Origin of the sequence: Proteus genomosp. 4 str. ATCC 51469, assembly GCF_003144375.1 — a bacterium.
Lineage (GTDB): Bacteria > Pseudomonadota > Gammaproteobacteria > Enterobacterales > Enterobacteriaceae > Proteus.
On record NZ_PENV01000022.1, the window covers coordinates 1 to 57,671 of the forward strand.

Sequence of the window (57,671 nt, forward strand, 5' to 3'; positions counted from 1 at the left end):
TGATAGAAAACCATTGCCTTCGAGATAAAAATTAATCACATTTAGTTTAAAATCAAGAGAATATTTAGCCATAGAAAAACACCCCAAAGTTGGTGTCCAACTTTTGGGGTGCAGTTCATAGGAGAGGTGTTTTTTTATGTATTAAAAGAAAATCACGGATGAGCAATAAACCCGATTGCGTCATAAACCTTGTCTAAGGTTGCTTGAGCGCGAGCTTTAGCTTTATCTGCACCTTCTTTCATTATTTTATTAAGTAGAGCATCATCATTACGGAATGTGTTAAATCGTTCTTGAATGTTGGTTAGCATTTCAGAGACCGCATCTGCGACAGCGCCTTTTAGATGACCGTACATTTGGCCTTCAAATTCAGCTTCTAATTCAGGAATAGTTTTACCTGTTACACCCGCTAAAATATCCAATAAGTTAGATACACCCGCTTTATTTTCAAGATCGTAAATAACACGAGGTGGCTCTTCTGAGTCAGTCATTGCACGTTTGATTTTTTTAGCTGCCGCTTTTGGATCTTCAAGCAATGCGATAACGTTATTACGGTTATCATCAGACTTAGACATTTTTTTAGTTGGATCTTGTAATGCCATAACACGTGCACCACCTTTTGGAATAAAAGGATCTGGTACAGTGAAGATATCGCCATAAATAGCGTTAAAACGCTGAGCAATATCACGACTTAATTCAAGATGTTGTTTTTGGTCAATACCAACAGGAACTTGATTTGTTTGATAAATAAGAATATCTGCTGCCATTAATACAGGATAATCAAATAATCCGGCGTTAATATTTTCAGCATGACGGGCTGATTTATCTTTAAATTGAGTCATACGGCTCAATTCACCAAAATAGGTGTAACAATTGAGTGCCCAGCTTAATTGAGCATGTTGTGGAACATGTGACTGAACAAAAATGGTGCTTTTTTCTGGATCAATACCACAAGCAAGATAGAGTGCCAGCGTATCTAGCGTTCTTTTTCTTAATTCTTTTGGATCTTGACGAACTGTAATGGCGTGCTGGTCAACGATACAGTAAATGCAGTCATAATCATCTTGCATTTGTACCCATTGACGTAATGCACCCATATAGTTTCCGATAGTTAACTCACCAGAAGGCTGTGCACCACTGAATACAATTGGTTTTTTTGCCTTTTTTTCTACTGAAGTCGTCATGTTAGTTCTATTCCACAGTTGTCATTGGCGTGATGTCGAGGATTGAAAGCAAATCAGCAAAATTATCAAGAGTATAATCAGGTTTGCTATCTGCGATAGATACGCCGTAGTTATAGCCATAGGTTAAACCTACGCAAGGGCATTGTGCCTCTTGTGCTGCAATAATATCGTTGCGAGAATCCCCAACAAAAAGGAGTTCTTCCTTTTTAACACCAAATGTACCCATTGTTAAATATAATGGTGCTGGATGCGGTTTTTTTTCTTTAACATCGTCTCCTCCTAGCACTAAGGAAAAATATTTATCAATTTCCAGTTGCTGTAATAGTGGAGCGATAAATGGTGACGGTTTATTGGTGACGATACCTAATGGAATATTATGTGAAGCTAATACTTCAAGCGTTTCTTTAACGTGTGGGAATAAATCACTGCCTGTTTTGACGGAAGTTGCATAATGTTCATCAAAAAGATCACGCATCTCTTTTAATAAGGTTTCAGTGACATCCTCAACGCCAGCATTATGCAAAGCACGAGTAAGTAGCATATCAACGCCATTACCCACCCAGATAGTGACGTTATGTTTTCCAGCAGGAGGAAAGCCTTTTGCTTTTAATGCGTAATCTGTTGCTTCTGTAAGCCCTACTGCGCTGTCGGTGAGTGTGCCATCGAGATCAAAGGCGATAGCACGGATACCTTTGAGTTTTTTATCTGTCATTACGATACCTTTTTTAATTCACGGCGCATATTGTCGATAACATGTTTATAGTCAGGCTGATTGAAAATAGCAGAGCCAGCAACAAACATATCTGCACCCGCTTGGGCAATTTCAGCAATATTATCGACTTTGACACCGCCATCAATTTCTAAACGAATGTCATAACCACCATCATCAATCATCTTACGAACTTGGCGTAATTTATCGAGAGTGTTAGGAATAAATGATTGGCCACCAAAACCTGGGTTAACAGACATCAGCAGGATAAGATCTAATTTATCCATAACATAGTCGAGATAGTTTAATGGGGTTGCTGGATTAAGCACTAAGCCTGCTTTACAACCACAATCTTTGATTAATTGAATGGTACGGTCAACGTGGTCACTGGCTTCTGCATGAAATGAAATATAAGTTGCGCCTGCTTCTGCAAAATCAGGGATGATGCGATCAACGGGCTTTACCATTAAATGAACATCAATAGGTGCAGTAATTCCATAGTTACGTAAGGCTTTACATATCGGTGCGCCAAACGTCAGATTTGGAACATAATGGTTATCCATGACATCAAAGTGGACAACGTCAGCACCCGCAGCAAGTACTTTTTCAGTATCTTCACCAAGGCGTGCAAAATCAGCAGATAAAATAGAAGGGGCAATCAGAAAATCTTTCATCGCATTCTCCTGACAACACTCCCATTGTCGGGAGGTGTTAACGATTATTTATATAAGGCAAGTAATTCGTTCACTTTGCTACGACCAAGTGTGTTGCTACTGATTGTTCTTCTGACTTTCACACTGTGTAGCTCTTTTGCGTCTACATACCACTCTTTTGTTAACGCAGTCTCATGATTTGATATTAACACGGGTATCTGTCTCTCGTAAGCCAGCATTGAGGCAAGTTGAGCCAGATGTTCCTGCTCTTGAAAACTAAAGCTATTTGTATGGTATGACGTGAAATTTGCAGTTGGTGATAATGGCGCATAAGGCGGATCACAATAAATGACGGCGCCTTTTTCTGCATTTGTCATGGTTGATGAATAGCTTTGGCAAACAAATTCAGCTTTTTGCGCTTTTTCAGAAAACCAAATTAACTCTGTTTCAGGAAAATAAGGTTTTTTGTAACGGCCAAAAGGGACGTTATATTCACCTTTGGAATTATAACGACATAACCCATTGTAGCAATGACGGTTAAGATAGAGAAATAGAACACTACGCTGATAAGGATCAGTTGAGCGATTAAACTCTTGTCGTAGTTGATAAAATTCCTCTGCGATATTCATTTGAGGGGTAAATAACAAGCGGGCATCCTTCATAAATTTTTCAGGATGTCGCTTTACCGTATTATAGAGATGAATTAGATCACTATTTATGTCGGCAAGAATATATGAATCGTATTCTGTATTTAAAAAAACAGAACCAGCACCCATAAAAGGTTCAATTAAACAGTTACCCTCAGGCAGATGACGTTTAATGTCATCTACCAAAGGATACTTACCACCAGCCCATTTTAGGAATGCGCGCTTTTTTTTCATGCCGTCCAAATTTCTCAATCGTTTCAGAGTCGCCGATTGTACTCTGTTTCAGACAGCATATCAGCGGTGAACCTCGTCTTAATTATTTTTTTAGATCCTGATGAACATGTTTCATCGGTCTAACCCAAGGTTGTTTCGCTTGTACCGGTGCAGGTAATGAAGAAACAGCCTGTTTAGCTTCGCTTATATTACGATAGTTACCATAGATGAGTACATACCAAGGGTTACCATTACGCTGAGTTTTATAGATAGCGTAGTTTCCATTGAGGTTCTTTTTAGCGAAAGCTTCTAAGGTATCTTGGCGACTTGCACCACTTAATTGCAATGTATAATTTGAAGCTGGAATAGAACTTAAATTGCTAGCAGATAATGAGCCTGAAACAACCGGTTTAGTGGCTGGTTTAGATTGTGTTGTTGCTGGAGGTGTTACCGGCTTTGTTGGCGGTGTTTTTACTTCAGCAGGTTTTTGTACTGGTTGCACTGGCTTGGTTGCTGGTGGCTGTGTCGCAGGCTGTACTGGTTTTAGTTGTTGTGAATTTAATTGCTGCTGTTGACCAGTCACTTGGTTTATACCTGCTTGTTGTTGATTTAAAGAATCAACAATATCACCAGGGATCTCAACACGTTGCCCTTGTGAATCAATCATAGGTGGTAAATTTTGTGAAGGGGGTGTCACAGATTGGATTTCTTGCCCAGAAATAGCTTGAGGTGTTGATGGCTGACCATTTTCTGTAGATGTAACGGATGACGGTTGTTGAGACAGATCGATATTTCTTTCTGTTCCAGTTGGTGACGTAGGTTCAGTTGTTTCTGGTGATTTTAATGCAGAGCTGATTGCAATAATTAACAGAATAAGCACTAGGACACCTACACCAATCATCATCTGTTGACGGGATACAGAGAAGCGTGCATTTTTTAATGGGTTGCTACGAGGTCGGTTGGTTCGACGTTCAGGTCTATCCGATGTATCAGGTTTGAGTGAATTATCACCCTTAATTTCATTATCAGGTTTGAACTCGTCCATTATGCCCTCCGTCAGAGCGTCAAAAAGCGAAAAATATTCTATTCAGCCTTAGCCATTACCTCATAGTATAAGGATGAAACGCTTTTTCTGAAACGTTGCATTTGACAATATTAACCAGAATTATCCTTAAGTAGGCATTCTGGTTTACTTCTAGTCAGGTAATGGGGAGCTTAATTTGCATTAATGCAAGATGTTATCGCTTTGTGGACTTGTTCGCGAGAAATATCCGCACGTAATTCAGATTGACCGATGCCTTTTGGTAAAACGAGGTGCAGTTTGCCACCAGAAACCTTTTTATCTCTCATCATATGAGGTAAATAGTCATCAGGTGTCATTTCTACAGGGCCATTGACGGGGAGATTTGCTTTCTCAAGTAATTGAATAACACGTTGTGTTTCTTCTTCGGTAAATTGACCGAGTGCTTGAGAGGTTCTTGCCGCCATTACCATACCTGCTGCAACCGCTTCGCCATGCAACCAAACACCATATCCCATATGAGCTTCAATAGCGTGCCCATAAGTATGGCCTAGATTGAGTAATGCACGTAAGCCATTGGTTTCTTTTTCATCTGCGGCGACAACTTCAGCTTTTAGCTCACAGCAACGACGGATGCAAAAAGCCATAGCTTTAGGTTCAAGCGCCAAAAGTTTATCAATATTATTTTCAAGCCAGATAAAGAAGTCTTTATCTAAAATGATGCCATATTTTATAACTTCAGCTAAACCAGATGAAAGTTCACTAGGTGGTAATGTGGCAAGGCAATCGAGATCAATGATGACAGAAGCTGGTTGGTAAAAAGCACCAATCATATTCTTGCCAAGAGGGTGATTAACTGCTGTTTTTCCGCCAACGGATGAATCAACTTGTGATAACAACGTAGTAGGAACTTGGATAAAGCGAACACCACGTTGGTAACTTGCTGCCGCAAAACCAGTTAGATCACCAATAACACCTCCGCCTAATGCGATAAGTGTCGTATCTCGATTGTGATTTTTTTCTAATAATGCAGTAAAGACATCGTTCATGATTTCAAGCGATTTATATTGTTCGCCATCAGGTAAAATCACGCTATCAACCAAAACACCTTGTTTTTTTAAGGTGTTTGTTACCTTTTCTAAATAGAGAGGAGCAAGCGTTACGTTCGTAACTATCATAACTTGCTGCCCTGATTTTAATGGTAAAAAGGTATCAGGTTGATGAAAAAGGCCAGAAGCAATGGTAATGGGATAGCTTCTTTCACCTAATGTGACAGTGATTTTTTCCATAACAGTGGCCTTCTTCTTATTGTCTTTACTTAACCTTATAAATAGTTGAATTAGTTTTGTTCTAATAATTCAATTATTTGATTGGCTACAATTTTTGCACTCTGATCATCAGTATGAATTGTGATGTCAGCAATCTCTTCATAAAGAGGATTACGTTCTTCAGCTAATGTCTCTAGGACATCACGCACAGGTTCAACACCTTGCAATAAAGGACGTTTTTTATCACGTTGGGTTCGAGCGAGTTGCTTTTCAATGTTTGTTTCTAAATAAACAACCACACCACGTGCAGATAGTCTGTTACGGGTTTCTCGCGATTTCACCGAACCGCCACCTGTAGCAAGTACAATACCTTGCTTTTCAGTGAGTTCGTTGATTATTTTCTCTTCTCGTTGACGGAAGCCTTCTTCGCCTTCTACATCAAATACCCAACCTACATCCGCACCTGTACGCCGCTCAATTTCCTGATCGGAATCATAAAACTCCATACTAAGTTGTTGAGCTAACTGACGACCAATAGTGCTTTTGCCGGCACCCATAGGCCCAACCAGAAAGATATTACGTTTCTCTGCCATGTTTTTGGTATTACTAAGATATTCGTTAATGATAACCCGCCCCGCCAAATTCATTCAGCGACGGGACCTAAACTGAAATTTATGAGTGTTTATCTAATTCACACCTGATAACATTTGTTATCTACTCTCATAATAAGACTGAGTTCTTTCAGTAGATCGCTATAAAATAACCACATGCTGTTGCAAACAACAACATAGGATAAAAATCCCTTTGCCTACAGTACATAACAAAAACTACTAAAAAAAGTAATCATCTTTGTTGGCAACGCGAAGATTCTAACACAATTTAGTCGGAAAACCGCATCTGATAATATTGTCTTTTTCGTCATCAAGCGATCAATATTACATATAAAAAGCCCTACCTCCAAGAATAGAGGAAGTGCATAAAATGTATCCGTATTATCATTGTGATGTTTCAGGTCCACTCAAATTAGCTAACCCTTGTAAGCTAAATCGTCCTCATCGTCAAATCTATAAATACTGATTATAAGAAAAAACAATGAATAACTCTCAGTTTAATCCTAGTAATAAATGGGTAACTCTTTGTATTTTGATGAAAAAAATTTTATCACATAAAAAGTTAGATTAATTTGGGTGTAATAAAAATAACCAATTCATGGCGACTGTGCTGATCTCGTTTATGGCTAAAAAGTACTCCTAATAATGGGATAGATGATAATAAAGGGATTTTTGCTGTATGCTCTTGCTGCTTTTGTTGAAATATTCCTCCTAACATAATGGTTTCTCCATCATTAATCGTGACTTCTGTACTGATCTCTTGCTTGTCGATAGAAAGGTGTTCACTACCACCTTGAACAAGGGCGATACCAGGTGTGTTTTGACTGATTTTAAGTATTAACCTTATTTTTTTATTTCTCTGAATAATTGGGGTGACTTCCATCCCTAATACAGCCTCCTTAAATTGAACACGAGTGGTTTCATTATCTCGGCTGACATAGGGAATTTCCGTTCCTTGTTTTATTGAGGCCGTTTTCTCATGAGCCGCTGTTAGTCTTGGACTTGCAATAATTGATAGCTGTTTTTCTTGTTCTAATGCGCTTAACTCAAGTTCTAATAGACGACCATTAATCCTAGCGATATTAAAGGCAATATAGTGAAGTGGGTTTTTGGTATTTTGATGAAGTGATAATGCAGACAGTGAAGGTATTGATAAAGCAGAGTTAGAAGATGTCGGCGTAGTACTAGGTATTGTTGATATTGCTTCAGTATTTGTAGTTTTTAATGCTTGCAAGCCCCATTGAGTACCTAATTCATTTAATGCTTCTTGACTGCTACTGACGATATGCGCCGTGATATGAACTTGTTGTTGTGGAGTATCTTTTAATTTTAGCCAATCTGCGATTTCAGAAAGTGCTTTGTCATTATCGACAATTGAAAGACTATTAGAGTCACTATCAGCGATGACCCGGCCTTGTTTACTCAATAATGGGATTGCATAAGTGCTAAGTTGCTTCGCTAATGTATCTGCATCAGCATAATTTAACGGATAAAGTCGATGGTGTAATTGTTCAGCTTGCTGTGTGTCTGTCCATGGTTCTTCAGTGGGTGTTGGTAGTGTCTTTTCATGATTAATGACATCAGGAACGTCAGGGAAGAATGGATCTCTCAAGTGAGCAAAAACACAAGTTGTCATGCATAGCATCATAAAGAAAACCAATATTTTCATGATATGCCACCTTGTTCTAATGAGAGTCCTTTTAGTGCCATCAATGTGATTTGAACAGAAAGTAACTCTGTTTTTATTGGAATAATATTGAGCGAGATAAGTAATAATCCGGTTTGATTAAGGTGTTCGAGTAAAGTTAATAAGCGAGTATAAGACAAATTAAAAGTGAGCTTATATAACGAATTAGGGGCGTTTTCCCAAGTTTCAGGGATGAAATGATAAGTAATAAGTAGGTGTTGTAGTTGCTCAGGGGTGGATGGATTATTTAATGAAATATGATAATCAGCTTGTTGTGCAATAAGTGATTCAAGTGATGGTGGCGTCTCTAACATCTTTTGATAATGATGAATACGAGAGAGCCTTTGGGTTGTTTCCACTTGTTGTTGAGTTATTTCTTGCTGATAACCAGTATAAATAAAGAAGTAGTAAAGTAGAAAAATAGTAAAAGGGATTGTTAAGCTCAGTAATGTTATTTGCCACATTGCCAGAGAAACTACAAATTGTAACCATTGCACATTTATCTTCATGGTACTTCCTCGACATCTTTTTTATTCCACGGTTCGTCGATTTCCCATTTTCCCGTTAAATGCACTTCAGTATAGGACGGGGAGATTTTGCTTTGTTGTAAATAATCCAATGATAGGGTGGCAAGAATGGGATGGTGTTTAAAATGGGTTATAAAAGAGAGCGATTGTGCTTTGGGTAAAATAAGATCCAAAGAGTGGCGATTATCAGTATCAGAATAATGATTTATCCATACAGAAGCAGGGAGATAAGCTTCAATAGCCTGAAAAAAACGTATGTAATGTAAATAACGTAACCAATTTTTATAATAAAGCGAATAGCGCTGAGAGTATAAGTTGGTTTGTTTTTTCTGTTGTTGATAAATGTTGAATTGTTCGAACAAATCCTGTTCTTGTTGCTGTATTTGAATGTGTAATGCTGAGGTGGTATCTCGCTTTTGCACTAAGTGATAGGTGTAATAACCGCAAATTATCAGTGTGATAGTGATAAAAGCTAATGTTTGATAAGCCCATATTGCGATTTTTTTTCTAAATAAATTGTGGCGCCAAGGTAGATAATTTACTTGATACATGATTTTTCCCAAGGGCGTAATGCTAAACCAAGAGCGATCAAAGAAAGTGTATTTTCTCTTGTGTTTGGTTGAAATAAATAATGGGAAAAGTCAGGCCAAAGAGGCATTGAATGGCTAAAATGTGTCGCATTATCGCCAGCAAAATAGCACTGTTCTTTAGACCAATTGTATTTCTCTATTAACTGATAAATAGCGGTTTGTTGTTCTTGCTGGTCTTGATAAGGAAGAGTGCCGTAATGGGGCATTTCATCATCAGATGAAACCCAAAATAGCGAGTTGTTTTTACAGTAAATAAGTTTGTTTTTAGGTGAGATATTAAGGTAAGTGGCTAAATAGCGTAGTGCACACGCGGGCAAATCTATCGCAGAGAGTGTTAAGTTTATTTGGGAAAATAAGGTTATGTACTTATCTAATACGATCTTATGACACAAATGAATAGCGAGTTTGCCGTTATTTTGCCGATAGTCAAAATTAACAGGGTTTTTTGTATTTTGTGTGTAAGATGTGGCTCGTAATTGTGCTAACCGATAACATGCTGCCGATGTAAGGGAAATAAGCGGTGGTAGTGGGATAGTCTGATAACTTTCATAAATATCGGGTAATGAGAGAGTAATATTGTTAATAAAAGGGAGATCCTTGCGCCAGTTTATTAAGATATTTCTTAATTTTGTATCATCTGCATCGTCATTGAGAGGTAAAGGGAATTGCCAAAATGCGCTGATCTTCCATTGTTTATTCTGCTGAAATACCAAAACAGCATTGATATGATGAGTGTTAATTTCAATACCAATCTGGTAATTGTGTGTTTCCATAAATGATATCCATATCTATTGATGAGTAATTGCCTATTTTCAAAGAGGCGTTACCTTTATACTACGCACTGTTTGTTTATAAACCGCCCAATTCACACTACATGGGAAATTTAAGGTGAAGTTCTTAAAATATTTTTTCATCTTCGTTTTTGCTTGCATAATTTTGGGAGCCGCCTCGATATACGGTATGTATAAGTATGTTGAGCCTCAGTTACCCGATGTCGCGACATTAAAAGATGTTCGTTTACAAACCCCTATGCAGGTTTTAAGTGCAGACGGAGAATTAATCGCGCAATACGGCGAAAAACGTCGTTTACCGCTAACACTAGAGGAAATGCCTCCTCAATTAATTAATGCTTTTATCGCAACCGAAGATACCCGTTTTCGTGAGCATCACGGTATCGACCCCATTGGGATCTCGCGTGCGGTAGTTGTCGCATTAACATCAGGACAAGCTTCTCAAGGTGCAAGTACCATTACGCAACAGTTAGCACGAAATTTCTTTTTAACGCCTGAGAAGAAATTAATGCGAAAAATTAAAGAAGCGTTTTTGGCTATTCGCATTGAAAAAGAGTTAACCAAAGATGAAATTTTAGCGCTGTATTTAAATAAAATTTATCTGGGTAACCGTGCTTATGGTGTGGGGGCTGCGGCTTATGTTTACTTTGGTAAAAGTGTGCATGATCTTAGCCTTAATGAAATGGCAGTCATTGCTGGTTTGCCTAAAGCACCTTCTACACTAAATCCTCTCTATTCTTACGATCGCGCCTTAAAACGCCGTAATGTTGTGTTACTGCGTATGTATGAAGAGAATTACATCACTCGTGCACAATATGAAAGTGCCAGAGCTGAGCCTATTGTGGCGAAATATCATGCACCTCAAATTGATTTTTCCGCCCCATACCTCACTGAAATGGTGAGAATGGAGATGTATGAGCGCTATGGTGAAAATGCTTATACTGATGGCTATAAAATTTACACTACTGTTATTCGTAAAGATCAATTAGCAGCAGAAAAAGCCTTACGCGACAATGTGATTGATTATGATATGCGCCATGGCTACCGCGGTGCTCAAGAAGTTCTTTGGCGTGAAGGGCAAACGCCTTGGGATAATGATGCGATCAGTAAGAAATTAAAAGAAATTCAAACTTATGGGCCATTGATTCCAGCCGTTGTGTTATCTGCAGATGCTAAAGAAGCGAAAGTGGTTTTAAAGAATGGCGATAACATTACCTTAGATTTAAAAGCAGTTCGTTGGGCTCGTAAGTTTATTTCAGATACTGCTCAAGGCGCGACACCAACAAAAGTTGATGCAGTAGTTAATGTTGGTGAGCAAATCTGGGTTCGTCAAAATAATGATAACAATTGGGTATTAGCGCAGCTTCCAGGTGTTAATGCAGCATTTGTTGCATTGAATCCTCTAAATGGCGCGATTATTGCCCTTGTCGGGGGATTTGATTTTGAAATCAGTAAATTTAATCGTGTTTCGCAATCATTACGCCAAGTAGGTTCGAATATTAAACCTTTCTTGTATGCAGCCGCATTAGATAAAGGCTTAACTTTATCTACCTTACTTAATGACTTACCTATTAGTCGTTGGGATGCGGGTGCTGGTACAGATTGGCGACCTAAAAATTCACCACCAACTTACGCAGGTCCTATCCGTTTACGTCAAGGATTAGGTCAATCTAAAAATGTGGTGATGGTACGTGCAATGCGCGCAATGGGTGTGGATTATGCTGCTGATTATCTCTTACGTTTTGGTTTCCCTAATCAAAATATCGATAGAACAGAATCCTTAGCATTAGGATCACCATCATTTACACCAATGCAAATGGTACGCGGTTTTGCTGTAATGGCGAATGGTGGATATTTAATTGAACCTTACTATATCCAACGTATTGAGAATGCAGAAGGTGAAGTGCTGTTTACTGCAGAGCCAAAAGTAGCATGTCCAGACTGTACAGATATACCGGTTATTTACGGCGACACCATGCGTTCTATCGCTCTATCTGATGACTATATGGAAAACGTTGCTCAATCTAATAAATCACAGCCTGTGGATGCAGCTCCTGAGATTGAATTAGAACAAGCTCCGTTAGCAGAGACTGTTAAAGAAAGCCCTTACGCACCACACGTTATCAGCACACCACTGGCTTACTTAATGCATGATGCATTAAGAACAAACCTTGTGGGTGAGCCCGGATGGTCTGGTACAGGTTGGCGAGCCGTTCGTGATCTAAAACGCCAAGATATTGGTGGTAAAACAGGAACAACCAACAGTTCTAAAGATGCATGGTTCTCTGGTTATGGTGCGAATATTGTTGCTACCGCTTGGATTGGCTTTGATGACAGTAGCCGTAACTTAGGGCGTACTGCGGCCAGTGGTGGTGAAGCAGGTGCTAAAACAGCGCAACCTATTTGGAATGACTTTATGAAAGTCGCACTTGATGGTGTGCCTGTGAATATGATGCCAGCACCAAAAGGTGTTGTTGCTGTTCAAATAGATAGAACAACAGGTAAACTCGCCGGTGATGGTCCTTCAATGAAAGAGTATTTTATTGAGGGTACACAACCCACAGAAAGAGCAAAAAGCGAAGTGGGAACACAGATTTTTGAGGATAATGGCGAATCTAACGAATTATTCTAATTAATCGATAAAAACCGGATGTAAAAATCCGGTTTTTATTATCTATTTATTTACTCTGTAAATAGCGCTGGGCGAGAAAGAGGGCACTGACACTACGTGCTTCAGTAAAATCGGGATGATCCAGTAAGTCCATCATTTTAGCGATAGGCCAACGTACTTGAATTAGTGGTTCAGGTTCATCGCCTTCCAGTTGCTCAGGGTAAAGATCATGGGCAATGACGATATTCATTTTGCTGGAAAAATAAGAAGGAGCCATAGAAAGCTTTGCTATTTCTGTTAAAGAGTGGGCACCATAACCAATTTCTTCTTTGAGTTCGCGGTTTGCTGCTTGTAAAGCATTTTCGCCAGGATCAATGGCGCCTTTAGGAAAACCGAAGTCATAATTTTCGATACCGACAGCGTATTCACGAATAAGGATAAGGTTGTCATCAATGATCGGAACAATCATAACTGCTTCACGGTTTGCTGGTTTCATGCGTTCATAAATGCGTTTTTCCCCGTTACTGAACTCCAGATTAACGGATTGGATCTGAAATAATCGAGAACGGGCGATGTTATCAATGTTTAATATATTGGGTTTTTTAAGTTCTTTCATAACAGCCCCTGGCAGAATAGAGATTAACCTGAATTTAACACATTAATGACAAAATAAATCTAACAATTAGATTTAGCTTTTAAGTGAAAATTGAGTACACTCCGCTACTAAACCTAGTTATTTATTGATTTTTTGAGAATATTATTATTTATTGATCCGCTATTTTACCTGAAGATAGCGTTGTTAGTGGATATAAAATTGATAAGATAAATAAATTATAACGCGCCGACAAAAATATAATCTATTGTATTTAAATAAAAAATAGAACAAAAGAATAGGAATTGCCTTATGTTAGGCAGGGTTTTAAATTTGGTATTGTTACTACGCAGCATCAGTATAAGCATGGGGAAAAAATGAGATTATCAGTCATTATATTGGCTATCTTGATGATAAGCCTATTTATAATGGCCGCCTTTCTATTCTTTAAAAGAAGGCGGCTTGATGACTCACATCATCTCCCATCTCTTGCCAAACCAACGTATCGTAAGCTCACTTCAGATGACTATGGGCTTATTAGTGATTATTTATCTTATTTTGGTACGTCTGATTTTTCTTCTGGATATTCATTACAAAACTTCCCCGAAATGCCAATTAAAGGCGAAGTCGTTACGACATTAAGAAATATCGTTAACCGTTTTGCTGGCTCATCAGAAGGGTTAAATCATTGGCGTTACTATATTGATGCTGTAGAAATTCATATTCCCCCGCTGCTCGTTCCTTATCTTCAACAAGAAAATGTCCTCGATGTTGTGTGTACGCCATCTATCCCCATCGTAATTGGTGTTAATGGACACTTTTTAAAAGATGAAAAAATTCATTTTTCTGCGCTGAGTTTAAAGCAACTTTCTGAACCTATCTTGGCAAATGGTTCATCCACGATCCAAAAGAATGAAGGTGATGCTGCTCACCTCCTGCAAATTAGAGAAGAGACTAACGAAGAATACCGATTACATAACTCATCTGGCTTTTGGGATGGTTCTTTTGTTTGTATAGGGCTTACATTATGGTTAACGGCCCTAATGATGCCTCAGGTTTTCCTTCCTTGGATCTTAGCGATAGGAAGCTCATTTCTTGCCATCGGTATTTTCCTTATTCACAATCCTTTGATTAAACCTCGTAAGCAAGAAGTCCATTGTTTTAAAGGACGTTTAAAACGCTGGGGGCTTTTCGGCAATTTTGATCATGGGCAGGTGAAAAATGTTTCTTTAGGGGGGATTGATCTTATTTATCCACCTCATTGGGAACCTTATATTCAAGGTGATATTGATAAAGTCACCTATTTAGAAATGTATCCTAGTCATCATGTTATAAAGCAAGGAAGTTATCTTTCATTACATGACGAAGAAAAAAATTATCCTTATAAACGGTACATTAAAAATATCATTTTCGTTTTTTGGAGCTTATTTATTATTGGCATGTTGTATCTTTATCAGCCACTTTCTCTTTCAATGAAACTCAGTTTTTCATGGCTTAAAGATACAGAACCTCATTTAGTCACTAATTTTACCGAATTGGAAACAACTGATTTGCATGTTGGAGATATTATTCAGGCGAAAGGGGTGGGTATGTGTTATATGCCACCTAATCTATCAAGTAAGAATAATAAAACCATTTTTGCACCTTTTGATTGTTCGGGCATTTACTGGAATAACAGCAATCCAATGCCGATGCCTGAGTCGAGCACAATCGAAAAAGCAGCTGCTTTATTACATATGGTTGAAGAGCAGCTTCATCCCGTTTCTAATAACCGAGTTAACCCAAGTTTAGGTCAAGCCATTACTAAATCAGGGATGAATCTTTTAGATAATTTCGATGGTATTGTGTTGAAAACACAGGATTTATGTCCACGAGAAAATGAATGTATCCGCTTGAAAATGGCGTTAGTTAACTTGAGTAACGTTAATGACTGGAGTGCATTAGTTCAACGTGCTGAGAGTGGTAAATTAACAGGCACCAATGTTTTATTACGTGCAGTAAGTGCGGAGGCCTTGGAAAAGCTTATCGACACCACCACATCTTCTTTTATCTACCGAGAAATAGATAAAGCCGCAATACTGTTAAATAGTCCGCCACCAGGTGGTGTGCTATTAATCAGTGATGAAAGAAAACAGCTCGTTGATTACGCGTCAAACTCAAACTCAGTGTTTGAACCCACGCCGTTAGAACAGTGGCGGGAGTTACAACGTTTATCCGATATTTTATTGCATACACCTTTTGATACGGGTGGAGTAATAACAGGCATGGTTGTTGATGCTAATGGTACGTTACAGATATTTTTACATAGCCTACCTGATTCAATGACAATGTTATATTACATCGGTAATACGTTATTATTGTTTCTTGCTATCGGGTTCTTAGTATTGAACCTCTTTCTTATCATCCGGCGTCGGCGACAAAACAACCAACGCATGAATAAAATCAGTCTCTATTATGAGCACTGTTTTTATCGCCCTCCTCAGTAAGTCCCTTGTTGTGGAAGGCTATGTGTTTTCACTATCGCCTTCATAAAAGAAGTTGAAGTTAAGGAGAAAGGGATGAGTCAACCATCACCAGAAAGTGGTGTCCGCTTAGATAAATGGCTTTGGGCTGCGCGTTTTTATAAAACGCGTGCCATTGCTCGCACAATGATTGAAGGTGGCAAAGTTCATTACAATGGTGTGAGAGGCAAGCCAAGTAAAATCGTTGAAGAAGGCGCAGAAATACGTCTACGACAAGGTAATGATGAACGGACAGTAACCATTCTAATGGTGAGTTCACAGCGACAAGGTGCTACACAAGCACAAACACTCTATTGTGAAACACCAGAGAGTATTGCGAAAAGAGAAAAAATTGCTCTTGCGAGAAAAATGAATGCGTTAACAATGCCTCATCCTGAACGTCGCCCTGATAAAAAGGAAAGACGCACCTTACTTCGCTTCAAACAGACAAATTTACAAGAATCGGATTAACCGATTCCCTGAAATGAGAGAACGTTATGTCTAAAAAAGACTCTTTATCACGTTTTTTATTTGAAAAAAACGCGGTACGTGGTGAATTGGTCAATGTGACTGAAACCTATCAATCAATGCTTGAAAATCACCATTATCCTGAGCCAGTTCAATGTCTTCTAGGTGATTTGCTGGTGGCAACGAGTTTGTTAACAGCAACGCTTAAATTTGAAGGAGATATTACTGTTCAAATACAAGGCGATGGCCCAGTACGATTGGCTGTTATCAATGGTAATAACAATCAACAAATGCGCGGTGTTGCGCGTGTGGGTGATGATGTAAAGGCTGGAAGTACATTAAAAGAGATGATCGGGAATGGTTTTATGGTCATCACAGTAACACCAGAGAAAGGTGAACGTTATCAAGGTATTGTTGCCCTTGATGGTGAAACTATTGAAGCTTGTATTGATAACTATTTTAAGCAATCAGAACAGTTACCAACTCGCGTATTTATTCGTAGTGGTATGCAAGCGGGTAAGCCTGCGGCTGCAGGAATGTTATTACAAGTATTACCAGCATCAGAAGAGTTCACGGCAGAACATACGGCGGAACATTTTGAATTACTTACACAATTAACTCATACCATTAAGGCTGAAGAGTTATTTACGCTGGATACTAAAGAGATCTTACATCGTTTATATCACGAAGAAGATGTTACTCTTTATGAGCCTCAAGCTGTTGAATTTCATTGTACTTGTTCGCGTGAACGCTGTGAAAATACATTAGTAACATTGTCTAAAGAAGATGTGAACCACCTGTTGCAAGAACAGGGCAATATCGATATGGAATGTGAGTATTGTGGAACTCATTATATCTTCACAGAGAATGATGTTAATAATATCAATAAGTTGAATGAATCAGAATTGCACTGATTCGATTTAGCAAGGTGACTTTATCAAAAGGACGCTATTTTGCGTCCTTTTTTATTCAACAATTTTTCTGTAGTTTTGTGCATTAGCTCTCGTTCTTAACATAAAAAAATTATAAATTTTCAAAATATTGATAACAATCGCTGTTAATTACTCGTAACACCCTAATATTGCTCGTAGAAAGGTCTATTTATCAGGAGCGAAACTATGAGCGTTAAAGGTCTTACCCCTAAGGATCTCCAGCAGTACGGTATTAAGGACACAAGTGAAATCATTTATAACCCAAGCTATGAGCTGTTATTTAATGAAGAAACCCAGCCTGGATTAACAGGTTATGAACGAGGCACATTAACCTCGTTAGGCGCTATTGCCGTTGATACAGGTATATTTACTGGACGTTCTCCGAAAGATAAATACATTGTTCGTGATGATGTTACTCGTGACACGGTATGGTGGGCTGATCAGGGAAAAGGTAAAAATGATAATAAGCCACTCTCACAAGAAGTGTGGTCTGACTTAAAATCATTGGTAACCAATCAGCTATCAGGCAAACGTTTGTTTGTTGTTGATGCATTTTGTGGTGCGAATGCGGACACACGTTTAAAAGTACGTTTTATTACGGAAGTTGCTTGGCAAGCCCATTTTGTTAAAAATATGTTTATTCGTCCTGAACAAGAAGAGCTGGAAAATTTCACACCAGACTTCATTGTGATGAACGGAGCGAAATGTACAAATCCAAATTGGAAGGAACAAGGACTTAATTCTGAGAACTTCGTTGCTTTCAATTTAACTGAACGCATTCAGTTAATCGGGGGTACTTGGTACGGTGGCGAGATGAAGAAAGGTATGTTCTCTATGATGAACTACTTCCTTCCTCTTAAAGGTATGGCTTCTATGCACTGCTCCGCAAACGTTGGCGAAAGTGGTGATGTGGCTATTTTCTTTGGCTTATCCGGTACAGGTAAAACAACCCTTTCAACAGATCCTAAGCGTAAGCTAATTGGTGATGATGAGCATGGTTGGGACGATGACGGTGTGTTTAACTTTGAAGGGGGTTGTTATGCGAAAACGATCCACTTATCAAAAGAAGCAGAGCCTGATATCTATGGTGCAATTAAACGTGATGCACTATTAGAAAACGTGGTTGTGTTATCGGATGGTTCTGTTGATTTCGACGATGGCTCAAAAACAGAAAATACCCGTGTTTCTTACCCGATTTATCATATCGATAATATTGTTAAACCTGTTTCTAAAGCGGGTCACGCTAAGAAAGTGATTTTCTTAACAGCAGATGCTTTTGGTGTGTTGCCTCCTGTTTCACGTTTAACGCCAGAACAAACGCAATATCACTTCTTATCTGGTTTTACCGCTAAGCTTGCAGGAACAGAACGTGGTGTAACAGAGCCAACACCTACATTCTCAGCTTGTTTTGGTGCGGCATTCTTATCTCTGCACCCAACACAATACGCTGAAGTATTAGTAAAACGTATGCAAGCATCTGGTGCAAAAGCCTATCTGGTTAATACCGGTTGGAACGGCACAGGTAAACGTATCTCAATTAAAGATACTCGCGCTATTATTGATGCGATCTTAAATGGTGACATTGATAAAGCACCAATGAAAACATTACCTGTGTTTGATTTGGAGATCCCAACAGCACTACCAGGCGTTAACAGTGAAATTTTAGATCCTCGTGATACTTATGCTGATAAAGCGCAATGGGATGTAAAAGCAGACGATCTCGCTGATCGTTTTGTGAAGAACTTCGATAAATATACAGATACTCCAGCAGGTCAAGCACTGACAAAAGTTGGACCAAAACGTTAATTTTTTAAAGCATTAATAAAAACACCAAATTCATAGGATATGATTTTGGTGTTTTTTTATTTGAGATATTAGAGATAAAAAAAATCCCTGAAATGCGAGAATATTTCAGGGAGTAAAAAGGAAATAAAGTGAAACTATCTATTAGAGAAAAAGTGGCTTTAGAGGGTGATAACCCAACTATGCTTTTACAGGAGGCAAATCAAACAATAAAACCTCACTGTCTTCATCACCAACAAAATGGATCATATCTTCATCAGCAATAGCTACACCATCACTGGTGGTCGCAATTATGTCATTAATGGCTATTTTTCCTTTTACAACTTGCAGCCAAATATTGCGTCCCGCTTCTACTTGATATTGTGCTTCTTTGCCTTTTTTCAGGTTCCAACGCCATAAGGTCATGTCTTGGAATACTTTTAAAGAGCCATCACGGGCATCTGGCGACAAAATAAGCTGTTTACTTACAGTTGTATCAAAACGACGTTGATCGTAACGTGGTGTGATACCGACAGTATTTGGCATAATCCAAATTTGGTAGAAATGCAGCCCTTGATCACTATTTGGATTATATTCTGAATGGGTGATCCCTGTACCTGCACTCATTATCTGAAACTCACCCGCAGGAACATTTTCTTTATTACCCATACTGTCTTTGTGCTCGATATTACCTTCAAGCACATAGGTTAAAATTTCCATGTCTTTATGAGGGTGGGTACCAAAGCCTTCACCAGGTATTACGCGATCTTCATTAATCACACGTAATGCAGAAAATCCCATAAAATCACGATCGTAATAGTTTGCGAAAGAGAAGGTATGCCAGCTATCTAGCCAACCATGATTAGCGTGTCCTCTTTCATTTGCTTTGCGTAGATAAATCATTATGTGTTTCCTTCTCATCAGTTGTTGAACACAGTTTACGCAATAGCACAAAGTAGAAAAGCGGAGGAATTTAACCTGAAGATCCAAATAATTTGAATAAAGGGAAACAAAAACATCGAATAAGTTTTTGAAAAGAAAAAAGCCAGCACCCGGCTGGCTAAATAAAACACTGGAAGCAATGTGAGCAATGTCGTTCTTTCATATCACCCTGAAGGTGGTGCGTCTGAAAGTGTTATTGATGATAATAGTTCTCAGTATCATTTGTAAAGCCTTTTTTTTAAGCAATATCGAAAAAAGCAATGAAAAGCTTTTAACTTACTGATTAACGAATCGTTTTATTTTAAAAATTTTTTAAAATAGTAATATAACCAAATAGTTAACAATATTTTTTATAAGGTTATTCATAGAAAAAAGAACAGGAAATGCGTTATAAAACCAGAGTAAAAGAAGGGATATGAATCATTTTGAGTCGCTATTAAGCGATAAAACAAAATCCAGCTATCACAGATTGATGATAACTGGGTTTTGTTATGTATGACTTATAAGTTTATAGAATTATAAAACCAATATTTATAACTTTAACATTGGCACGTTTATTTATTATCACTCAGCAAAAGTTGATTTCGGTGTTGAAATAAGGCTCTGAGCACAGGCATAGGCTGAGCTCCATGCCCATTGGAAGTTATATCCACCTAACCAACCTGTTACATCCACGACTTCACCAATGAAATAGAGCCCTTTTACTTTGGTGGCTTCCATCGTTTTAGAGGAAAGGGCACGAGTATCTACGCCACCTAGAGTGACTTCCGCAGTACGATATCCTTCCGTGCCATTAGGCTGAACTTGCCATTCTTGTAGCAACGCTACAATTTGAGTAATACGTTCGTTGCTAAGTTGAGTGAGGGAAACATCAGGTAACTGTTTATTTTCTATCATTATTTCAATAAAACGCTTTGGTAATAAGCGAGATAATGTATTTTTTAATGATTGATTTGGGTGTTCTTGGCGTTTTTCTTGTAGAAGGCTTTCAAGGTCAATATTTGGAAGTAAGTTAATACTTACATACTCTCCAGGTTGCCAATAACTAGAGATTTGTAGAATAGCAGGGCCTGAAAGACCTCTATGAGTAAAAAGAATATTTTCTTTAAAACTTATTCCACTTTTTGCCGTCACAATAGCAGGTACAGCCACGCCAGATAGTTGACTAAATTGCTCAAGCTGAGGTTTATGTAGTGTAAAAGGCACTAAGCCCGCGCGAGTGGGTAATACCGGAAGGCCAAATTGTTCTGCGACTTTATAGCCAAAAGGAGTAGCACCTAAACCAGGCATAGAAAGCCCACCGCTGGCAATGACAACAGAAGGGGTAACAATCGCTTTCCCATCAACAAAAACAGTGAAACCTTCCTCTGTTTTCTCGATTAACGTTACCTCGCTACGTAAGCGAACACTTACTTTCCCTTTTTGACACTCAGCAAGTAATAAATCCACAATTTGCTGTGCTGAATCATCACAAAAGAGCTGGCCTAATGTTTTCTCATGATAGGCAATGTTATGTTTTTGCACTAACTCAATAAAATCCCATTGTGTATAGCGAGCAAGTGCTGACTTACAAAAATGAGGATTCTCTGATAAATAGGCTGAAGGTTCAATATACATATTGGTAAAATTGCAACGCCCGCCTCCTGACATAAGAATTTTTCGACCTGCTTTTTTACCGTTATCTAGCACTAAAACAGATAATCCTGCTTGTCCTGCTAAAGACGCACAAAAAAGCCCCGCGGCACCTGCACCTATAATTACTGTATCGTATGATCCCACAATGATGTCTCGTTCTTGGTTTTCTCTGACTACTTAATCAATGATTTTCGCGTAAGATCAGAGTATTTTTGTAAAATTATATGGAGAAATCTGCATTTTTCACCTAAATTCGTATTAGCAAGGAAAAAAATTGTCAGAAATTTACTTTTTTTTTATTTTTATTAATTAAATGATATATAAGGAATTATCTTAAAAAGGCTCTGATTTTCTTGGTTATCAAATCAAAAAAAGGTTAAATTTCGCTTCCACCGTTCGCATTTGTCGCTGATAATGCGCCGCGTTCATGTCCAACTAACTGGCTTAACGTCTATGCTACATTTGTTTACTGACCTAGAATTTCATACAGGTTTAATGTTGGTTTTAGCACTGCTTTTTGTGCTATTTTATGAAGCTATTAATGGCTTCCATGATACCGCAAATGCGGTAGCAACTGTTATCTATACTCGTGCTATGCGTGCGCAATTTGCGGTCGTGATGGCGGGTGTATTTAACTTCCTTGGAGTTTTGCTCGGTGGTTTGAGTGTAGCTTATGCTATCGTTCACTTGTTACCGACAGATCTTCTGCTGAATGTGAGCTCAGGTCATGGCCTTGCTATGGTCTTCTCGTTGCTGTTAGCCGCTATTATCTGGAACTTAGGTACATGGTATTTCGGCATCCCAGCATCAAGTTCACATACGCTGATAGGTGCTATCATTGGTATTGGTTTAACAAATGCTATCGTGACAGATTCGTCTATCGTTGATGCGTTAAACATTCCAAAAATGATCAGTATCTTCCTATCTCTCATTCTTTCTCCGATTATCGGCTTGGTTATTGCAGGCGCGATGATTTTCTTACTGCGCCGTTACTGGAGTGGTACGAAAAAACGTCGTCGTATTCACCTGACACCAGCTGAACGTGAAAAACAAGATGGTAAGCGTAAGCCACCATTTTGGACTCGTACTGCACTGATTTTATCTGCGGTTGGGGTTAGTTTTTCTCATGGTGCAAATGATGGGCAGAAAGGTATCGGTCTTATCATGTTGGTATTAATTGGCGTGGCGCCTGCGGGCTTTGTCGTCAATATGAGTGCTAGCGGATACGATATCACCAAAACACATGATGCCGTTGTGCACTTACAGCAGTATTATGAGAAGCATCAGCCAGCATTACAGCATGCTATCGAAAATACACCAGCAGTGTCAGCACAAACTGATCCTAGTGATACTGATTTCCATTGTAACAGCGCGAGAACGCCAATTGTTCTGAATCAAACAGAACAAATGCTGGCAAATATTAGTTCTTATGATGAACTAACAGCAGACCAGCGTGCTCAAATGCGTCGATTACTAATGTGTATCGCTGATACCGCAACAGAAGTGGCTAAATTACCTGAAACTAGCGCCCAAGATGCACGGTTCTTAAAAACATTGAGTCGTGACCTGCTAAACACTGTGGAATATGCACCGATTTGGATCATTGTTGCAGTGGCATTAGCGCTCTCTATTGGGACAATGGTAGGTTGGAAACGTGTTGCAGTAACGATTGGTGAGAAAATTGGTAAAAAAGGTATGACTTATGCTCAAGGGGTTTCTGCTCAGGTAACAGCAGCAGTGTCCATTGGTGTCGCAAGTTATACGGGTATGCCTGTATCAACAACACAAGTTTTGTCATCTGCAGTTGCAGGTACAATGATTGTTGATGGTGGAGGGGTTCAAACGAAGACGGTGAAAAATATTGCACTGGCTTGGATCTTAACATTACCAGTTAGCATTGGTTTATCAGGTTTACTTTATTGGATATCACTGACATTCATTGTGAATGGCTGATAAGCAATAAACTACCCAAGTTTGTTTATAAACGGTGACTAAAAGTCACCGTTTTTTTGTTTTTGTCACCTACCAAATAAGCATCGCAATTAAGCTTGCTACAGCCAAAATACAAAAACGGCTAACAAGATAAAATTGCCGATAAATTCGCTCACAACGCATAATCACTTCAGGATTATGATGGTTGGTATATTGGCGTTGGTTGATGTAGCGGATAAGTCGCAATTGTTTTGAAAATTGCCCATGCATAGTAAAAAATCCATTACCATCTACTGATTGATAGAGTAACGGATCAGATTGGCGCAGTATTGTGAGTAATACCCGAATAGATGAAAAATAACGCATCATATTAATCAGGCAAAGAATACAGAGCGCCCAAAAGATAACAATGACATTAAACATAATCCCCTCCCTAGAATAATAGATTCAGAGATGAGAAAACCTTTACCCATAGAGGTTATTTTTTCTCTTATTTAAGTTTAGGTGAAATTAAGCAATAAACAAAAGTGACGTGTTCAAGTTGTTTCCTTTTTCAAAAAAATGGATAAAAAATAACTCTAAAAGGGTGTTTTTGTTGTTTTTTATACTCAATTCTCATTATTATGATGATATTGTCGGTGAATGACATCGTGATAATCTAAAATGGTGTATATTGTTATTTATCGATAGATGCTTTCTTGATGAATTTAACATAAGTTGTGATCAAGGCGACATCTAACTTTCATCTTAAAACGTTATATTTAATACATAGGATTTAGGCTTAACCGCCTTTCCAACCGATTAATCAGCTTATGGAAGGAGTTCACGATGGCTTATAAGCATATTCTAGTGGCAGTTGATTTATCCCCTGAGAGTAACGTCTTAGTACAGAAAGCTGTATCTATGGCAAAACCCTATAATGCCAAAGTTTCCTTAATTCACGTTGATGTTAACTATTCTGATCTTTATACCGGTCTAATTGATGTCAACCTCGGTGATATGCAACAACGTATTACTGATGAAACCCGTAACGCGTTAAAAGACCTCTCAGATAAATCAGGTTATGAAATTCAGGAAACCTTGAGTGGTAGCGGTGATTTAGGCCAAGTTCTGGTTGATGCGATTAAAAAATACGATATGGATTTAGTTGTTTGCGGTCATCACCAAGACTTCTGGAGCAAATTGATGTCATCAGCACGTCAATTAATTAATACTGTGCATGTTGATATGTTAATTGTTCCTCTGAAAGATGATGAAGAATAATCGCTTGCTTGTTTAAGCAAAAAAAATGCCTGCTTATGCAGGTATTTTTTTGCCTAAAATTCCTATTTTTCCTGCTGTTAAGTGGAGTCAACCTTTTTTTTTTGTCTAATTATGAAAAAAATGTCTTGAAGTGTGAATGTATTTTAATGATATATTCAAGAAGCAAAACAACATCAACCTCACAAAACCCAAAAATATTCCGAATAAATGAGGTTATGCCAACATCACATTACACAAAAAAGGAATAGCGGAATGAATATATCTGGCTCATTGTCTTCGTTTTTAGAAGGGGTAGAAAAATATAACGCTCATCAACCTGAGTATCATCAGGCGGTTCGTGAAGTTTTTACCACTTTGTGGCCTTTTTTAGAAAAAAATCCACAATATCGTGAACAATCATTACTTGAGCGCTTAGTTGAGCCTGAACGTATTATTCAGTTTCGCGTTTGTTGGTTAGATGATAAAGGGCAAGTGCAAGTTAACCGTGCATGGCGTATCCAATTTAACTCAGCTATCGGGCCTTACAAAGGTGGTATGCGTTTTCATCCTTCTGTGAATCTCTCTATCCTAAAATTCTTAGGTTTTGAACAAACATTTAAAAATGCCTTAACGACATTACCAATGGGTGGCGCGAAAGGTGGCTCTGACTTTAATCCTAAAGGTAAAAGTCATGGGGAAGTCATGCGTTTTTGTCAGGCTTTAATGACTGAACTTTATCGTCATTTAGGGGCTAACACAGATGTTCCAGCAGGAGATATTGGTGTAGGTGCGCGAGAAGTTGGCTTTATGGCAGGTATGATGAAAAAACTGTCTAATAGCAATGAATGTGTATTTACAGGCAAAGGTCTTTCATTCGGGGGCAGTTTAATCCGCCCAGAAGCCACTGGATATGGTTTAGTTTACTTTACTAATGCGATGCTTAAACGTCATGGTATGTCTCTTGAGGGGATGCGTGTGGCGGTTTCTGGAGCAGGTAATGTTGCACAGTTTACTATCGAAAAATGTTTAGAATTAGGCGCTAAAGTCATAACTGCATCGGATTCAGGTGGTACTGTGGTTGATGAAGCCGGATTTACTACTGAAAAACTCACACGCCTAACTGAAATTAAAAATAATTACGGTCGTGTTGAAGAGTATGCCAAAGAGTTTGGTTTAACCTATCTTGAAGGGAAACAACCTTGGGCTATTCCTGTTGATATTGCTCTACCTTGTGCAACACAAAATGAATTAGATCTAGAGGCTGCAAAAGTCTTGATCAAAAATGGTGTTAAAGCCGTTGCTGAAGGTGCGAATATGCCCACAACGATTGCAGCAACAGATGCCTTTATCGAAGCAGGTGTCCTTTTTGCACCAGGTAAAGCAGCTAATGCGGGCGGTGTTGCAACCTCTGGTTTAGAGATGGCGCAAAATGCAGCACGTTTAAGCTGGAAAGCAGAGAAAGTGGATGCTCGTTTACATCACATCATGTTAGATATTCACCATGCTTGTGTGAATTACGGTGGTGAAGGTAAGCAGACTAATTATATTCAAGGTGCGAACATTGCGGGCTTTGTCAAAGTTGCGGATGCAATGCTGGCTCAAGGCGTGCTGTAAATCTTACTGATTCTGAACGGGTGTTTAACACCCGTCAGATTTCAAACCAATTTTTTACCCTTATAAGTCAGTGTTTACACACAAGGGTAAATATCAAAACGGTGATTTTTTGTTGTTACATTGGCGTGTGCAGGCTGATTATTTAATGGCTCAGCATAATCAGGTCGTTTTACGACAACACGTTTTTTTGCCAACGTGATTGCCAGTTCTAGCAACGCATCTGCATCTTCATCTGCACCGACTAAAGATTGGAACACTCGCATCTCTTTTTTGACTAATGCACTTTTTGTTTTATGTGGGTACATCGGATCAAGATAGACAACATCAGGAGGAGGCGTGATCTCAGTGAGTGCTTGGGCAGAAGAGGCATGAATTAACGTCATTCTTTCTTGCATCCATTCACCAATGTCAGCATCAAGATAAGCACGTTTTAACCCATCTTCAAGTAATGCTGCAACCACGGGGTGACGCTCTACCATTCTGACTTTGCAACCAATAGATGCTAAGACAAATGCATCACGGCCAAGTCCTGCTGTTGCATCAACAACATCAGGTAGATAGTCTTTTTTGATCCCAACGGCTTTTGCCACCGCTTCACCTCGACCACCGCCAAATTTACGACGATGTGCCATGGTGCCTTCTACGAAATCCACATAGATGCCACCTAATTTAGGTTCATCTTGTTTGCGTAATTCAAGGTGAGTCGGCGTTAACACTAAAGCCATTGTTTGCGTTTCGTCGTGAACTAATCCCCAACGTAGCGCTAAATCTGATAAGGCGCTGTTATCAGCGCCTTCTTCACAAAGTAAACAGATATTCACATATCATCCTTTAATGCCGTAGCCTTTAAGCATAGCATCAAGTTTTGGCTCACGACCACGGAAGCGTTTAAACAGTTCCATTGGCTCTTCAGAACCGCCACGAGTTAAAATATTATCTAGGAATGATTGGCCTGTTTCGCGGTTAAAAATTCCTTCTTCGGAGAAACGAGAGAAGGCATCAGCTGCAAGCACATCAGCCCATAAATAGCTGTAATAACCTGCGGCATAACCACCTGCAAATATATGGCTAAAGGCATGAGGAAAACGAGCCCAAGGTGTTGAAGGAACAACAGATACTTGATCTTTCACACTGGTTAAGGTTTCCATTACACGAGCCCCTTTTGTGGGGTCATATTCTGCATGTAAACGGAAGTCAAATAGACCAAACTCTAGTTGGCGTAACACAAACATTGCAGACTGATAATTTTTTGCTTTAAGCATATTATCAAGCATTGCCTGTGGTAATGGTTCGCCAGTTTCATAATGGCCAGAAATAAAGGCTAATGCTTCAGGCTCCCAACACCAGTTTTCCATAAATTGGCTTGGTAATTCAACCGCATCCCATGGTACACCGTTAATGCCTGCAACATCGGCAGTATCAATTTGCGTTAACATATGATGTAAGCCATGGCCAAACTCATGGAAAAGTGTGGTGACTTCGTTATGTGTAAACAGTGCTGGTTTATCACCTACAGGCTTATTGAAGTTACAGGTGAGATAAGCAACAGGGTTTTGTAGCTTGCCATCGGCATGACGCATTCTTCCCATGCAGTCATCCATCCAAGCACCACCGCGTTTGTGTTCACGTGCATACAAATCAAGATAGAAGCTACCACGCAAGGTGTTACTGTCATCGTAAAGCTCAAAGAAACGAACATCATCATGCCAAGTGTCTATGTCGTTACGTTCTTTAGCAGTTAAACCATAGATACGATGAACAACTTCAAATAAGCCACTTAAAGCACGTTGTTCAGGGAAGTAAGGACGCAGTTGCTCATCATCGATTGAGAACAGATGTTGTTTCTGTTTTTCGCTATAGTAAGCCAAATCCCATGATTCTAATTTATCAACGCCATAGTGCTCTTTTGCAAATTGTGTGAGTTCAGCTAACTCTTCTTTACCTTGTGGGTGAGCGCGTTGTGCTAAGTCAGTTAAAAAACTAAGGACTTGTTCTGGAGACTCTGCCATTTTAGTGGCGAGTGACTTTTCAGCATAATTTTTGAAACCAAGGAGTTGAGCGAGTTCGTGGCGTAATGCAAGGATTTCAGCGATAATTTCGCTATTATCCCACTGACCTGCATTTGGGCCTTGATCGGAGGCTCGCGTACTATAAGCGATACTCATCTCTTTTCTTAGTTCACGATTATCAGCATATGTCATGACAGGCAGATAGCTTGGCATATCAAGCGTTAATAGGTAGCCTTCTTGCTCTTTGGCTTGTGCGATAGCTTTTGCAGCGTCAATAGCACTTTGAGGCATACCGGATAAATCTTCTACATCAGTAATTAGTTTAGACCAACCCATTGTTGCATCTAATACATTATTTCCATATTTAGCGCCTAACTCAGACATACGCGCGCTGATTTCACCAAAACGCTGTTGTTTCTCTTTGGGTAAACTGATACCTGACAATTCAAAGTCACGTAATGCGTTTTCAATTGCTTTTTTTTGTGGTTGAGTTAATGCATTAAAATCAGCACTTTCTTTAATTGATTTATAAGCTTGATATAAGCCTTCATGTTGCCCCATCCACGTACTGAATTCAGACAGCAATGGTAAACTTTGTTCATACGCTTCACGTAGTTCAGCGCTATTTTTGACAGAATTCAAATGACTGACTGGAGACCAAACACGAGAAAGTTTATCGCCTGCTTCTGCTAATGGCTGACAAAGGTTATCCCAGTTAAATTGGGTATTTTCAGCCAGTAATCTTTCAACTGTTTCACGGTAAGTTGTTAACACTTCTTTTAATGCAGGAACAACATGTTCTGGTTTGATCTGGGAAAATGCAGGTAATCCCGTTGTGCTAAGTAATGGATTTGACATAAAAAACATCCTGTATTTTGGTTTGCAGTGACGTAAAACACACCACTGAGTTTATTCGTTATAGATAGTAAGATGAGGATGAAACTGTATAAGTTCAATAGTATCGCGGTAATTATCCGAAGTTTTACTCAAAAACGGGATTATTTTATTTGAAAGGAGTTTTATTGATTTGATGCACTTGGGATTAAAAATAATTCAGCGTATAATCATCTTGTTATTTCCTTTTGACCCATTCAAAAATGGAAGATCATCGTCCCCGGTGGGGCGGCTGGACTTCAAATCCAGATGGGGCCGCCAGCGGTCCTTGGCAGGTTCGACTCCTGTGATCTTCCGCCACTTCTTGTTTTTATCACTTCCCAATAAAGCCTTTTGTTATCTCTTTATCATATTGTTTTTTGGAAAAATAATAAGTTTATTCTCTATTTACAGTCACCCTTATTTTTTGGACAAACATGGTATATTGTTACTCACGGTTTATTTATAACGTATAGAGTGGGGGCGGTGTAATGAGCGAAAATCTTCCTGAAGCACCACAGGGTGAATTTGTTTTATTCCGAAGTGAAGATGGTAAAACTCGCGTCGAATGCCGTTTTGAGTCTGACACACTGTGGTTATCTCAATCCTCTATTTGTGAGCTTTACGGTAAAGCTAAAGCCACGATTAGTGAGCATATCAGCAATATTTTTACTGAAGGCGAGTTAGTCGAAGATTCAGTTGTTCGGTTTTACCGAACAACTGCGGATGATGGCAAACAGTACAATGTAAAATACTTCAATCTTTCTATGGTTCTCGCTGTCGGTTATCGCGTCCGTTCCATTCGCGGAACACAGTTTCGCCAGTGGGCAACACAAACTTTAGAACAGTATCTGATCAAAAGGTTTGTGATGGATGATGAAAGGTTGAAAAATCTGCCTGTCGGTCAATCTGTTGTTCCTGATTACTTTGATGAGATGCTCGAACGTATCCGTGATATTCGTGCTAGTGCGCGACGCGTGTATTTACGGGTGAAAGAAATTTTCACTATGGCAGCGGACTACGAGCCTTCCAATAAAGAAACTAATCGTTTTTTTCAAACCATCCGAAACAAACTGCATTTTGCTTGTACGGAAATGACTGCCGCTGAGCTTATTGCTAGCCGTGCAGATGCCAGTCAGCCAGATATGGGTTTAACTAGCTATAAGTCGGACGAAGTGCGTAAAACGGATGTAACGATTGCGAAGAATTATCTACGAGAAAATGAACTCAAAGAATTAAATCGTATCGTCAATATGTGGTTGGATTTTGCTGAAGACCAAGCATTGCGCCGTAAGCAGGTTTTTTTACAGGATTGAGATACCAAGCTGGATCAGTTTTTAAGTTTCAATGACCGTGAAGTTTTGCAAGGTGTTGGTGGGATTAGTAAGAAAGTAGCTGACGAGAAAGCCAAAGATGTATTTGATGTTTTTTCTCAAAAACGTCGTCAACTAAAAGAGGCTGAAGGGGCTAGAGCGAATATTGTGGTGCTAAAAGGTTTGCTGAAAAAAAGTAAGCAGAAGAAGTAGCTTTCAAGCTTTCGTGATACTTTACTTCCTAATCTTTTATTAGGATAACTGACGGTTCATAACAACGAAAAGTATATTAAGAACCTTTCAGTATTAGTCGATCATTACAGGTTTTAGTTGGATTAATTATCTAACTAGAAATCAGTCTTAGAAAAACCAGTCATTCCCTCTAGCTCCATTTCACGACCTAATGCCGTCATTGGATGGACAATAACCAAGCCTTGCACTGCTTTCTTCAGCTTACCAATATCAGCCTGTTCTTTCTTAGTGATGAGGCGTTTGAACGGCATATTCTCTAATTTCTGCGCTTCTTTACTTAGTTTATTGTTACGTACTGCTTTCAGATGAGCAATTTCAGCTTCCAGTTCTACTTTTTCTTTCTCAAACTCTGCGTATTTCTCCGCTTTTTCTACTTCATCTGACGGAGAGATATTTGCCATCTTGTGACGAATAAGGTCTAAACGGTCGCTAAGGAGTTTAATTTTTGCTTTTTCGATTTCTTTCATTATTAATTAACCATGAACAAATTTCTTGTTGGTAAGTATACATCATTGTGCATAGGTGCGTGAAAATAGGGTAGATTGTCTGCTTTGCACTAAAGCAGACATTGCATTCACTATTTCTTCTTATTGAGCATCGACTTTAAATCAGCAAAAGGATTATAGGTTGCTGCACCGACATCGTCTTGCGCATCTTCACCAGCGACAACCGTTGTGCCGTATTGGTCTGCTTCTGTGTATTTAGAGTGCTCGTGATCATGGCAAAACAGACACAATAACTCCCAGTTACTACCGTCTTCTGGGTTATTGGTATGGTCGTGATCAATATGATGAACGGTTAGTTCACGTAAATTTGAATAAACAAACTCACGAGCACAACGTCCACATACCCACGGGTAGATTTTCAGTGCTTTTTCACGGTAGCCACTTTCCAACCGTGCATAGTTTTTTGGGATCAGAGCCATTGTTAGTATTACCTGTTATAAGAGAAAGTTTGATAATAGTTTTTCCAATATACTCTGAATACAAGGATAGGTTCAAATGTTGCTAAAACTACTTATCATGTGATTGCTAATACTTAAATATTTTCTTAAGTAGCGGAATTTTTAAATCAGTTTTCTTCAACATCTTTCCAATCTAATGCACTCTTAGAAATTACAGGTATAATTTCAAAAATTATTTAGCAGATTTAGGTATAAAAATGGCAAAACTTACCTTACAAGAGCAAATGTTAAAAGCAGGGCTTGTGACCAGTAAAAAAATGGCAAAAGTCCAAAGAACGGCAAAAAAATCACGTGTTCAAGCGCGAGAAGCGAGAGAAGCCGTAGAAGAAAATAAAAAAGCTCAACTTGAGCGCGATAAACTGCTTAGCGAACAACAAAAACAAGCGACTTTATCTAAAGAATATAAAGCGCAAGTTAAGCAACTTATTGAGATGAATAGAATTACGCCAGCAAAAGGCGATATTGATTTTAATTTCACTGACAATAATGTGATTAAAAAAATTGTGGTGGATAAACTGACGCAATCTCAATTAATTAGTGGGCGTCTTGCTATTGCTCGTCTGGATAATGCAGGTAAAACGGAATACGCGATTATTCCAGCCAGTGTTGCGGATAAAATCACACAAAGAGACGTGGACTCTATCTTGTTGAATAATGCACTGAGCGAGACAGAACAAGATGAAGACGATCCTTATGCTGATTTTAAAATCCCAGATGATTTGATGTGGTAATGCAAAGTAGCTTATTAGCTCAAAGGCATAGTCTGTATAAGCATTGTGCTTTATACTGCATCTGGAAATTTTTGTAGATAAACGATTAAGTAGGCGATAATGGCAATGAACGGAATAATCACAAAGTGGTTTGAAGATAAAGGTTTTGGATTTATTAAAGATGAAAACGGGGATAACCGTTATTTTCATGTGATTAAAGTTGCCAACCCTGCTTTGATAAAGACAGATGCAAATGTCACGTTTGAGCCGACCACCAATACCAAAGGTCTGTCTGCGTATGCGGTTAAAGTGATCCCAGATAGCAAATATGTTTATATTGCAGGTGAACGAGTTAAACTGACATCTATTAAATCATTTCGAATTTATAGTGAAGATGTGCCTGCAGACACGCATATTAACAAAGAAAATACCGTACTTTCTGTTGGTACGTTAATGAATAGTATTAGACCAAAATCAGCAGATGGTGCTAATAATATGCGTACGCTAAGAAAACTGGCGATCACCACAATGCACGGAACCGAAATAGTTTTTACTGAAGATGAACTTGATATCGATGAAACAGTAAAGGCGCTCAAACTGTAAATATCGACATTTAAAACGGGCTTTCGCAACGCGCTTTTATTGGTGCTTGGCTAATGGGGTGAACAAAATGAAGCTCACTCGCATGAAGCATAAGTCGCGGAGTCCGTTCAGCTCTTTTAGTTTCTTCCATTCTTTCATTCAAGTAGTAGCCGCTTCCTCCATATAAATCACAACCTAAAATAGGATGCCCTATAAATTGGCTGTGGATACGAAGTTGATGAGTTCTTCCCGTTTCAGGGGTAAATTGTACCCGTGTTAGAGGCAATAACGTTCCATTTTCTAACGTATGATAAAAACGCTCAATAATGTGATAACCAGAGCGTGCTGGTTTTCCGTTAATAGGGCAAATCGACATTCGTGGGAACAGAGCTGGATCTTTTGCAATCGGTGCATCAATCACTCCTTGATTCTCTTTCACATGACCACATAGTAGTGCGTTGTATACCTTGGTTACATTGCGTTGGCTAAATTGCTGACATAAAAGAGCATTGATTGCTTTATTGCGCGCCACAATCATCAATCCAGATGTACCAAAATCAAGCCGATGAACAAGTGTACATCCAGGAAATAACTTCACTAATCGATAATGTACCGAGTCGATATTTTGTGGATTTTTTCCTGATAAGCTCAATAGTCCTGTGGGTTTATTGATAAGGACTAAATGTTCGTCTTGATAGAGGATCTCGATTTCATCATGGCAAGGTGGGGCAATAAAAGTATCGATAATCGTAGACATCAGCTTATCCGCAGAAAAAGAAGGAAGTGGATGATAGCGAATTTTAGATTAATAGGCGAATGTAGAGATATACTCTTAGTAATTGTATATGACGAGTAGTAACGTTAATCCTTGGGGAGAATTTATGAACAATGAAATCCACTTTAAATATTATGACATGGTAGAAGAGTATTCACTGGAATCAACCGATCCTGTTGCTGAGAAAGAAGAAGATGCGCTTGCCCTCTATTTTCAATTATTACTCACTCGATTAATGAATAACGAAGAAATTAGTGAATTGGCGCAACAAGAGATGGCAAAAGAAGCAGGTATTGATCAAAAGCGCATTGACGATATAGCAATGTTTCTTAATCGCTGGGGTAATGAATAACACGTATTGGGCTCATTGATCGTGGGCTCAACAATCTCTCAATTCACAAAAAACAACTCTGATCCTACATAACTGTATGATTTAACGTATACTCGTTATCTATTTTATTGCACATAAGCGCGCGAAAAGAACGGGCATGCTTTTGGGATGTTCGCTCCTTTATCGGGGGTTTTATATTCAATTGGTTGGGTGAGATATGCTGGATTTCCTAAAGAATTATGACAATTTAACCATCAGCGAAAAAAAAGTATTAAAATATCTCACCGATAATATTGCAGATATACCCTATTTAAATATTAATGATTTAGTTGCAAAAACGTTTGTGTCAAAAACGGTGATCATTAATTTATCGCAAAAGTTAGGATTTAGTGGATTTAAAGAGCTTAAATTCCAAATTAATAATTATATTTTGACTCAAAATAAAGTTGAGAAAACGAGCACCGCATCTTATAAAAAGCAATTAGAAAAAAATATTAATAAAACATTTACCTTAATTAATGAAGAACAAATTCGAGAATGTGCGAAAACCTTACGTCACTCTAGGAATATTTTTATTGTGGCAAGGGGTACGAGTAAAGCAGTCGGTTATTACCTTGAACACCTTTTGTTTGCTTTAGGACTACATTGCTTTTTTATTAATGATTACAATTTATCTGACTCGTTTACTCGTCTTGTTAATGAAGACGACACAGTCATCTTTATTTCCCTTTCTGGTGGCACAAAAAAAATTATAGAAACAGCAAAAATTGTACAGTTAAAAGAAGCTAACATTATTAGTATGACAGCATTTAACACCAATGAATTAACCAGTTATGCAAGCCATGCTCTGTTTTGTTTTGCCGATAATCACGATACAAAAAAAGATGACACTAAATCACGCATTGGCTTTTTTATGCTGGTGGATTTACTGATAAATGAGCTAGAAACACTACTTTAAGTTCTAATAAACTGATAACCCTATTAGTTAAATATTCTTTCTATTTTCAATGTTTAAAAATCATTAATCTATCTGATTAAAATAATCATAAGTTATTTTTAAATAACCTTCTTTTTCAATATTAATATTAAATTCTAGGATCAATCTTCATTACTAAAATAAAAAACTGTTTATTATTATTAATCGAAGTATTTATTAAAAAGACCTAGGTCATAAAAAATGACTTGAGATAATATTTAAAACCGCCACGTCATTCATTTCCTATAATCCCTAAGCTAGAGTACCTCGGTAATTCTTTTATATTCGAGAAGTCATAAGGAAAAAAATATGGCCAGGAAAAAGTTCAGCGAATCTATTCAGCGCTTTGGTAGAACCCTACTTCTACCAATCGGTGTATTAGCACCTATCGGTATGATCTTGGGGATCAGTGGTGCTTTAGTTCAGTCTTATATGATTGCACGCTTTCCTTTCTTAGGAAATGAAACAGTCAATGCTTTATTAGTCAGTATCCGTTCTATTGCAGGTGTTGTGTTTGACAATATTCCACTTCTATTTGCAATGGGGGTGGCGTATGGAATGAGCCATAAAGATAAGGGGATCGCGGTCTTTGCCTCCGTGGTGGGTTATTTAACTTTGATAAGTACAATCAATATCTGGTTGGTATTGACTGGAAAGCTGGCTGATCCTGCCATTATGACGCAGGTTGGGCAAATCAAGGTTCTGGGTATACAAACCATGAATATCAGTGCCGCAGGGGGGATTATCACAGGATTAATCGCTGCATGGGCTACCGATAAATTCTATAACCTTGAATTGCCAACGGCATTTGCCTTCTTCTCAGGAAAAAAATCTGTCGCCATTATTATGGTCGGATTAATGATTGGCGTAGGTGCATTGCTGCCATTTATTTGGGAAGTATTAGTCATGGGCTTAACTAAGCTCTCAGCTGTCTTCTTAAGTCCTGTTGGACCTTTCTTTACCGCAGGTGGTGAGCGTCTATTTATTCCATTTGGTTTACACCACGTCTGGAACGTTCTGTTTAGATTTACTGAAGCCGGTGGTTCTTATGTGATTGATGGGCAAACCTATGTGGGCGTTGTTCCAGCAATGACAGAAGTATTATTTAACCAAGGGCCAAGTAGTGAATATTGGGCAATGATGCCAAGCCTGACGCGTTTTATGGCTCAGCAACAAATGTTGGTTACGTTGTTCTTATTCCCTGCGATTGCATTAGCGATTTATAAAACCTCGAAAAAAGAGAACCGTGCTGAAGTTAAATCGATGCTGGTGACGATGGTCTTAACTGCAATGTTAGGTAACGTGACTGAACCTCTTGAATTCACCTTCGTCTTTATCGCACCACTACTCTATTTAATTTACGCGATTATCGTGGGTATTGGCGCAGTTCTGCTCTCTTTTGCTGGTGTTGCAATTGGTTATATCCGAGGCACCGTCTTTGACTTTACTATCTTTGGTTTACTGTACGAACACACTAACTGGATCTTCTTAGTGCTGATTGGGAGTGTGCTTGCGGTTGTGACTTACTTCATTTTCTACTGGGCTATCGTCAAATTTGATATCAAAACCCCAGGTAGAGAAGAATCAAGCAATATGAAAAACACGCTAATCAAAGAAAAACGTTATGGCGAAATTGCAGAAATCTTAATTCAAGCGTTAGGTGGCAAACAAAATATTCGTAATGTTGATAACTGTATTACACGGCTACGTATTGATATTAATGAAGTTAATCAAATAGATAAAGAACTAATGTTGGAATCTGGATGTACAGCATTCTTCTTTCCGGCAGCAAACCATGTCCATGTCGTTTATGGCCCTAAAGTCGAATTTGTTCGCAATGCTGTTGATGAAGCAATGAAGAAATAAAAGGATACATGATGAGAGCGTTATACGATTCTAAAAGTAAAACAATCGACGATCGCGGTATAAAAAATCTGCTGTCCAATGAAGCTAAATATTCAACTTGGTTGATGTTTGAAGCAATGTTAGCGCAAGCACAAGCTGAATACGGTTTTATTCCACAGTCTGCCGCCGATGAAATTAAAGAAAAGGCGATTATAGAGAATATCGATTTTGAAGAGATGAACCGTATTTATCAAAAAATCGGTCATGGCTTTGTACCTTTTTTAAAAGTACTGGTAAATGCGTGCTCTGAAGAGAGTGGTAAATATGTGCACTACGGTATTACCACGCAAAATATACAGCAAAGTTCACAGCTGTATATGATGAAAACAGTACACAATAAATTCATGTTATTGTTAAGCGAAATTATTGAAAACTTATCTAATCTTGCTGAAAAAACAAAACATATGGTGATGGCAGGTAGAACGCATGGTCGTCATGCTATTCCTATTACTTATGGGTACAAAGTTTCAGTATGGATCAGCGATTTTATTGATTGCTACCAACGTATGAAAGAATGCGAAAAGCGAGTATTCACCATTATGATGGGTGGGGCTGTAGGTGCTTTTAACTCAATGCCAGAAGTGGGGATGAAAGTACAAAAGCGCGTTGCTGAATTAGTGGGTATGCAAGCAATGGAAGTGCCATCACGTAACCTAAGTACGCATAAATTAGAGTACATGATGAACTTGGCGCTGATGGCTAACATCTGCCATAAAATTGGTGAAGAGGTTTATAGCACTACATTAGAAGAAATTGCTGAAGTTTCTGAAGGATTTACAAAAGGCACTGTGGGAAGTAGCACGATGCCTCATAAAATTAATCCAAAATTAGCGAAAGGTATTATTGCTAACTCACAGAAACTGTACTCGTTACCTAATGTAGGGATGTACTCTGCGGTAAGACCTTATGAAGGTGATAGCAGTTCTTATATGCTATTCGATGGCTTAATTGAAGAAGCGTTAGAACTTACAACAGAAATTTTGTTAAGAACGGAAGAGCTTTCAAGAACCATCGTTCCTCATGAAGAGAGAATGCTACATAACGTGATGAGAAATAAGGGTTTAGATAATACCGAATACGTTATGATGAAAATGGCAGAAAAATTAGGTAAAGATAAAGCGCATTCACTGTTATATGAAGAAGCCATTAAAACGGCTGCAGATGGTGAAGATTTTTATACTAACCTGATGAAGAATGAAACTATTACAGCCGCTTTTAATGCAGATGAAATTAAGGCAATGCTTGATCCTCGCTCTTATATTGGTCTATCCGTTGAGCTTGCTGAAAAAGAAGCAAAACGTGGGTTAGCAGTTTCTCAAGAAATTAAACAAAGTTATAAATAAATAGTAAAAACCATCAAGTATCCATAAAAAATCATTATCAGTTAAGCCAAGAGCCACTCATTTGAGTGGCTCTTTTTCGTTGATAATTAGCCAATCAATCCATGAATTAAAATAATTCCGATACAAATTGGACCAATATAACGCCAAACCAATAATAAGCATTGGCGTTTTACTCCTGAGATATTTTCAGGGATCAAGGCATTTGCTCTACGTGACCAACCAAAGATTAAACACATTGCGATACCGAACAGTGGCATCAAAATATTAGAAGTCAGGTAATCCAACAAATCAAAGACCGTTTTACCTGCGAATGTCACATCACTCATAGGGCCGAAAGATAATGAAACTGGAATACCCATCAGCATAATAGAGGCTGTAACCACTAACCCTGCACGACGACGAGTCCATTGAAAACGCATCTGTACATAAGCCACGATATGTTCAAGTAATGAAATTGCAGAGGTTAACGCCGCCATTAATAACAAGACAAAGAAAGTCACTGCTAAAATATTACCGCCGGGTAAGTTGGCAAAATAGACTGGCATAGTCATAAAGGTTAAACCAGGGCCAGCATTAGGCTCTAAGCCTGCGGCAGATAATGCAGGGAAAATCATTAATCCGGCAAGCACACACACCATACAAGATAAAATAACCACCCACATACTGGAGTTAGCAATACCTTTATTATCTGCTAAATAAGCACTGTAAGTGATATGAATGCCTAAACCGATAGACAGTGAGAAGAAGGCTAACCCTAATGCATCTAATACGCCTTGAGGGGTTAACTTACTAAAATCAGGGTATAAAAATAATTTTAAACCTTCAGAAGAACCGGGTAAGCTGATACCAACAATAATCAATAAAATCATAATGATAAATAACATTGGCATCATGATTTTGACGGCTTTTTCTAATCCACGTTGTACACCCGCTAAAACCACAAAACAGGTTAATCCAGCAAAGGCAAGGTGAGCCAAAATAGGCCATAAAGGATTGCTAATAAAACGAGTAAAGATACCTGTTAATTCAGCGCTATCTGTAATATTCAACTGACCTGTTGCCGCCATAACGGTATAGCCGATTGTCCAACCACCAACAACACTATAGAAGCTATAAATACACCAAGAGCTGAATACACCAATAACGCCAATGATGACCCAATTACGTCCCATCATTTTTTTAAAGGCATTAACGGCTTCTGCGTGTGTGCTACTGCCTAAGATATTCTCAGCCAGTAATACAGCAAGCCCAATAATGAAACTAAATAACAAAAAGACAATTAAAAATGCGCCGCCACCATTATTGGCTGCGACATAAGAAAACTTCCAGATGGCACCAATACCGATTGCCGATCCCGCGGCTGCTAATATATGGCCGACTCTTGATGTCCATTGTTGACTCATTTTGCCTCCTGCTTCATTTGGTCTGTTATAGAAGGCATTGCCATACAATTGGTTATTGAGAAGACGTTGTCACTCATCATCCTTATGGTAAAACTCAACATCATAGAAACTCCCCTAAAAATAATTTCACCAGTAGGGGGCACAACAAAAAAGCCACCTAACTGGTGGCTTTTGCAAAAAAATGAACGTGCTTGGCCACCTAACGAAGGAGTAGTAGGTTTAGGCCTAGGAGTCGGTTATTGGTGTTCATATTCATCTTTTTGCTCTTTATTGATATGAATTTGGTTAATTGCAGTGATTTATTGATTGTCACTGCTAACAAATGACCCTTTTGTTATATCACAAAACCAAACTATTAACAGTCTTATTTTTAAAGATGGTAGATTGTATTTTTTCTTACATTTAATAATGATAAAAGAAGAGAAAATTGATTAAGGAAATATCAATTTAAAAACAAATGGTTATAAATTTATATTTATAGATAGAGCAATGAAATTAAGATGAACTTATTTCAGAAGATTGTTCTTTTAATGGAAATGAATTTTCATCGAGAAGATTCCATTTTACCTTTTCACTATTTTGAACTTGAGCTGGCAATTGGTAGTGTTGCTCTCCAAAAGGAGGTAATGGTTTAATTAATTGTTCATCATTAATGGCGGCTGTACCAACGACTAATTTATCTATCGATACAAAAATAGGTGAGTTATTACTGACAATGAGTTTGTTACCAGCTAGCTTAAAGCTAATTTTATCTTGCACATTTTCGATAGTGAGTTTTTCAAGGGCTTTAGGACGGTAATAAACCTTGAAGTTGAACTCACGTAAAATAGCCATACTAATGTTATCTTCACTGCTTTTTTGCACAGATGGGATCAGTAAAAAACGTGCTAAGTAGATTGATTCTCTATCTTTCGGCAATTTATTGGTATCTGAGGCAAAAAGAAGTCGCCATTCATAATATTGCCCTGGCATTAATTTATACAAAGGAGGTGTAATAATAAAAGGTGTTTCATCCCGTTTAGTGAGATCTTTTTGTCCTGTATCGTTATCTAGCCATTGCATATTTGCTTGTACTAAATAGGGAGATTGTTCTGCATTTCTTAATCCAACAGAAATACTTTTTTCACCTTCAACATAGGTTTTTCTCTGCAATGAAAAAATAATATTATTGAGTGATTCGGCATAGCTACTTGCTGTAAATACAGTCAATATCGTCAATAAAAATAAGTAAAGTGGGTAACGTTGTTTCATTAATTTAGCTCTTATCATTATCAATTTATTTAAGTTTTATTAATGTCGGTGATCAGACTTTTGTGTAAACCGTCACTACGGCTTTACCACGATATTTCCCTGGTTGTACGGTGTCATCAGAACAGATAGCCCATTTTATCCCTAAATTTTCCATTTGATTGTATTTAGCGATAACAGGTAATTGGAGCTCTTGGTTATTAAAATTTAACAAATCTTGAGAACCCGCATCTTTACAAGATAAAGAAGGGCTGGCTCCATTAACAAAAGGTTTACCCAAAACCCAAGGCGCGGGATCATTGGCGCTACCATTTTGTTTATTTAGCACTAATTTAGTTGGTTCACTATCATTGACTTTTCCTTCCGTGACAACCGCAGAAATAAAGACAGGATGTCCATCTCCAGTACAACTATAAGTTAATGACGACTCTTGAATAACCTCATTTTCTCGATTCATTACAACGCTAATATTATTATTGGAAACACTGCTAATTTGGCAAACTCGAACAATTTTTAAATTAGCACGTACGTTAACTCTTAAATTTGCATTAGCCCCAGAAGAATAGCCTTGTGTAACAATATAAATAGGTGCACCTTTATAAGAAAGATAACCTGGAGAGAGTTTCTCTGTTACATAAACGGGATAGCGATCATTATTATAGACTTCGATACTTTTGTGGCCACCCGCTGAAGTCTCTTGATTTTGTGGATAAAAGCAGGCATTCATAGAGGAATAGTTGCTGATTAATCCATTATTGTTGCGTGAAAAAAAAGTACCTGAATAGGATGAATTTAAGTAACTCCCATTAGCCCTCACTTCATATTTTAATGTAGGGGTGACATAAATATTTATATTACCTTTATCATCGGTAAGGGGTAACCCATATTTACTATTACTATTGGGAACTTGTTTAAAAATATCTATACCTCGGTAACAATAAAATTCGTTCCCAGTAATCCCAACAAGTGACTCAACTTGAGACCATTCACCTAAGTTATTATCATATTCATCATAGATAGGTTCATGGCTATTAATTAAGGTCTTTCCTGTTAATATACCTCTGACATATTGAGGTGTATTGGGATCAGGATTTTTAGCTAAATCAACAGTACCAATTAATGTGAGTGTCATAGAGCCATAGCTTTGATTGCTATAAGCATGAAATGGCAATAAAAATAGAGTAAAAAAAGAGACTAATTTGATTGAATTAAATTTCACTTGAACCTCGTTTTTATCATCGTTTTTATTGGCAAATAGCATCAAATGAGCGTATCGGTTTTTCAACAGAAACAGGCAATTGATCTAAATTAGAGAACACAGCAGTACATTGTAATTGGCTATCAGTACCCCAATTAACTAATATATTTCCTGAGTTTGGTAATCCACTCATAAAGAGTTGGTTATTATCACTGACAATACCTGTATTTTTACTCTCTGGATTTTCTTCAAGCAATGTAGCATTTGCCCCAAACGGGATGACACTACCATTCGCTCTTTTTAGCGTAATAATAGCTTGATAACCTACTCGAGTATCAAATTTCACTTTTACGACAGCACCTGCGGTTGGATAAACCATCTTCGATGTCTCATTTAACATGACATTTTCAGGTAATGTATTGATATTCATATTGATATAGTTGGTATGATAAGGTGATACATAAGGATGAAGTGCATAACCTTGACTGTTAATAACACTATCATTACCTTCAATTTCCATTCCTTCAGCACCTTTGGCTTCAACAATAGCTGTTGTATTGCCCATATTAGGGCCTAATAACACACCACCTGAATGCAGCATTGCACCACCACCAAAACTACCATTTACGGTTTGATGATCTCTTGAATAGTTATAGCCTAAAGATGCGGTACCTTTAGAGCCTGAATAGTTACTATAAATATTGCCGTTATTTCCTTGGCCTTTATTGGCTAAATTCTGAGAAATACCATACGTCAGTTTATTATCTAGAGCCGAGCCGCTTAGCCCAAGACTGTGGCTCATACGATTATTATTGTCGCGAGTTACAGAATAAGAACTACTCATATTTTGAGCTAACTCGTGGTTTGAGAATGCGCTAAATGGAATGTTGACGTTGACAGAAATCTGTCTATTTTCAGGCCAGCTCTGTTTATCTTTAATTCGGTCAATACTATAGTCGACAGAATAGTTAATAAATTTATAAGAGTTGTTATAACCCATTGAAAATTGTTTTACTTTACGATCTATTGCCCAGTAATCACTTACACTACCATTGAGATAAATGCTGCCATATTGACCTAATGATTGTGAAATCGAAGTGGTAAAACTACTGCGTTGCCGTTGGTTTAACCATGGCGCTAAACCATCTTTTAAATCGTAATTATAATTATTAAAATCACTAAAGCTGAAATAAGAGCGTGTAGAGTAACGAAGCGCTGTTAAGTCAACAGATGTGCCAGTTGATGTCATACTTTTTGAATAACGTACCCGATACGATTGGCCTTGTTGTGTACCTAAATCGTTATTAAGACGAGCCGTTGAATGGGTAATATCGGTTGAAATAGCGCCAAATGAACCTAAAGATATCCCAAGACCACCTACAATGGATAAATAATCCTCAGCAACTAATAGGCCACTATAGAGTGTCGTATTAATAGGTAATCCATAACTTCCGGATGCACTAATAAAGTCTGAATTTTTATTTTTAGTTGTAATTCCTCCATCATATCGACCAGCGATAACTTCGTATTTATAACCTCCAGGACGTTGCATGATAGGTAAAGAAGAAAATGCCACAGTAAACATTTTTTCAGTGCCATCTTCTTCTGTAATAGTCACTTCTAAGTTACCCGCATTACCTGAAGGGGAAATATCTTTGATATTAAAAGGGCCGGGGGCGACGTAGGTCTGATAAACCACGTAGCCATTTTGTCTAATCGTGATACGTGCATTTGACTGCGCAATGCCTCTTACTTCAGGCGCAAAACCACGTAAGCTACTGGGGAGCATTTGATCATTTGAAGATAGTTGCATTCCCTTAAATGGAATACTGTCAAAAATATCATTAGATGAACTCAATTCCCCTATTGCTAACGTTGAACGAATAGCAGCAAAGGTGCGCATAATATAAGTATTAGAAAAACGATTTGATGAAGAATGACCAGAGTCACCATCAGAATAATTATAAGAAAAGTTAGAGCGAAGGCGCCATACTCCCAGGTTTAATCCCCCTTGAACATTGGCAAAAGCATGATCATTTATTTGTTTATTTGTATTGTCTGCTTTATTCCATTGACGATCGCCACTAATAAAATAGTTTAAAAAGAGTGCGGTAATACCATTGTCCCAAAGAGAGGGATCGATATAACCATCTGCTTTAATTAACATAGCAATTTGTGGAATGGTAAATTTTATTTTTAGGTTTGCGACATCTGGTGTCATTGTTGCATCTGAAATATATTCAGAAAGATTGGTAATTGGAGTATCTGGAGGCAAATCTTTTAATTTAGGAATGGCTGGAACATTGACTCCCCAATCAGTTAACATTTTGGGGGTTAACTCAGGAACGATATCCCCTTTCTCATTAGGAATGAATTTTAGCATTTTATCGCCTAAGTTATTAGTATTTACAATAACTTGAATGGCATACTCACCTTGCGGAATACTATTTTCTTTTGAAAATTGAGTTAGGTCGATATTATTTATATCAGTGCCAAGTAAACTATCTAACATCGTGGGATCAAAATAGTCTTCACCATGAGAATAAAAAGATATGATGATGAAAGAGGATAGTAGGCTTATTTTAAATTTTCTATTATTCATTACCTTGACCTTCTATTCTTGAGCCTAAGTTTACATGGAGTAAATATAAATTAATTTTTAGTTTAATTTTCTAAAGTTATATTTCTATTAAGTTCTTCAGAAGGTTCTTTTTTAAAAGAGTATTTCTCTGAAATACCACCAAAATCATCAATAAATCGCCAACTAGCTTCAGTTAAAACTTTATTTTCAGTATTTATTTCTAAGTTCGTAAATGGAGAAATAAGAATGCTTCCTTGTTGTGTTTTATGATTAATAGAAAAATCAACAAGAGTAATAAAGTATGGTGTTGGGTTATTGATTTCCCATTTGTTTTTTTTATTAATTACATTTATTTTTTTAAATATTGATGTATCTAATGAGGGTAAGTTTTCTGGTCGATAATACATTTTTACAATAATCGCTGTAATAAAGACGAGATCTGTTTTTTCTGTATTTTCCTTTGCAGGTGTTGAAGGTGGAATTGCTCTCGCTTTAAAATAAAAAATAGATTCTTTATCTTTAGGTAAATCATTCACATCATTAGGAAAAATACGAACAGTATATTGGCTTTCTGCATCAACACGGAATAACGGGGGAGTAACAATAAATTTATTTGATATTGTTTCATCCAACGAACTTAATATCGATACTTGAACTAAGTAAGGTATCTTATTATCGTTTGATATTTCAATAGTTTGATTTTTATCTTTTTCTCCAAATATAAGCCTACTTTTATTTAAGCCAATACCCTCTGAAAATGAGAAAGTACTCCATAATAGAAATGAAGTCACTAGGAAAAAAGATAATGGTTTCGATAATATAGAAAGTAGCATTATTGTTAATCCGCAAAGTAAGTGATGGTAATTGTGGATTTAAATTGACCTAAGTTCTCTGTCTTTGTAGAACAATCAGCAACACCCTTTTTGCACATAACATAGGTATAAAATGTTTTATTCATATTATTGGCTGTAATATTTGTCCAAATTTTACTGTCATTGGCAAAAAAAACGTTATCTGATGCTTTTGCACCATCTTTGTCTGAAATACGAATTGCAAAATCTTTACCTTCAGGTGAATCTAAAAAACCATCATTCACATAATTGCCTGAGATTTTTAAATAATTTCCACTAAAATTTGTATTTTTACAGTTTGACAGCTTTACTTGAAATGGCTTCTTTATATTTCCATTATTTGCATCACTAGCTAATCTTTTTAACGGTACTGAGCCAAAATCAACTTTATTTATTGATGTACCTTCAATAATAATATTACAAGTGTTTTTAGGTACAGTAACATTGAATATAAACTCTGCATCATCAGCTGCAAATATAGGTGAGACCCCACTTAGGAATAATGTTGCTATGGTAAAACGAAATATTGAACTCATTATTATTACCTATATAGCTAAGGTTGAATTAAAGTTAAATCAACGGATGCAATTAATTCACCTGCTTTGGCTGGGTTATTGTCTATCTTTACAATACTGACTTCAAATTGGCTCTCTAATTCACCATTGCTAACCACTTCAAAAGGAACATTTGCATGAGGTGAAAAAAGAAGAGGGTGACAATTTTTTTTATTACTATCACAACTTCTTAATATAAAACCGGCATTAACAGTATTGGTTGTAGGATGAATAATATTGTTGTTATTTATCGTTGTACCATTAGACGGTGTTATTTTTATTGCTAGCATCTGTAGCGGCTCACTGATTTCAAAATCTTGGCAATGGTATTTGAAAGTGAATGGCGTTGTGAATGATTTATCATCAACATCTTCTTTTAATTCATGAGTAATAATGCTTTTTTTAAAAATAACATCTTGTGTTGGTGCTGAAATAGTACATGTACCTTTACTTATATTACCTATAATTTCTAAATCTGTTGATGCATTAACATTTCCACTAATAAATAGTGAATTTAAAATTATAGAAAAGACCGTTAAGTATAAACTTAAGCTTTTATACTTTTTTATCTTAGCTATAAGAAAAATGTTATTTAATATTTGTCTTAAATGCATCCTCGCCTCCTAGATCATTAATTGTTATCCATTCAGCTGTACCTTTTCTTGCTTGTGCTGGCACCAAGTAATCAAAAGATTGATAAGGAGAAATCATGGTGTTTTTATTGGCAATATTTAGGTTAACTTTTGTTCCATTTAATACTAAGGAGCTTAATGAAATATAATAGGGTGAATCATTGATCACTGTTACACCATTTGAGTTCGCTTTGAATGATAAACTTTCACGCGCTTTCTCTGGTGTCATAGGTAAATGTTGCGGGCGATAAAATAACTTAATAATGTGATCATAAGCGATACTTAATGCATTACTCGCTAATGGCCCATCGGTTGATGGGATCATTACAGCATGAAAATAATAAATAGATTCTCGGTCTGTGGGTAAATTAGATGGCTGTGCATAAATACGTACTTCTTGGTTAGATCTACTTTGTATTTTAGCTAATGGTGGCGAGAGTGTAAAAGGTACCGTTTTATTTCCAGCTTCATCAACAATAAAGAATTTTGCAAGGTAATTTGCATCAGTGTTGTTTCTTGCACCAATGGAAACACTTTTTTCATTTTGAGTGTAAACAATACGTGTTGCATTCAAACTTACGCCTGAAGCAAAGGTAGAGGTAGAGAGCAATAATAACGAAATAAGCCATAATAGTTGTATGAGTTTAAAAGAAGAAAAATAAATATTTTTATTGGCTACCATTTTTATTACTCTCTATCTTTTGGAAATTAAGAGGCTTTAATTAAAGCCTCTTTTATCAAATAACAGTTCAAAAATATTAGTTATAAGAAACACTAAAAGTTACTGGTACATTTAAAATATCAGCTTTAGCGTCTTTACCAGCTTGAGTCAGAATTAGATTTGCTTTTAATGGAATAGAAGCATTAGAACCTTCATCCATTTTAACAATGCTGGTTAATTGAGTATCTTTATTTGGTTCGATTGTGCCTGTTGAGGCATCGTTACCATGGAAAATTTGTACGGCTAAAGATTTTGCTGTTTTATTTGCAAAATATTTAGAGGAGTAGCTAGATGCTTGACCATCAGCATAAACATAGACTTTTGCTGGATCTGCAGCTTTAGAACAGTTGCTTAGAACAAGGTCAAAATCTTTGGTTGTACCTACTTGAGATTCTACCGCAGCAGCCTGCAGTGTATCTAAAGTGAAAGTACCAAAGTTAATGGTGTCGCCTTCAGTTGTTGAAGTAACATCACAGGCAGCTTCACGTAACTGAGCTTTAAATGTAACTGTTGCGCCCTTCTTGCCTTCATCAGCAAAGGCATTACCAGCAAAAACAAAGCTAGCAAGAACAGCAGCAGAAATTAGTTTTTTATTAAATGACATATAAACACCTCTTGTGTACCTTCGTTAGAGTTAAAATACACCGTAATTATTTAAAGACGGTGTGATAGCATATTTGCTGTTTGAGTAAAAACGGCAAAAATACTAAATATAATTATGTGTAAAATAGACTGTGATATTACTTGATAATAAATAATCTAAATTTGATTACTTATTTATGTTTTATAGGTGTTAAATAAAACATAAAAAAATAGATTGGTTTAATAAATCTTTTATTTTTAGTTGTAAGGCTTATATGGGTTGTTCAGCAATAGCTTAATAATATATATATAAATTGAAATTAGTACATATTACACTTCAATATTTATGATAGGAAAATTCTCAAATAAAACTAATTATAAAATTTAATAATCATTTTTATTATTGGGGTTAATTAATAATAATTATTAGTGTTTTTATAAAAAACTATAATTTGTATTATTTAAAAATTTACAATATAATCACTGTAGTTATTATTTTTTATTTAGTATATTGTTTTTTAATGAATTTGTTATTTTTGTTTTTTTAGTCATTAACTAATAATGAGACTTTAAAATAAACACCTCTTTTTAAGAGGGTCTTTTATTGTATACTTAAAGAGAGAAAGATTAATTTTTAATAGAGGGATTTTTTATAATTATATATATTAATTATTATAATCACAATTAATACATTAAAATATCTTATGTTTGTTAATATGTTTTTAACATTAATTAATGACAAGTTTTTACCTTTTTGACGAATAATGATACTCTAAAAATGAGCTTGTTTAGGAATTGGTTCTTTATACTCCAAAAAAGAGTGTTTTTATATTAATTAATAATGTTGAAAGTAATAAAATAATTATTTTAATAGATTGAACAGATGTTGGGGTTTATTACTTTAACATCATTTTCCTTATAAATAAGAATGTTGATGTTATTGAAAGGAAGATTTCAATAAATAGAATTTTTATTTTATAAAAATCTTCGGTATTTAATGCTTTTTTAATTATCATATTTCGTTCATGTTGGTTTTTTCTTTTTTAAATAAATAAGTAATACTTAATACTCTTTAAGCATTCAAATTTTTTTAAATCGTCAAAAATGACGAACATGATTTATAGATAATAATGAAATAATCTATCTCATTGATTGTAAACCATAAATTACTTGGCATAATTCCTGCTTAGGTAAAAGTTCTTTATGACTCTTTTACTCCCTAGTTAGGGGAAAGGATATCAAATGAACAAAATCAACTCCGTCTGTCCTTATTGTGGCGCTGGCTGCAAAATCAATCTCTGTGTCGAAAATGGTCGCATAATCAAAGCTGAAGGTGCCAATGGTGTCACCAATCAAGGAGAACTTTGCTTAAAAGGACTCTATGGTTGGGATTTTCTTAATGACAATAAACTTCTGACAGCCAGAATACATGAACCCATGATCCGCCGACAAAAAGGGGCTGATTTTGAAATTGTGAGTTGGAATGAAGCGATTCAATATACGGCAAAAAAATTACTGGAAATAAAAGAAAAATACGGTGCGAAATCCATCATGTGTACAGGATCTTCTCGTGGTACAGGGAATGAAACCAACTTTGTGATGCAGAAATTTGTTCGTGCAGTATTAGGTAATAATAATGTCGATTGTTGTGCTCGTGTGTGTCATGGGCCTTCTGTTGCTGGTTTACAAGAAACATTAGGCAATGGTGCCATGAGCAACTCTATTGCTGATATTGAAGATTCAGATTGCTTATTAGTCTTTGGTTATAACTGTGCAGACTCTCATCCTATTGTGGCGCGCCGTGTAGTTAAAGCAAAACAAAAGGGTGCTAAAATCATTGTTTGTGATCCTCGAAAAATAGAAACTGCCAAAATTGCTAACCAATATTTACCATTAAAAAATGGTACAAATATGGCGTTAGTGAATGCATTCGCATATACGCTAATTGATGAAGATCTTTATGATAAGAATTACGTCAATCGCTATACCGAAGGTTTTGAAGAATATAAAAAACAACTCGCCGACTATAGCCCAGAAGCAGTGCAAGATATTGTCGGTATCCCTGCAATTGAAATTCGTAAGGCAATGCGTACTTATGCAGGTGCTAAAACAGCCACCATTATGTGGGGAATGGGCGTTACACAATTTGGCCAAGCAGTTGATGTGGTTAAAGGCTTATCAGGTCTTGCATTATTAACGGGTAATTTAGGTAAACCGCATGTTGGTGTTGCACCGGTTCGTGGGCAAAATAATGTTCAGGGTGCCTGTGATATGGGTGTTTTACCTAACATGTTCCCAGGATATCAATACGTCACTGACGAAAATACGCGTGAAAAATTTGCCAAAGCCTGGAATATCCCTGTTGAACAACTTGATCCTGAAGTGGGATATCGTATTACCGAAGTACCGCATTTAGCCATTGAAGGTAAAGTGAAAGCTTACTACATCATGGGTGAAGATCCGCTTCAAACCGAAGCCGATTTAGGCCTAGTAAGAAAAGGCTTTGAAGCTCTCGATTTTGTCGTGGTTCAAGATATCTTTATGACTAAAACCGCTGAGCAAGCTGATGTGATTTTACCGTCAACCAGTTGGGGTGAACATGCAGGTATCTTTACCTGTGCGGATAGAGGTTTTCAGCGCTTTGAAAAAGCCATTGAGCCACATGGCAATGTAAAACGAGATTGGGAAATCATTAGCTTACTCGCCACTGAAATGGGCTATCCAATGTCTTATGAAAATAATGAAGAGATCTGGAATGAAGTCCGAGCCTTATGTCCGCTATTTTTTGGTGTCACTTATGAAAAATTAGCGGGTTTAGCACATATTCAATGGCCTTGTACTGATATTGAAGATATGGGGACACCTTATTTATATTCAGGTAATCAATTCACCACTCCATCAGGTAAAGGTCAATTGTTTGCAACACCATGGCGAGCCCCAGCAGAGTTACCCGATACTGATTATCCAATGATTTTATCTACAGTGCGTGAAGTTGGGCATTACTCCTGTCGCTCAATGACAGGTAACTGTAAAGCATTGGCTTCACTTGCAGATGAACCCGGTTATGTTCAAGTTCACCCTGATGTTGCCAAAGAAGCGGGTATTCGTGATCAAGAGATTGTTTGGGTTGAATCTCGTCGAGGTAAGGTTATGTCTCGTTGTAATGTGAATGAGACAATCAATAAGCAAGCAATTTATATGACCTATCAATGGTGGATTGGGGCATGTAATGAGTTGACTCAAGATAATCTTGATCCTGTATCAAAAACACCCGAAACAAAATATTGTGCAGCTAAAGTGATTAAAATTGCCGATCAAAAATGGGCAGAAAGCCAAGTTTCTCAGCACTATCATACAATGAGAAGCCGCTTAATTAATTTAGTGGAGCAAGCAAAAACAGCAGCACATTAAGTTGAGTGTTTATTCAAAATAGAAATGGAGACGATTAAGTCTCCATTTTTTTCTCACATCTATTTTATAAAAACAAAAGCAGTTGATTATTTTTGGTTTAATTTGCTTTCTGCTTCTTTTTTCTCTTCTTCTAAGATCTCACGATACCAACGTGGATGATGCTTTTTCGCCCAACCCCGAGTTACCCAACCTTCAATCATGCTACGAATAGATCCTTTTACCCAAAACGCAGCATAAGCATGAACAATCACTGTTATGATCAGTAAGATAGCGGACAGTGAATGAGCCAGTAAGGCAATGCGAATAACTGGGATCGAGAAATAATCCGCAAAATAAGGACGCCAAATAATCACACCACTGATGGTAAGTACGATAAGGCTAAGACTTAATGTCCAATAAATCCCTTTTTGGCCCAAGTTATAATGCCCAATATCACCAGCTTCTTCGTTTTGTAGCACTTTGTGGATATTTTTTGCCCACACTAAGTCGTCTTTATCAACAAAGTTATGTTTTAGATATCGAAAAAACATAAAGATAAAGAAGAATACCATCGCGACACCTGTAAAAGGATGCAGTAAGCGCGAAAGCTGTGGTGTACCTAAAATATTCATAAACCAGTTTAGAGATGGGAAGAAAAAGCCCAATCCGCTAAAAGTAGTAAAGATAAAGAAAATCGCTACAACCCAGTGATTAATACGCTCTGAGGCAGTATGACGAAGGATTTTATCACTTTTCTTCTTCATTATTTCTGCTCCTCTTTATTCACTGAATTTTGTGATGCTTCCATCTCTTTTTGTGCCTCTTCTTCATCTTCTTCTGTGGTGTGGTTTGGACCAATACCTAAGTAGTGGAACATTGCACCCGCAAAGGTGGCAGCAAAACCAACTGCCGCTAATGGTTTCCAAATACCTTTCCAGAATTTCACCGTTGAGCTAATTTCTGGGTTTTCTGGTAAGCCATGATACAAATTAGGTCTATCTGCATGATGAAGTACATACATAACATGAGTTCCACCAACCCCTTGCGGATCGTATAAACCGGCTTTGTCATAACCACGCGTATTAAGTTCAGCAACGCGCTCATTGGCAAGATGCGTCATTGCTTCTTTAGAGCCAAAGTGAATGGCCCCTGTAGGGCAAGTTTTTACGCAAGCGGGCTCTTGACCGACTTCAACACGATCAACACACAATGTGCATTTATAAGCGCGGTTATCTTCTTCATTAATACGAGGAACATCGAAAGGACAACCCGCAATACAGTAGCCACAACCAATACAATGCTCTGATTGGAAATCAACAATACCGTTAGCGTATTGAATGATGGCACCTTCTGCTGGGCAGGCTTTTAAACAACCCGGATCAGCGCAGTGCATACAGCCATCTTTACGAATTAGCCACTCTAATTTGCCGTTTTCTTCAACTTCAGAAAATCGCATCACGGTCCATGATTTAGCGGTTAAATCCATCGGGTTATCATAAACACCGACGTTAAGACCCACTTTATCGCGAATATCGTTCCATTCTGAACAGGCAACCTGACAGGCTTTACAGCCAATACAGGTAGTAACATCAATCAGTTTTGCCACTTCTTCTTTAAAATCACGTACCTGTGGTGCTGGCGTGAGGGAATTAGTAGCAGAACGACGAATAATATCTTGAGATTGCAATGACATCAGTTTCCCCTTATGCCTTTTCGATATTGACTAAGAACGCCTTATATTCAGGTGTGAATGAGTTTGCATCACCCACAGATGGCGTTAATGTATTGGCAAGGAAACCTTTACGTGTTGCTCCTTCAAAGCCCCAGTGACAAGGAATACCGATAGTATCAACAACTTTGCCATTTATCGTTAGAGGTCTAATACGCTTAGTCACCACGGCTTTGGCTTTGATATAGCCACGCTTAGCGCTGACTTTAACTTCATCACCTTGAACAATGCCTTTACGTGAAGCAAGTTGTTCACCAATTTCAATAAATTGATCCGGTTGTGCAATGGCATTAATTAATGAGTGTTTTGTCCAGTGACGGAACAACTCAGTAATTGAGTAGGTTGTTGCCACATAAGGGAATTCATCTGCTTTACCTAAATGTTCAGCATCGTAGCTGTATAAGCGTGCAACAGGGTTACGAGAGACTTTCGGGTGCAGAATATTATCTTCTGTTGGCGATTCAAACGGTTCGTAGAATTCAGGGAATGGACCATCAGCCATTTTATCGACAGCAAACAAGCGTCCCATACCTTCGGGTTGCATAATAAAGGGACCTACACCACTATTAGGCGCGGCATTACTATAATCTGGTACATCTGGGCCAACCCATTGATTACCATTCCATTTGATAAGCTGACGTTTTTCATCCCAAGGCTGACCTTGTGGATCAACCGATGCGCGGTTATATAACACTCGACGGTTTTGTGGCCATGCAAAAGCCCAACCCGGGGTACAACCTAGTCCGGATGGATCAGCATTATCGCGGTTCGCCATTTGGTTGCCTTTTTCGGTCCAGCAACCGGAATAAACCCAACAGAAACTTGCCGTTGAGCCGTCTGATTTTAGTTGATGGAAACCATCAAGTTGTTGTCCTTTTTTAAACAACAATTTGCCTGTTTCATTATAGATATCTTGCAGAGCTTGACCATTTGCTTCTTTCGCCACTTCTTCTGGCTGTGGATCGTAAGGGTCAACGTAGTTCCAAGAGAGATTCATGATAGGCTCAGGGCAAACACCGCCTTCTTCACGATAAAGTTCACGCAGACGCATTAATAAATGCCCTAAAATTTTACCATCATGCCATGCTTGTGCAGGTGGTTTAGCACCAGCCCAGTGCCATTGTAGCCAGCGGCCTGAGTTTGCAATCGAGCCATTTTCTTCAGCAAAACATGAAGAAGGTAAACGGAAAATTTCAGTTTGAATATCTTTTGATGAGACTTCATTCATTTCGCCGTGATTTTGCCAAAAATTAGAAGATTCAGTCACGAGTGGATCAATGACAACCATATATTTCAGCTTGGCTAATGCGGCACTACATTTATTTTTATCGGCAAAAGCGGCTAATGGGTTAAAACCTTGAACGATATAACCATTCATTTTGCCATCAATCATTAATTGGGTTTGTGCCATGATGTCATAGCTTTTATCCCATTTTGGTAACCAGTGATAACCCCACTCGTTTTGTGCTGTTGCGTGTTCACCCCAGAAGCTTTTTAGCAAGCTAATAAAGAAATCAGGGGTTCTTTTCCAGTAGTTAACTTGGTCTGCAACCACGGTTTTTGGTGTAACTTGAGATAAATAAGTCTCTAACGACGTCTGTTTTTCATTAGGCAGAGGCATATAGCCCGGTAGGTTTAATGATAATAAACCCAAATCGCTATAGCCTTGAATATTAGAGTGTCCACGTAATGCATTTACACCGCCACCCGGCATACCCACGTTGCCTAATAATAGCTGGATCATACCTGCTGCACGGATAGTTTGAGCACCACCAGTATGGTGTGTCCAACCTAAGGCATACAAAATAGTCGAGGTTCTGTCTTTTACACTGGTAGAAGCAAGAGCTTCACAGATATAGGTGAAATCTTCTAAAGGTGTGCCACAAAGAGTGGTAACAATTTCAGGGGTATAACGTGAAACGTGCTGTTTTAAAAGATTCCACACACAACGAGGATGTTGCAGTGAATTATCTCTTAATGCTAAACCATTCTCATCAAGTTCATAGTGCCATGAGGTTTTATCATAGTTTTGATTTTCTTTATCAAACCCACTGAAAAGACCTTCATCAAAGCTAAAATCTTCACGTACAATTAAAGAAGCATTGGTATAGGCTTTCACATATTCGTGCTGAATTTTATTGTGTTCAATAAGGTAATGAATAACACCTAATAAGAATGCAGTATCAGAGCCGGCACGAATAGGAGAGTAAAGGTCGGCAACGGCAGCACTACGGTTAAAACGGGGATCGACAACGATAACCTTCGCATTGTTCTTAATTTTAGCTTCGATAACCCATTTAAAACCGACAGGGTGTGCTTCAGCAGGGTTACCGCCCATGATCAGCACAACGTTAGCGTTTTTAATATCAACCCAGTTATTGGTCATTGCTCCACGACCAAAAGTGGGTGCTAATGCTGCAACGGTTGGCGCATGGCAAAGTCTTGCCTGACAATCGATAGCAATCATGCCTAATGAACGAGAAAATTTATTATCTAAAATTCCGGTTTCATTACTGGCAGCAGAAGAGCAAAGCATACCAGTGGTAAGCCAGCGGTTAACTTCCTGCCCTTTTTCATTATGAGTAACAAAGTTTTCATCACGGTCTTTTTTCATCAGACGGGCGATTTTATCAATCGCTTCATTCCATGAAATGCGCTCCCACTTATCAGAGCCAGGTCTACGATATTCAGGATATTTCAGGCGATTTTCACTATGGATATAATCGACAAGCCCAGCACCTTTCGGACATAAAGAGCCACGGCTAACAGGATGGTCAGGATCGCCTTCAATGTGATAAATACTTTTATCGACATTCTTTGCACCATCCCCAAGGCTATACATCAAAATACCGCAACCTACAGAGCAATAAGTGCAGTTATTACGAGTCTCGACTGAACGTAATAATTTATATTGGCGAGCATTCGCAATAGATACTTCAGGTGCCAAGCCGAGTAATGCAGCAGATGTGCCTGCCATACCGCCAGCACAGATCTTAAAGAAAGACCTACGACTGATTTGCATCAGTGTCTCCTTGATAAATTGATAAATAACATCCGTCCCGGGCGTTTAAAAAACGTCCAGTAAAGATACGATTTCATTTTTCAATCATTCAAGACAGACCTGAGTATCGTTTTGTGAACTCAATGTGATGAACTACTACTTAAAATGACGAGGAAATTATAACGAGTAAAAAAAATAAATCCATAGTAACAATATGGATAAATAATTGTATAAAAAATAACAAGATGAGGTGAAATTACCGAAGAGTCATAACCTTTGATTCTTTTATGTACAGACTATCTGAAATGGGATTTTTATATAAAAAATAAGATACTTCTAATGTGGGTTAATTGGTTATTTTATTTTGCGCTTTTATTGGCTAAATAATAACTAAAATTAAATATTTTTTGTTTTAGCTATCTTTATTTGATCTGCTAAATAAAAACACATATACGGCATCGCTTTCTCACTAAGAATAATTACTTAAAATAAATTTACTTATTTTAAGTGTAATTAATAAGATGATATTGCCATTTGTCACTAATTTAATGATTATTTTTCAATGTTATTTATTCTGTTTTTAATATAACAAGTTGATATTGTTAAATTGATATTAATCTCATCTTTGAGTGGTAACGATAAGAGCATTCATTTTTAAGAAAAATGATATTGATTAATTTAAATACTAATATTAAATTTAATTAAACTAACTTGGCGGGATATAAGAAAGACTTTTATTATTGAGCTTTATAAAGGGAATATTTATGAGCCTAATAGATATAGCAAAAGTAAATTTATCACATAATCGTTACCAGCTAGCCATAGACGGCAATAATATTTCTATGGATGTGGAGTATTTTTCTGGCAATGAAGCAATTAGTGAAATTTATTCTTATCATGTTACTTTTACTTGCCAAGAACATGATTTACAGCCTTTAAATTTATTACGCAAAAATACAACGCTTACTTTTTTATCTCCCCTTAACACAGACATTAGCTCACTAACTCAATTACCTTTTACCAAACGTATTCATGGTGTAATAACAGACTTTCAGCGTTTATCAGGCTCTAAAGACGAAGCACGATATCAGTTAATTATTCAGCCTCGGTTTTCTTTATTACGCCATCAAATTAGAACACATCGCTTTTTTATTAACCTTTCAATACCAGACGTTATTAAAAAAATTCTTGAAGAACATGGTTTTGAAAACTGGGAATATGAATTTACTCTTAAGCATGAATATCCTAAGCGTGAGCAAATAAATCAAATTAACGAAAGCGACTTACAATTTATTGAGCGATTATTAAGTGAGATTGGTGTTTTTTATACTTTTCAACTTCATGAAGAAACGCAAACGGAAGTGATTCACTTTGGGGATAAACAAAGCCAATATCAATTTGAAAAACAACTTCCTCTTAATAGCCCCTCAGGGATGAGTGATAGTGGTGTTGAAAGTGTTTGGGGATTATCTTTACGCCATCAAGTGGTTGAACACAGCGTAATAACCAAAGACTACAACCCTCGTTTATCACAAGATACGTTACTTTCTGCTGTTAGTGATATGACAAGAGGCGAAGCTGATGGAAGTAACTATGGTG

The 57,671-nt window shown here is 37.6% G+C and carries 48 protein-coding genes, 1 tRNA gene and 1 pseudogene (1 of these 50 running past the window's edge); 18 read left to right on the forward strand and 32 right to left on the reverse strand.

Annotated elements, in window-relative coordinates; translation table 11 throughout:
• Positions 1 to 152 precede the first annotated feature (152 nt).
• From trpS to DK866_RS17510, 11 genes are all read right to left on the reverse strand, one after another.
• Positions 153 to 1,181: a tryptophan--tRNA ligase gene (trpS, locus tag DK866_RS17460; protein WP_109409935.1), complete on the reverse strand. Its 1,029-nt coding sequence runs from the start codon at positions 1,179 to 1,181 to the stop codon at positions 153 to 155.
• A 7-nt stretch (positions 1,182 to 1,188) separates the two neighbouring features.
• Complete coding sequence (locus DK866_RS17465) at positions 1,189 to 1,893, reverse strand: phosphoglycolate phosphatase (protein ID WP_109409936.1); 705 nt, start codon at positions 1,891 to 1,893, stop codon at positions 1,189 to 1,191.
• Entirely contained in the window at positions 1,893 to 2,564 is a 672-nt protein-coding gene (gene rpe, locus DK866_RS17470) for a ribulose-phosphate 3-epimerase (protein ID WP_006534381.1), read from the reverse strand. Before rpe ends, DK866_RS17465 begins: the two co-directional genes overlap by 1 nt.
• A 44-nt stretch (positions 2,565 to 2,608) precedes the next feature.
• On the reverse strand, positions 2,609 to 3,424 hold the full coding sequence (dam, locus tag DK866_RS17475; RefSeq protein WP_109409937.1) for an adenine-specific DNA-methyltransferase: 816 nt from the start codon (positions 3,422 to 3,424) through the stop codon (positions 2,609 to 2,611).
• 82 nt (positions 3,425 to 3,506) lie between these two features.
• Entirely contained in the window at positions 3,507 to 4,448 is a 942-nt protein-coding gene (locus DK866_RS17480) for an SPOR domain-containing protein (RefSeq protein WP_109409938.1), read from the reverse strand.
• A gap of 170 nt (positions 4,449 to 4,618) precedes the next feature.
• The gene (gene aroB, locus DK866_RS17485) at positions 4,619 to 5,713 is read right to left on the reverse strand and encodes a 3-dehydroquinate synthase (RefSeq protein ID WP_109409939.1); all 1,095 of its coding nucleotides are present in this window, start codon (positions 5,711 to 5,713) and stop codon (positions 4,619 to 4,621) included.
• A gap of 50 nt (positions 5,714 to 5,763) precedes the next feature.
• The gene (aroK, locus tag DK866_RS17490) at positions 5,764 to 6,285 is read right to left on the reverse strand and encodes a shikimate kinase AroK (RefSeq protein ID WP_036914409.1); all 522 of its coding nucleotides are present in this window, start codon (positions 6,283 to 6,285) and stop codon (positions 5,764 to 5,766) included.
• Between the two features lie 580 nt (positions 6,286 to 6,865).
• Positions 6,866 to 7,972 (reverse strand): type IV pilus secretin PilQ, encoded by a 1,107-nt coding sequence (pilQ, locus tag DK866_RS17495; protein WP_109409940.1) that lies wholly within the window; start codon positions 7,970 to 7,972, stop codon positions 6,866 to 6,868.
• Positions 7,969 to 8,499: a hypothetical protein gene (locus tag DK866_RS17500; RefSeq protein WP_109409941.1), complete on the reverse strand. Its 531-nt coding sequence runs from the start codon at positions 8,497 to 8,499 to the stop codon at positions 7,969 to 7,971. The genes pilQ and DK866_RS17500 overlap by 4 nt, the downstream gene beginning before the upstream one ends.
• Positions 8,496 to 9,068 (reverse strand): fimbrial assembly protein, encoded by a 573-nt coding sequence (locus DK866_RS17505; protein ID WP_109409942.1) that lies wholly within the window; start codon positions 9,066 to 9,068, stop codon positions 8,496 to 8,498. The genes DK866_RS17500 and DK866_RS17505 overlap by 4 nt, the downstream gene beginning before the upstream one ends.
• Entirely contained in the window at positions 9,056 to 9,880 is an 825-nt protein-coding gene (locus tag DK866_RS17510; RefSeq protein ID WP_109409943.1) for a hypothetical protein, read from the reverse strand. The genes DK866_RS17505 and DK866_RS17510 overlap by 13 nt, the downstream gene beginning before the upstream one ends.
• Before the next feature lie 115 nt (positions 9,881 to 9,995).
• Between DK866_RS17510 and mrcA the strand changes: the two genes are divergently transcribed.
• Complete coding sequence (mrcA, locus tag DK866_RS17515) at positions 9,996 to 12,530, forward strand: peptidoglycan glycosyltransferase/peptidoglycan DD-transpeptidase MrcA (RefSeq protein ID WP_109409944.1); 2,535 nt, start codon at positions 9,996 to 9,998, stop codon at positions 12,528 to 12,530.
• A 46-nt stretch (positions 12,531 to 12,576) separates the two neighbouring features.
• On the opposite strand, the gene nudE is transcribed toward mrcA, so the two are convergent.
• A complete protein-coding gene (gene nudE / locus DK866_RS17520) occupies positions 12,577 to 13,125 on the reverse strand; it encodes an ADP compounds hydrolase NudE (RefSeq protein ID WP_109409945.1) in 549 nt (182 codons plus the stop codon).
• 353 nt (positions 13,126 to 13,478) lie between these two features.
• On the opposite strand from nudE, the gene umoB reads away from it, so the two are divergent.
• The 4 genes from umoB to pckA all read left to right on the forward strand — a co-directional run bounded on the left by umoB (position 13,479) and on the right by pckA (position 18,808).
• Positions 13,479 to 15,587, forward strand: coding sequence for a flagellar biogenesis regulator UmoB (gene umoB / locus DK866_RS17525; RefSeq protein ID WP_109409946.1), 2,109 nt, complete (start codon positions 13,479 to 13,481; stop codon positions 15,585 to 15,587).
• A gap of 72 nt (positions 15,588 to 15,659) precedes the next feature.
• Positions 15,660 to 16,073, forward strand: coding sequence for a ribosome-associated heat shock protein Hsp15 (gene hslR / locus DK866_RS17530; protein WP_109409947.1), 414 nt, complete (start codon positions 15,660 to 15,662; stop codon positions 16,071 to 16,073).
• A 26-nt stretch (positions 16,074 to 16,099) separates the two neighbouring features.
• A complete protein-coding gene (gene hslO / locus DK866_RS17535) occupies positions 16,100 to 16,984 on the forward strand; it encodes an Hsp33 family molecular chaperone HslO (protein WP_109409948.1) in 885 nt (294 codons plus the stop codon).
• Positions 16,985 to 17,188: 204 nt separating this feature from the next.
• A complete protein-coding gene (gene pckA / locus DK866_RS17540) occupies positions 17,189 to 18,808 on the forward strand; it encodes a phosphoenolpyruvate carboxykinase (ATP) (protein ID WP_109409949.1) in 1,620 nt (539 codons plus the stop codon).
• A gap of 177 nt (positions 18,809 to 18,985) precedes the next feature.
• Here the strand turns inward: pckA and DK866_RS17545 are convergent, their stop codons facing one another.
• Together DK866_RS17545 and DK866_RS17555 are read right to left on the reverse strand one after the other, a co-directional pair.
• Complete coding sequence (locus tag DK866_RS17545) at positions 18,986 to 19,687, reverse strand: pirin family protein (RefSeq protein ID WP_109409950.1); 702 nt, start codon at positions 19,685 to 19,687, stop codon at positions 18,986 to 18,988.
• A gap of 603 nt (positions 19,688 to 20,290) precedes the next feature.
• Positions 20,291 to 21,505: an NAD(P)/FAD-dependent oxidoreductase gene (locus DK866_RS17555; RefSeq protein WP_109409951.1), complete on the reverse strand. Its 1,215-nt coding sequence runs from the start codon at positions 21,503 to 21,505 to the stop codon at positions 20,291 to 20,293.
• A gap of 309 nt (positions 21,506 to 21,814) precedes the next feature.
• Here DK866_RS17555 and pitA point away from each other — a divergent pair, with 309 nt between their 5' ends.
• Positions 21,815 to 23,314 carry an inorganic phosphate transporter PitA gene (gene pitA, locus DK866_RS17560; RefSeq protein ID WP_109409952.1) on the forward strand — a complete coding sequence of 500 codons (1,500 nt, stop codon included), beginning with the start codon at positions 21,815 to 21,817 and terminating at the stop codon, positions 23,312 to 23,314.
• 69 nt (positions 23,315 to 23,383) lie between these two features.
• Here the strand turns inward: pitA and uspB are convergent, their stop codons facing one another.
• A complete protein-coding gene (gene uspB, locus DK866_RS17565) occupies positions 23,384 to 23,716 on the reverse strand; it encodes a universal stress protein UspB (protein ID WP_072068946.1) in 333 nt (110 codons plus the stop codon).
• Between the two features lie 405 nt (positions 23,717 to 24,121).
• Here uspB and uspA point away from each other — a divergent pair, with 405 nt between their 5' ends.
• A complete protein-coding gene (gene uspA / locus DK866_RS17570) occupies positions 24,122 to 24,556 on the forward strand; it encodes a universal stress protein UspA (RefSeq protein WP_072068945.1) in 435 nt (144 codons plus the stop codon).
• A gap of 252 nt (positions 24,557 to 24,808) precedes the next feature.
• Positions 24,809 to 26,149, forward strand: a complete 1,341-nt coding sequence (gene gdhA, locus DK866_RS17575; RefSeq protein ID WP_109409953.1) for an NADP-specific glutamate dehydrogenase — start codon at positions 24,809 to 24,811, stop codon at positions 26,147 to 26,149.
• Positions 26,150 to 26,223: 74 nt separating this feature from the next.
• Here gdhA and rsmJ read toward each other — a convergent pair whose 3' ends face one another.
• Both rsmJ and prlC read right to left on the reverse strand, forming a co-directional pair.
• Positions 26,224 to 26,970, reverse strand: a complete 747-nt coding sequence (gene rsmJ, locus DK866_RS17580; protein ID WP_109409954.1) for a 16S rRNA (guanine(1516)-N(2))-methyltransferase RsmJ — start codon at positions 26,968 to 26,970, stop codon at positions 26,224 to 26,226.
• Between the two features lie 3 nt (positions 26,971 to 26,973).
• Positions 26,974 to 29,016: an oligopeptidase A gene (gene prlC, locus DK866_RS17585; protein WP_109409955.1), complete on the reverse strand. Its 2,043-nt coding sequence runs from the start codon at positions 29,014 to 29,016 to the stop codon at positions 26,974 to 26,976.
• Between the two features lie 241 nt (positions 29,017 to 29,257).
• On the opposite strand from prlC, the gene DK866_RS17590 reads away from it, so the two are divergent.
• A tRNA-Sec gene (locus DK866_RS17590) sits at positions 29,258 to 29,352 on the forward strand.
• A gap of 170 nt (positions 29,353 to 29,522) precedes the next feature.
• Positions 29,523 to 30,557, forward strand: a pseudogene (locus DK866_RS17595) (virulence RhuM family protein).
• A 134-nt stretch (positions 30,558 to 30,691) separates the two neighbouring features.
• Here DK866_RS17595 and DK866_RS17600 read toward each other — a convergent pair.
• Both DK866_RS17600 and yajD read right to left on the reverse strand, forming a co-directional pair.
• Entirely contained in the window at positions 30,692 to 31,063 is a 372-nt protein-coding gene (locus DK866_RS17600) for a YibL family ribosome-associated protein (RefSeq protein WP_109409956.1), read from the reverse strand.
• 110 nt (positions 31,064 to 31,173) lie between these two features.
• On the reverse strand, positions 31,174 to 31,521 hold the full coding sequence (yajD, locus tag DK866_RS17605; protein WP_006534437.1) for an HNH nuclease YajD: 348 nt from the start codon (positions 31,519 to 31,521) through the stop codon (positions 31,174 to 31,176).
• Between the two features lie 236 nt (positions 31,522 to 31,757).
• Here yajD and DK866_RS17610 point away from each other — a divergent pair, with 236 nt between their 5' ends.
• Positions 31,758 to 32,291 carry a DUF2058 domain-containing protein gene (locus DK866_RS17610; protein WP_109409957.1) on the forward strand — a complete coding sequence of 178 codons (534 nt, stop codon included), beginning with the start codon at positions 31,758 to 31,760 and terminating at the stop codon, positions 32,289 to 32,291.
• A gap of 99 nt (positions 32,292 to 32,390) precedes the next feature.
• Positions 32,391 to 32,873 (forward strand): cold-shock protein, encoded by a 483-nt coding sequence (locus DK866_RS17615; RefSeq protein WP_109409958.1) that lies wholly within the window; start codon positions 32,391 to 32,393, stop codon positions 32,871 to 32,873.
• A gap of 10 nt (positions 32,874 to 32,883) precedes the next feature.
• On the opposite strand, the gene DK866_RS17620 is transcribed toward DK866_RS17615, so the two are convergent.
• Positions 32,884 to 33,609: an RluA family pseudouridine synthase gene (locus tag DK866_RS17620; RefSeq protein ID WP_109409959.1), complete on the reverse strand. Its 726-nt coding sequence runs from the start codon at positions 33,607 to 33,609 to the stop codon at positions 32,884 to 32,886.
• 124 nt (positions 33,610 to 33,733) lie between these two features.
• Here DK866_RS17620 and DK866_RS17625 point away from each other — a divergent pair, with 124 nt between their 5' ends.
• From DK866_RS17625 to DK866_RS17640, 4 genes are all read left to right on the forward strand, one after another.
• Positions 33,734 to 33,979, forward strand: coding sequence for a DUF2543 family protein (locus DK866_RS17625; protein ID WP_109409960.1), 246 nt, complete (start codon positions 33,734 to 33,736; stop codon positions 33,977 to 33,979).
• Between the two features lie 196 nt (positions 33,980 to 34,175).
• A complete protein-coding gene (locus tag DK866_RS17630; RefSeq protein WP_109409961.1) occupies positions 34,176 to 34,916 on the forward strand; it encodes a MurR/RpiR family transcriptional regulator in 741 nt (246 codons plus the stop codon).
• A 327-nt stretch (positions 34,917 to 35,243) separates the two neighbouring features.
• Positions 35,244 to 36,800: a PTS transporter subunit EIIC gene (locus DK866_RS17635; RefSeq protein ID WP_109409962.1), complete on the forward strand. Its 1,557-nt coding sequence runs from the start codon at positions 35,244 to 35,246 to the stop codon at positions 36,798 to 36,800.
• 11 nt (positions 36,801 to 36,811) lie between these two features.
• Positions 36,812 to 38,182 carry a class-II fumarase/aspartase family protein gene (locus DK866_RS17640; protein WP_109409963.1) on the forward strand — a complete coding sequence of 457 codons (1,371 nt, stop codon included), beginning with the start codon at positions 36,812 to 36,814 and terminating at the stop codon, positions 38,180 to 38,182.
• Positions 38,183 to 38,268: 86 nt separating this feature from the next.
• Here DK866_RS17640 and DK866_RS17645 read toward each other — a convergent pair whose 3' ends face one another.
• From DK866_RS17645 to DK866_RS17685, 9 genes are all read right to left on the reverse strand, one after another.
• Entirely contained in the window at positions 38,269 to 39,585 is a 1,317-nt protein-coding gene (locus DK866_RS17645; protein WP_109409964.1) for a sodium-dependent transporter, read from the reverse strand.
• Between the two features lie 495 nt (positions 39,586 to 40,080).
• Entirely contained in the window at positions 40,081 to 40,836 is a 756-nt protein-coding gene (locus DK866_RS17650; RefSeq protein WP_162557028.1) for a fimbrial biogenesis chaperone, read from the reverse strand.
• Positions 40,837 to 40,888: 52 nt separating this feature from the next.
• On the reverse strand, positions 40,889 to 42,052 hold the full coding sequence (locus DK866_RS17655) for a hypothetical protein (RefSeq protein WP_162557029.1): 1,164 nt from the start codon (positions 42,050 to 42,052) through the stop codon (positions 40,889 to 40,891).
• A 25-nt stretch (positions 42,053 to 42,077) separates the two neighbouring features.
• Complete coding sequence (locus tag DK866_RS17660; RefSeq protein WP_109409967.1) at positions 42,078 to 44,633, reverse strand: fimbria/pilus outer membrane usher protein; 2,556 nt, start codon at positions 44,631 to 44,633, stop codon at positions 42,078 to 42,080.
• Positions 44,634 to 44,695: 62 nt separating this feature from the next.
• Positions 44,696 to 45,445, reverse strand: a complete 750-nt coding sequence (locus DK866_RS17665) for a fimbrial biogenesis chaperone (protein ID WP_109409968.1) — start codon at positions 45,443 to 45,445, stop codon at positions 44,696 to 44,698.
• A 5-nt stretch (positions 45,446 to 45,450) separates the two neighbouring features.
• Positions 45,451 to 45,999: a fimbrial protein gene (locus DK866_RS17670; RefSeq protein WP_109409969.1), complete on the reverse strand. Its 549-nt coding sequence runs from the start codon at positions 45,997 to 45,999 to the stop codon at positions 45,451 to 45,453.
• 17 nt (positions 46,000 to 46,016) lie between these two features.
• Positions 46,017 to 46,631 carry a fimbrial protein gene (locus tag DK866_RS17675; protein ID WP_109409970.1) on the reverse strand — a complete coding sequence of 205 codons (615 nt, stop codon included), beginning with the start codon at positions 46,629 to 46,631 and terminating at the stop codon, positions 46,017 to 46,019.
• Complete coding sequence (locus DK866_RS17680; RefSeq protein ID WP_109409971.1) at positions 46,606 to 47,331, reverse strand: fimbrial biogenesis chaperone; 726 nt, start codon at positions 47,329 to 47,331, stop codon at positions 46,606 to 46,608. The genes DK866_RS17675 and DK866_RS17680 overlap by 26 nt, the downstream gene beginning before the upstream one ends.
• A 76-nt stretch (positions 47,332 to 47,407) precedes the next feature.
• A complete protein-coding gene (locus tag DK866_RS17685) occupies positions 47,408 to 47,974 on the reverse strand; it encodes a fimbrial protein (RefSeq protein WP_109409972.1) in 567 nt (188 codons plus the stop codon).
• 1,220 nt (positions 47,975 to 49,194) lie between these two features.
• Between DK866_RS17685 and fdhF the strand changes: the two genes are divergently transcribed.
• Positions 49,195 to 51,363: a formate dehydrogenase subunit alpha gene (fdhF, locus tag DK866_RS17690; protein WP_109409973.1), complete on the forward strand. Its 2,169-nt coding sequence runs from the start codon at positions 49,195 to 49,197 to the stop codon at positions 51,361 to 51,363.
• Positions 51,364 to 51,449: 86 nt separating this feature from the next.
• Here the strand turns inward: fdhF and fdoI are convergent, their stop codons facing one another.
• The 3 genes from fdoI to fdnG are packed head-to-tail and all read right to left on the reverse strand — an operon-like array spanning position 51,450 to position 56,093.
• On the reverse strand, positions 51,450 to 52,109 hold the full coding sequence (gene fdoI / locus DK866_RS17695) for a formate dehydrogenase cytochrome b556 subunit (protein ID WP_109395241.1): 660 nt from the start codon (positions 52,107 to 52,109) through the stop codon (positions 51,450 to 51,452).
• Complete coding sequence (gene fdxH, locus DK866_RS17700; protein ID WP_109409974.1) at positions 52,106 to 53,035, reverse strand: formate dehydrogenase subunit beta; 930 nt, start codon at positions 53,033 to 53,035, stop codon at positions 52,106 to 52,108. Before fdxH ends, fdoI begins: the two co-directional genes overlap by 4 nt.
• Before the next feature lie 10 nt (positions 53,036 to 53,045).
• Positions 53,046 to 56,093: a formate dehydrogenase-N subunit alpha gene (gene fdnG, locus DK866_RS17705; RefSeq protein WP_109409975.1), complete on the reverse strand. Its 3,048-nt coding sequence runs from the start codon at positions 56,091 to 56,093 to the stop codon at positions 53,046 to 53,048.
• 743 nt (positions 56,094 to 56,836) lie between these two features.
• Here fdnG and DK866_RS17710 point away from each other — a divergent pair.
• Positions 56,837 to 57,671, forward strand: the start of a protein-coding gene (locus DK866_RS17710; protein WP_109409976.1) for a DUF2345 domain-containing protein. It continues 1,886 nt past the right edge of the window; 835 of the gene's 2,721 nt are visible here — the first part of the coding sequence; it begins with the start codon at positions 56,837 to 56,839; its stop codon lies off the right edge, out of view.

Coding starts and splice junctions, on each gene's coding strand:
- trpS (WP_109409935.1), bottom strand. CDS start 1,181: ATGACGACTTCAGTAGAAAAAAAGGCAAAAAAACCAATTGTATTCAGT.
- DK866_RS17465 (WP_109409936.1), bottom strand. CDS start 1,893: ATGACAGATAAAAAACTCAAAGGTATCCGTGCTATCGCCTTTGATCTC.
- rpe (WP_006534381.1), bottom strand. CDS start 2,564: ATGAAAGATTTTCTGATTGCCCCTTCTATTTTATCTGCTGATTTTGCA.
- dam (WP_109409937.1), bottom strand. CDS start 3,424: ATGAAAAAAAAGCGCGCATTCCTAAAATGGGCTGGTGGTAAGTATCCT.
- DK866_RS17480 (WP_109409938.1), bottom strand. CDS start 4,448: ATGGACGAGTTCAAACCTGATAATGAAATTAAGGGTGATAATTCACTC.
- aroB (WP_109409939.1), bottom strand. CDS start 5,713: ATGGAAAAAATCACTGTCACATTAGGTGAAAGAAGCTATCCCATTACC.
- aroK (WP_036914409.1), bottom strand. CDS start 6,285: ATGGCAGAGAAACGTAATATCTTTCTGGTTGGGCCTATGGGTGCCGGC.
- pilQ (WP_109409940.1), bottom strand. CDS start 7,972: ATGAAAATATTGGTTTTCTTTATGATGCTATGCATGACAACTTGTGTT.
- DK866_RS17500 (WP_109409941.1), bottom strand. CDS start 8,499: ATGAAGATAAATGTGCAATGGTTACAATTTGTAGTTTCTCTGGCAATG.
- DK866_RS17505 (WP_109409942.1), bottom strand. CDS start 9,068: ATGTATCAAGTAAATTATCTACCTTGGCGCCACAATTTATTTAGAAAA.
- DK866_RS17510 (WP_109409943.1), bottom strand. CDS start 9,880: ATGGAAACACACAATTACCAGATTGGTATTGAAATTAACACTCATCAT.
- nudE (WP_109409945.1), bottom strand. CDS start 13,125: ATGAAAGAACTTAAAAAACCCAATATATTAAACATTGATAACATCGCC.
- umoB (WP_109409946.1), top strand. CDS start 13,479: ATGAGATTATCAGTCATTATATTGGCTATCTTGATGATAAGCCTATTT.
- hslR (WP_109409947.1), top strand. CDS start 15,660: ATGAGTCAACCATCACCAGAAAGTGGTGTCCGCTTAGATAAATGGCTT.
- hslO (WP_109409948.1), top strand. CDS start 16,100: ATGTCTAAAAAAGACTCTTTATCACGTTTTTTATTTGAAAAAAACGCG.
- pckA (WP_109409949.1), top strand. CDS start 17,189: ATGAGCGTTAAAGGTCTTACCCCTAAGGATCTCCAGCAGTACGGTATT.
- DK866_RS17545 (WP_109409950.1), bottom strand. CDS start 19,687: ATGATTTATCTACGCAAAGCAAATGAAAGAGGACACGCTAATCATGGT.
- pitA (WP_109409952.1), top strand. CDS start 21,815: ATGCTACATTTGTTTACTGACCTAGAATTTCATACAGGTTTAATGTTG.
- uspB (WP_072068946.1), bottom strand. CDS start 23,716: ATGTTTAATGTCATTGTTATCTTTTGGGCGCTCTGTATTCTTTGCCTG.
- uspA (WP_072068945.1), top strand. CDS start 24,122: ATGGCTTATAAGCATATTCTAGTGGCAGTTGATTTATCCCCTGAGAGT.
- gdhA (WP_109409953.1), top strand. CDS start 24,809: ATGAATATATCTGGCTCATTGTCTTCGTTTTTAGAAGGGGTAGAAAAA.
- prlC (WP_109409955.1), bottom strand. CDS start 29,016: ATGTCAAATCCATTACTTAGCACAACGGGATTACCTGCATTTTCCCAG.
- DK866_RS17600 (WP_109409956.1), bottom strand. CDS start 31,063: ATGAAAGAAATCGAAAAAGCAAAAATTAAACTCCTTAGCGACCGTTTA.
- yajD (WP_006534437.1), bottom strand. CDS start 31,521: ATGGCTCTGATCCCAAAAAACTATGCACGGTTGGAAAGTGGCTACCGT.
- DK866_RS17610 (WP_109409957.1), top strand. CDS start 31,758: ATGGCAAAACTTACCTTACAAGAGCAAATGTTAAAAGCAGGGCTTGTG.
- DK866_RS17615 (WP_109409958.1), top strand. CDS start 32,391: ATGGCAATGAACGGAATAATCACAAAGTGGTTTGAAGATAAAGGTTTT.
- DK866_RS17620 (WP_109409959.1), bottom strand. CDS start 33,609: ATGTCTACGATTATCGATACTTTTATTGCCCCACCTTGCCATGATGAA.
- DK866_RS17625 (WP_109409960.1), top strand. CDS start 33,734: ATGAACAATGAAATCCACTTTAAATATTATGACATGGTAGAAGAGTAT.
- DK866_RS17630 (WP_109409961.1), top strand. CDS start 34,176: ATGCTGGATTTCCTAAAGAATTATGACAATTTAACCATCAGCGAAAAA.
- DK866_RS17635 (WP_109409962.1), top strand. CDS start 35,244: ATGGCCAGGAAAAAGTTCAGCGAATCTATTCAGCGCTTTGGTAGAACC.
- DK866_RS17640 (WP_109409963.1), top strand. CDS start 36,812: ATGAGAGCGTTATACGATTCTAAAAGTAAAACAATCGACGATCGCGGT.
- DK866_RS17645 (WP_109409964.1), bottom strand. CDS start 39,585: ATGAGTCAACAATGGACATCAAGAGTCGGCCATATATTAGCAGCCGCG.
- DK866_RS17650 (WP_162557028.1), bottom strand. CDS start 40,836: ATGAAACAACGTTACCCACTTTACTTATTTTTATTGACGATATTGACT.
- DK866_RS17660 (WP_109409967.1), bottom strand. CDS start 44,633: ATGAATAATAGAAAATTTAAAATAAGCCTACTATCCTCTTTCATCATC.
- DK866_RS17665 (WP_109409968.1), bottom strand. CDS start 45,445: ATGCTACTTTCTATATTATCGAAACCATTATCTTTTTTCCTAGTGACT.
- DK866_RS17670 (WP_109409969.1), bottom strand. CDS start 45,999: ATGAGTTCAATATTTCGTTTTACCATAGCAACATTATTCCTAAGTGGG.
- DK866_RS17675 (WP_109409970.1), bottom strand. CDS start 46,631: ATGCATTTAAGACAAATATTAAATAACATTTTTCTTATAGCTAAGATA.
- DK866_RS17680 (WP_109409971.1), bottom strand. CDS start 47,331: ATGGTAGCCAATAAAAATATTTATTTTTCTTCTTTTAAACTCATACAA.
- DK866_RS17685 (WP_109409972.1), bottom strand. CDS start 47,974: ATGTCATTTAATAAAAAACTAATTTCTGCTGCTGTTCTTGCTAGCTTT.
- fdhF (WP_109409973.1), top strand. CDS start 49,195: ATGAACAAAATCAACTCCGTCTGTCCTTATTGTGGCGCTGGCTGCAAA.
- fdxH (WP_109409974.1), bottom strand. CDS start 53,035: ATGTCATTGCAATCTCAAGATATTATTCGTCGTTCTGCTACTAATTCC.
- fdnG (WP_109409975.1), bottom strand. CDS start 56,093: ATGCAAATCAGTCGTAGGTCTTTCTTTAAGATCTGTGCTGGCGGTATG.